We start from the raw sequence: 56837 nt of genomic DNA, 5'->3' as shown, positions 1-56837 counted from the left end.
ACGAGATGCTCCTCAGCATCGCCGGCCGCATCGGCGTCGCCCACGCCTTCGAACGCGCCCTCGACACCGTCCCCTAACTCGGGAAGCCGTGGGTGCGGGCATAGGCGTTGAGGCCGGCCCAGTCGTCGCCGGTGTGGCTGTGGGCCGGGTCCAGGCAGCCGAGGCTGATCGGGCGTTTCGCGCCGTAGCGGGGTGCGCGCGGGTCGGGCGGCGAGTCGAAGTCGAGGACCTCGGCGATGTTGCGGGCGGCGGCGTCCCGGACCGTCAGCGGCTCCAGGCCCCACCGCCACTCGATCGCCTTCAGCACGGACGTGTGGTCGTACACCTCGTGCGCGACGGCGCCGCGCCGCGCCCGCGGGGAGATCAGCAGGCAGGGGACGCGGAAGCCGCGCAGCCCGGTGCCGAGGTCGGGACGCGGGTCCGGGCCGGCGGGCGGCGGTACGTGGTCGAAGAACCCGCCCCACTCGTCGTAGTTGATCACGAACAGGGTGCGCGGCCAGTTCGGTGAGCTGACGACCGCCGTGTAGACCTCGTTCAGGAACGCCTGCCCGAAGCGGATGTCGGCGAGCGGATGCTCGTCCTCGGACATGCCCGGCAGGAAGAGCTCGCCCAGGAAGGCGGGCTCGACGAAGCTGACGGCGGGCAGCCGGCCGTGCCGGGCGTCGCTGCGGAACTCCGCGATGTTCCGGCTGATGTCGAGGTGCCGGAGTCCCCAGAGCGCCGTGAACGGGACGTCGCTGAAGTAGTAGCGGCAGGAGACGCCCGCGGCCTTCAGCCGGTCCCAGACGGTGGGGGTCTCGGAGATCGTCAGCGTGTTGGAGATCCGGTCGGTCTGCGCCGCGTGCTGGAAGATCCGGTTGGGGAACGTGGACGACATGACGGCCGGGAAGTAGCGGTCGCAGACCGTCCAGTCGAGGGCTGCGTGGCCGTGAAAGCCCAGGTCGGGGCCCTCGTAGTAGCCGATGGAGAAGACGTCGTTGCCGCCGGCGCGCAGCCATCCGTCGCATGCGCCGTCGTTGTACTCGATGCGTCCGCCCGCGTACGAGTGGTCGGGGTCCTGGAAGCCGCAGCCCCACGGCACCTTCAGATGGTGGGTGTCCTGCGGGTTGCCCTCGGCGTCGGTGAAGGTGAGGCCGGCCTGGCGTCCGTCCGCGCCCGGGAGCCAGCCCATGTAGTGGTCGAAGGACCGGTTCTCCATCATCACGACCACGATGTGGTCGATGCCCGACTCCTCCGGGTCCGGGAGTTCGGCGACGGGCGCGCGCTTCGCCGCCGCGAGCCGGGCCGCGTGCGCCTCGGTGGACGACCCGCCGGCCGCGCTCGTCGCGAGGATCGCCGCGGCGCCCGCCGTCCCCGCCAGAAACCCGCGCCTGGTGAGTTCGTCCGCGCTCATGGCTCTCCTCCGGATCGGGGCCGCTGTGCAGTATGCGGACTTCTGCGACACGAGGGGAAGGACGGCGGCCGTCCGCCACCGGACAAAACCCGAAGTTTATTCACAACCGGCGCCGGGCAGGCGATGCCGGATTCCGCCCCGCACAAGGGGTGTGACCGGGGCAACCCCGTGGGTCACAATGAGCACGTGTCCTACTTCGCCGCCGTGTTCGCCCAGACCCCGCAGGGCTGGGTCGGCACCGAGGCCGTGCTCGCCGAGGCGGACCACGTCGACGACGTCGCCGACCTGATGCGGGAGGCCGCCGTCGAGTCCTACGGCGACCCGGTGCTGCTGATGATCGAGCAGGACGACGACTGGTTCGCCGTCGTCCGGCTGGACGGGGAGAACGAGCCGCGCGCCTTCATCTCCACCGTCCGCGAGGACGGGCTCGGCGCGCTGTTCCAGCAGCTCGTCGGCGAGGTCCCGGACGGCGACTCCGCCGGCGACCCGGCCCTCCTCGAAGACCTCGGGCTCGACGCCAAGCGGCTCACCGACCTCGGCGAGCGCGCCCTCCCCGGCGACGCGCTCCTCACCGTCGCCGAGCACGCCGGCTTCGGCGAAGAGTTCGACCGCCTCCGTGACTGACCCGCCACCCCGCGCCCCCGGCGCGAGCGAGCAGGCCGAGCGGGCGGGCGGGGGCGACCCCGTCATCGCGGGGTTCGTGCCGGCGATGCGGCTGGCGCTGGAAGAGGCGCGGAAGGCGTTCGACGACGGCGAGATCCCGGTCGGAGCGGTGGTTCTGGACGCGTCCGGCAAGGTCATCGGGACGGGCCGCAACGACCGGGAGCATTCCGCGGACCCGACCGGGCACGCCGAGATCGTCGCGATGCGTGCCGCGGCGGCGTCCCTCGGGACGTGGCGGCTGTCGGGCTGCACGCTGGTCGTCACGCTGGAGCCCTGCACGATGTGCGCGGGCGCGTCCGTCCAGGCCCGCCTGGACCGCGTCGTCTACGGCGCCGTCGACCCGAAGGCCGGCGCGGTCGGATCGCTGTGGGACGTCGTCCGCGACCGCCGGCTCAACCACCGGCCCGAAGTGATCGCCGAGGTGATGGCCGACGAGTGCGCCGCACCGCTTATCGAGTTCTTCACACGCCGCCGAGTCGGGTAGGCTCTCCCGCGGTGGTGTCGCCTAGTGGACGAGGGCGCACGCCTCGAAAGCGTGTGAAGTGCAAGCTTCCGTGGGTTCGAATCCCACCACCACCGCCACACTGAGCAGTCGACGTCAGGGGCGGCACCTTCCCGGGTGCCGCCCCTGACGCGTTGGATGTCATTGGTCATGTTGTTGTACAGGTGGCCATTGGTCGCCCTGGCTCGAAATGCGGCGGGCGAAGGCTCCTCAGCCGACCGTGACGAGGGCCACGCCGGCGACGGCGACGGCCAGGCCCACGCGCTGGACGGCGCGCAGGCGCTCGCTGTAGGCGACCCTTGCGAGCATCACCGTGATGGCCGGATAGAGGGACGTGAGGACGGCGGCCAGGCTGAGCATGCCGTCGTGGACCGCGAGGAAGTACAGGACGTTCGCGCCCGCGTCCAGGCTGCCGGACAGTAGCGCCAGCCCGATCATCGTCCGCCCGGATACTCGCGGGCCCTTGTCGCCGCCGCGGAACGCCAGGAGCAGCAGCGCGACGATGACGACGACCGCGTTGCCCAGGCGTGCGCCGACGATGGGCCAGAGGCCGCTGCCGTCTCCGGCCTCCTTGAGGAGGACGAAGAAGACACCGAAGCAAATACCGGATACGCCGGCCATGACCGGGCCCGAGTCGAGGAGCCGCCGCCACCCGTCCGCACGTGGCGCCGCGGTTCTCGCGGGGTCGTTCGCCTCCATGCTGACCAGGCCGATCGCCACGAGGCACAGCAGGACCCCGAGCAGGACGGACGCGTCGAGGCGCTCGCCTTCCGCGATGCCCACGGCGACCGGGAGAACCGCGGCGGCCAGCGCGGACACCGGTGCCACCACGCTCATCGGGCCGCGCGCCAGCGCCCGGTAGAACGTGATCAGTCCGGCGCCGCCGGCGATCCCGGCGACGAAACCCCAGGCCATCGACCCGAGGCCGGGGCTGCCGCCGCTGAGCAGCGCGGCCACCAGGACCACCGCGAGGCCGATCGGAACGCACCAGGTCAGTGCCCGGATCGCGGTCGATCTGCGGGTCACCGTGCCGCCGAGGAAGTCGGCGACCCCGTACGCCAGCGCGGCGCTCAGCGCGAGGACGGTGACCATCACCGCCCGCCGATGAGCCGGCTTTCGATCCGCACGTCCGGCGTGATGACGCGGAGGCGCTCCGCCAGCCGGTCGCCGGCCTCGGCCAGCCGCTCGATCGGGTACGGCTCCAGGCGTTCGAGGAGGAACAAGGCGTTCTTCGTGTCCTCCGTGAGCCTGGTCCGGACGCACTGCCGCCAGTTCCAGCGCCGGCACGTCACGCCCGCGTCGTCCCGCCAGACGACCTCGCCCACGTTGGGGTGCTCCACGGCGGGCTGGCCCCCCGCGACCACGTCGAACGGCTCGTCCCCCGTGGCCCTGACCAGCCGCGCGGGCCCCTGATAGGCGTCGAGGTCCTCACCGCCGATCGGCAGCGCGTACTCGACGCTCACCGCGTTGTAGGCGTCCACGACCCTGTTGATGGACGGGAGCGCGTCGGCGCGTCGGAGCAGGGCGTCCACCGACGGCCGCGTCCGCTGCGGCTTGGCTCCGAACGCCCGGTACGCCTCGCGCCACGCCTCCACATGCGGGTTCCCGGCGTCCGCCTTCCCGGCGGCCTCGGCCAGCCACCCCTCCGACACCTGGTCGCTCGCCCCGTTCGCCAGCCCTTCGGCGGTCATGACGAGCACGGCGAAGTCCGGCCGCAGCTCCAGGACGGCCTCGTCCACGCCAACCCGCTCCAGCATCCCAACCCCTCCGTCGGTCACTTTAATGACATTGCCATATCACTATACCGACCGACGACCTCCGTGCCCCAGCAACCGCGCCATCCAGCGGTCAGCCCTCCGGCAACGATCCGGCAGAGCATCCCCGACCACCGCTAGCACCCACCGATGACTGAACGACCGAGTGTGGGGGGGTCGGCTTGGGACTGCGGGAGACTGATCGGTGTGGGTTGGGCGGGGCGCGCGCTGCCACTGGCGGAGGGCGTCCGGTATGTCTGGTGGCAACGCCGACTAGCGCTGGAGGGCGATTGAGCGGGCGGGAGGCGATCGGGGAGGCCGTGGCGCGGACCGTGCGGGCGCTGCGGGCCGGGCACGGGTGGAGCCTGGACGAGCTCGCCGGGCGGGCCGGGGTCAGCAAGGGCGTGCTGGTCGGGCTGGAGCAGGGGCGCGGCAACCCGAACCTGGGGACGCTCATCCGCATCTCGGACGCGCTCGGCGTGCCGCTGACGCGGCTGGTTCAGGTGGAGGAGGAGCCGCCGGTGCGGATGTTCCGGCCCGAGCGGCACGTCGTCCTCTGGGAGGGCGAGCACGGCGGGACGGGGACACTGCTGGCGGGGAGCGATCCCAGGCCGTCGCTGGAACTGTGGGACTGGGTGCTCCGGCCCGGTGAGACGCGGGAGAGCGACGCGCACGTGCCGGGCACCAAGGAGATCGTGTTCGTCCAGGAGGGCACGCTGACCCTCGGTGTGGACGGCCGGACGGACCTCGTCGAGGAGGGCGCCGCGGCCGTGTTCGTCGGCGACCGCCCCCACTCGTACGGGAACGCGAGTGAGGCCGACGTTCGGTTCATCCTCGCCGTCCTGGACCTCTGACCCCCGCCGACCGGAGGCCGCGCGGAGCGCGCCGGTCACGACGCCGAAGGACCGCGGCGGGCGATGCGCCGTCTCGCGGGGCCGCCGCCGGGTCAGGAGGTCAGGCGGACCGGCATGGCCAGGTAGCGGTAGCCCGTGTCGGTTTCGGGCGGGGCCTCCTCGTCGTCCTTCCTGTCGGGGATGGCGGTGAGGAGGGCGGCCTTCGTGGGGCCCGCGCATTCGAGGCGGGCGTATTCGGTGTCGATGCCGGCGAGGCCGTCCAGCAGGTACTGGGGTGCGAAGGCTATGTCGATGTCGTCGCCGGTGAGGGTCGCGGCCAGCGCCTCGTTGGCGCGGGCTGAGTCGCCGGTCGCGGCGCGGATGCGGACCTCGTCGGCGGTGAAGGCGAGGCGGATGGGGGTGCCGCGCTCGGTGACGAGGGCGGCGCGTTTGATCGCCTCGACGAACGGGGCGACGGGGATCTCGGCGACGGACGACCAGGTGCCGGTGAGCCGGGACCGGTAGTTGATGTACTGGTCGTCCAGGAGGCGGCTGGTCATGCTGCGGCCGCCGCCGGAGACGCCGATGAGGGTGTCGGCGGTGCCGCCGAGGTCGATGGCGACGTCCGCGCCCCGCTTGATCGCCTTGGCGGTGTCGGCCAGGGTGCGGGCGGGGACGACGACGCCGGCGGTGAAGGCGGGGTCGTCGGGCGACCAGGTCAGCTCGCGGGCGGCGATGCGGTAGCGGTCGGTGCAGGCGAGCCACATCGTGTCGCCCTCGATGTCGATGCGGACGCCGGTGAGCATGGGCAGAGTGTCGTCGCGTCCGGCGGCGGGGGTGACCTGGGCGACCGCGGCGGCGAACACGTCGCCGGGGACGGTGCCCGCGCGGGCGGGCGGCTCAGGCAGGGTGGGGTAGTCCTCGACGGGCAGCGTCAGCAGGCCGAACTCGGCCGGGCCGCAGCGGACGACCACCTCCGAGCCCTTCGTGAAGACCTCCACCGGATGCGGGGGGAGGTTCCGGACGATGTCGGACAGCAGCCGTCCGGGGACGAGGACGCGGCCCGGTTCGGTGACGGTGGCGTCCTCACGGGCGTGCGCGGACACCTCGTAGTCGAACGCCGCCAGGGTCAGTTCGCCCTTGTCGGTGACCTCGATGAGCATGCCCGCGAGGACGGGCAGGGCGGGGCGTGTCGGCAGCGTCCGCGCCGCCCACGCGACGGCGTCGGCGAGCGTCTGCCGGTCGACTCGGAACTCCACCTCGATCAGCCTTCCCACGGTGAACGTCTATGCCGAGCACGTTAGCCCCCGCCACTGACAGAGTCGGTCAGAAGAGGGTCGCCTCGTCGTCCCGTGTGCGGGTCTTGCGCTCGAAGTCGAGGAGGTAGCGCTTGCGGTCGAGGCCGCCGCCGTAGCCGGTGAGGGAGCCGGTGGAGCCGACGACGCGGTGGCAGGGGACGATGACGCCGACCGGGTTGCGGCCGTTGGCGAGGCCGACCGCGCGGGACGCGGACGGGCTGCCGATCTCGGTGGCGAGTTCGCCGTAGGTGGTCGTCTCGCCGTAGGGAATCTCCTGGAGTGCCGCCCAGACGCGCTGCTGGAAGGGCGTTCCGCGGAGGTCGAGCGGTACGTCGAACTCGGTCAGTTCGCCCGCGAAGTACGCGGTGAGCTGCGCGGCGACGGTCGCGAAGGGTTCGGTGTCCGGGTCGGCCGGCGGCCCGAAGGTCCCTTCGGACGGAAGGTGCCGCTGCTTCTCCATGTAAAGCCCTGACAGGGCTCCGTCCGTGGCCACCAGGGTGAGGGGGCCGACGGGGCTCTCCAGGACGACGTGTGCAGGCATGAGGTTCCTCAGTGTGCGGGAAGCAGGTTGATGGGGTGGTCGCCCGTGGCCCACAGGTACTGGACGGCATAGGCCCGCCAAGGACGCCATCGGGCGGCACGCCGGGTCAGGGCGGCCGGGGTGGCCGGCAGGTCGAGGGACTTGGCGGCGGCGCGGATCCCCAGGTCGCCTGGGATGAAGGCGTCCGGATCGCCGAGAGCGCGCATCGCGATGGTCTCGATGGTCCACGGACCGAAGCCGGGTAGCTCGGACAAGCGCGCGCGGGCCTCCTCCCAGTCACTCCCTACGCCGAGGTCGATGCGGCCGTTCGCGAGTGCGTCGACAAGGGCGAGGAGGGTGGCCCGACGGGTCTTCGGGAACGCGAGCGCCTCGGGCTCGAGTCCGTCCAGTGCGGACGGAGTCGGGAAGAGGTGCGTCAGTCCGCCACTGGGGTCGTCTATGGGATCGCCATAGGCCGTGACCAGCCGTCCCGCATGGGTGCGGGCGGCGGCCGTCGACACCTGCTGTCCCAGGACGGCCCGCACGGCGAACTCGGGAGCGTCCACGGTGCGGGGTACGCGTCGGCCCGGGGCCTTGTCGACCAGTGGGGCGAGGGCGGAGTCGGTGCGGAGCAGGTCGTCCACGGCGACGGGGTCGGCGTCCAGGTCGAGCATCCAGCGGCAGCGGCTGATCGCGATGGTGAGGTCGCGCAGATCGGTGAGGCTGAGCGTGCAGGCGACGTGGTCGGGCTGGGGGCGGAGGGTCGCGATGCCGTGTCCGTGGGGTAGGCGCATAGCGCGGCGGAACGCACCGTCCCGCCATTCTTCGACGCCTGGGACGGCGGTGGCCGTGAGGTGGCCGAAGAGGTTGTCCGGGCAGAGCGGCGCACGGAACGGCAGCCGCAGGGAGAGCGCCCCTGAGCCGGCCGGCGGATGCCCCTTGGCCACACGATCCCGCAACCCGGTGGGAGTGAGCGCGAAAACCTCGCGGACGGTGTCGTTGAAGGCCCGGATGCTGGCGAATCCCGCCGCGAACGCGACGTCCCCCATCGAGAGGGGCGTCGTTTCGATGAGGAGCCGTGCCGTCTGAGCGCGCTGGGCTCGCGCCAGGGCGAGCGGGCCTGCTCCCAGTTCAGCGTTGAGTTGGCGCTCGATCTGGCGTGTGCTGTAGCCGAGCCGTCCCGCGAGGCCGGGCACGCCCTCGCGGTCGACGACGCCGTCGCCGATGAGGCGCATGGCCCGCGCGACGACGTCCGCCCTGTGGTTCCACTCGGGTGAGCCGGGGGACGTGTCAGGCCGGCACCGCTTGCAGGCCCGGAAGCCGGCCTGCTGCGCCGCGGCGGCGCTGGGATAGAAGCGCATGTTCGCGGGCTTGGGCGGGACGACCGGGCAGCTCGGACGGCAGTAGATCCCGGTGGTCACCACCCCGGTGAAGAACCAGCCGTCGAAGCGGGCGTCCTTCGACTGGACGGCCCGCACGCACCTCTCCACGTCCTCGTGCATGCACCCAGCATCACCGATGGCGACGTGGCCTCACTAGCGAGAAAGCGACATCATCGTCGGCGATCCTGCGGTCGCGCTCGACCGATCGGCATGACGTCCCAGGTAATCGATCTTCCGTCTCCGGGTTGGCAGCGTAAGGGCCACGAGCACGAACCCCACCGATCAGACGGGAATTACGAGATCGGCCCCGAGGGCGGGGAGGCGCTCGTCGTCGGCTTCGACGTGGCGGTGTTCACCGAGGACGGCCGCTTCGAGCGCGTCCACGGCTTCCTCGACAAGGTGCCCGGCTGAGCCGGCGTCCCTTCGCGTGCCGGAGCCGCCGAACCGCCGGAGCCGCCGAGCCGTCCGGCACCACTTGCCAGGGGGAGGAGCACCGTGGATCCCGGAGTCCGAGAACCATGGTGCTCCCTTCAGGCGCGGCGCAGGAAGGCGCCGACGATGGCCGCTCCGGCAAGAACGATCGCGGCATTCACCGCGATCGCGGTGTGGACGCCGCCGAGGACGGACGTGTTCGCGGTGGCCACCGCGCTCATCACGGGGATGCCGAGCGTGATGGCGACCTGCTGCGTCATGGTGGCGAGGCCGGTCGCGAGGCCCTGCTCGCCGTCCGGCAGTCCGGACGTCGCGATCCCCATGAAAGCGACGATCGCGACAAGGTTCCCGAAGCCCCCGATCGCGGTGGCGGTGAGCAGCAGCCCGAGCCCGCCGCGCGACTCCCCGAGGCCGAGCAGCGCGGCGGTCGCCGCGGCCTGCAGGACGAGCCCGGCCACGAGCGCCGTCCGGCCGCCGAGCCGGCCGATGATCCGGGGTGCGGCGACACCGCCGGCGAACGTCCCGGCGCCGAGGACGCCCAGCGCCAGGCCGGTGGCGAGCGGCGCGAAGTCCAGGACCTTCTGCAGATAGAGCGTCAGCAGGAACACCAGCGACGTTTCGGTGGCGAAGGCGATGAATCCACCCACGTTGCCCCAGGTGACGGTCCGGCGGGTCAGGACGTGCAGCGGTGCGAGCGGGGCCGGAGAGCGCCGCTCGACCAGGACGAACACGGCGAGCAGCACGGCGGCGGCCGCGAGGGCGCCGATCGCGAGCGTGGAGGTCCAGCCTCGCGATCCGGCCGTCGTGATCCCGTACACGAGGGCGAGGAGACCGCCGGTGACGGCCACCGCGCCCGGAACGTCCAGCTTCGCGCCGTCCCGTGCCCGGCTCTCCGCGACCACCCCGGGCGTGACCGCGAAGATCAGCACCGCGACCGGCACGTTGATCAGGAAGGCCCAGCGCCAGCTCAGCAGGTCGGTGAGCACCCCGCCGAGGATCGCGCCGACGGTGAACCCGGCCGACATGAGCGCGCCGCTGAGCCCGAGCGCCCGCGTCCTGAGCGGCCCCTCCGGGAAGGACGTGGTGAGCAGCGACAGTGCCGCCGGGGTGGCGATCGCCGTGGCGAGCCCCTGCAGGACCCGCCCGGACAGCAGCATCCCCGGTGACACGGCCAGCCCGCCGATCAGGGAGCCTCCGGCCAGGAGGGCCATGCCTGCGAGCAGCATCCGGCGCCGTCCGAACAGATCCGCTACGCGACCGAACAGGAGCGTGAAACCGGCGGCGGGGAGAGCGAACGCCGTAGCGATCCATTGCAGGTCGTCCAGGCCGAAGCCCAGTCCACTGCCGACGACCGGGAGCGCGACGTTCAGGATGGAGAAGTCGATGGCGAGCATGAACTGCGCACCGAGCAGCAGAGTCAGTACCAGCTTGTGCCGCGACGACATCCGCCCAGTGGGGGCGGAGACACCGGTGGTGAGTGCGGTCATGCAAGAGACCATCGCTGCCTAGCGCGCGCCTACCCAGCCCCCGCTCGTTCGTACCACTGCGAGTAGCAGGCTCAGCGCCGAGAACCCGCCGGATAGCCTCGGCGGCATGGCGCGCAACACCGAGCTCGGCGAGTTCCTGAAATCGCGGCGGGCACGGTTGCGGCCCGAGGACGCCGGGGTCCCCGCATACGGGACGCGGCGGCGCGTCCCCGGGCTGCGGCGCGAGGAGCTGGCGCAGCTCGCCGGCGTCAGCGTCGCCTACTACATCCGGCTCGAGCAGGGGACGGCCGGCGGCGTGTCCGCGGAGGTCCTGGACGCGGTCTCGCGGGCGCTGCGGCTGGACGGCGACGAGCGCGCCCACCTGCACCGTCTCGCGCATCCGCCGCGCCGCGCGCCCGGCGCCGAACCGCCGCGCCTGCGGGCCCCGCTCCAGCACCTGCTCGACTCGATCACGCACGCGCCCGCGTACGTCGTCGGCCACTACACGAACGTCGTCGCCTGGAACCGGCTCACCGCCGCCGTGTTCGTCGACCTCGCGAACGTTCCGGCGGAGGAGCGGACCTGGTCGCACCAGATCCATCTGAACGCCGGCTACAAGGCCCGGCTGGGCGGCAACTGGGCGGCGGTGGCCCGGCGCAACGCCGCCTACCTGCGCTTCCGGTCCGGCCAGGACCCGGACGACCCGGAGCTGCGCGCGATCATCGAGTGCCTGCGGGAACGGAGCCCGGATTTCCACCGGATGTGGTCGGCGCACCACGTATCGGACCTGACGCACGGCGAGGCCCGCATCGAGCACCCTGACGTGGGACGGCTCGTCCTGCCGTTCGAGACCCTGCACCTGCCCGGCGACCCCGACCTGAGTCGCCTGATGCTGTACGCGGCAGAACCGGGCTCGCGTTCGGAAGCGGCGCTACGGAAACTGGCGGAGACGTCCACCTGTCTTTCCAGCGCCGACCTGGCCTAGCGCGCCGCGTGAAAGTGGGCTTCGCGGTCCAGCGTGGCCAGGGTGGTGTTGAGGACGACTATCACGGCGAACACGATCGCCACCGTTGCATGGCCCACGCCATAGAACGCCAGCCCGCCGGCGCCGAACACCACGGCCTTCACCGAGAGGACGAGCGGCAGCGCGACCTTGAATCGGGCCCGTGGAGCGGCGAACAGGCCCCACAGGACCATCGCGGCCACCGGCGTCCCGACGCCCAGGACGATGTTGAGGAACACGTTGCCGCCGGTCGTGAATCCCCACCACGCCAGAGCGACGATGGCCGCGACCTCCAGAAGGAAGGCGAGTCCTTCGTTCAGCGCATGCAATGGCCCAGGTAGACGCACCCCGATACCGTACCTGCTGTGGACGAGATCTCCTGGCGGGAGGACGGCCGGGACCATCGCGTCCGCTGGCGGTCGGAGAACGGCGCCCCACCGCCCCGGCGCATCGTGGTCGCGGACGACGAGACCCGCGCCGACGACGCCTACCGGCTGGCCTGCGAGGGCACCGCGCTGCTGTGGCGCGGCGACTTCCAGAACGCGCGGCAGCTCCTCCAGGCGATGGCACGGCGAATCGACCGCCCACCGCGCCGCCGCAAACCCCAGCCGGAGCCGTCCCAGGTGCAGGCTTTCCACCTTCACCGTCAAGCACGAGCCCAGCGCGCGCGGACGCTGGGCATGCTGCTCATACCGTTCGACCCGGGACATGTGATTCCGCTGCGTCGCGCACCTTCCGTCCAGGACGCCTGTACGGAGGCCTATGGGCCGGACGACCAGCCCTACGTCACTTCATTGCGCGAGTTGCTCGGGTTGATCGGGGCGTATGAATGGCGTGTGAAGGGCGTCCCGATCCCCGCGTTGGGCGGCGACCGGATACATCCCCATTACGGAGTCTTCTCGCCGGTCAGAGGGGAGTACGTGGACCTGGTCGGTGAGGCGCCGCTTCCACCGGCGGCGACGGCGTTCGACATCGGAACCGGTACGGGCGTCCTCGCGGCGGTTCTGGCCCGTCGCGGTGTGGAACGCGTCGTCGCCACCGACCTCGACCCGCGCGCGCTTGCCTGCGCCAAGGAGAACTTCGAGCGGCTCGAAGTGGAGGTCGAGATCGTCCAAGCCGACCTGTTCCCGGACGGACGAGCCGGGCTCATCGTGTGCAACCCGCCATGGGTGCCCGCCAAGCCCACCTCACCCCTCGAACGCGCCGTCTACGACCCGGGCGGACGGATGCTCCGCGGGTTCCTCGCCGGCCTCGCCGACCGTCTGGAACCGGACGGCGAAGGCTGGCTGATCCTGTCCGACCTGGCCGAGCACCTCGGCCTGCGCACCCGCGACGAACTCCACGCGCTGTTCGAATCGTCCGGCCTGCGGGTTGCCGGCAGGCTCGACACGAAGCCCGCCCACCCGCGCGCCGCCGACCCCGACGACCCCCTCCACGCGGCCCGCGCCGCGGAAACCACGTCCCTCTGGCGGCTGCGCCGCATTTCGTCGTGATGACGGCGCCTGCGTGTCAGGTGTGGCTGCGGTGGGCGGTTTCGTGGCCGATGACGCGGAGGAGGGCGAGGGCGTCGGGCGTCGCGGTGCCGGGCGGCGGGGTGAACACGACGAGCCGCTGGTCCTCGGCCGGGGTGAGCAGGACCTCCGCGTCGAACTCGATCGGCCCGACCTCGGGGTGCAGCACCCTCATCCGGCCGGTGCGGCGGACGGCGACCTCATGCAGTTCCCACAGCCGGGCGAACTCATCGGAAGCCTCCCGGAGCCGCCGGACGAGCGCCCGCGCCCGCTCGTCGTCGCCGCGGCGGGCGGCGGCGGCGCGCAGGTCGGCGACGTGCATGCGGCTGTAGTGGTCGTGCTCCTCCGGCGGGTAGGCCTGCCGGACGAACGGGTCGGTGAACCACCGCCAGACGATGTTGCGGTCAGGCCCGTCCACAGTGCAGACGCAGCCGAAAAGGGATTCGGCCATGGCGTTCTGCGCGAGCAGGTCACCGAGATCGCCGATGATCTGCGCGGGCGTCTCGTCCAGCCGGTCCAGGAGGTGGAGCAGGCCGGGCCGGACGTGCTCGCCGGCGAAGGGCCCGGCGGGCGGGCGGTGCCCGGCGAGGACGTACAAATGGTCGCGTTCGTCCTCGGTGAGCCGCAGCGCGCGGGCGAGCGCGCCCAGCAACTGGGCGGACGGCTGCGGACTCCGGGCCTGTTCGAGCCGCATGTAGTAGTCGGCGGACATGCCCGCGAGCTGCGACACCTCCTCGCGGCGCAGCCCCGGCGTGCGCCGCCTCGGCCCCGCCGCCAGGCCGACGTCCTGCGGGCGCAGCCGCTCCCGTGAGCGGCGGAGGAAGTCGGCGAGGTCGCGGCGGTTCATGCCCATGCCTCAATGATCCGCGCTCGGGACGCACTTGAGGCTAGGACCGTTCGTCCTAGCCAGAGCGGTCCGCTCCTCAGCCCCGCCGCGCGCTGGCAGCGTCGAGGGCATGACGAACCTGACCGTTGGAAACGCACGTATCACCTACCGGACGGAGGGCTCCGGGCCCGCCCTCGTCCTCGTCCACGGCGTGGGCCCCGGCTCGGGCATGTGGGACCCGCTCGTCGACCGGTTCACCGGCCGCCACACCGTGGTCCTGCCCGACCTGGCCGGCTCCGACGCCGCCGAGGACGACGGGTCGCCGCTGACCATCGAGGCGCTCGCCGCCCAGGTCATCGCCGTGATCGAGGACACCGGCGCCGCGCCGGCGGACCTCGTCGGCTTCTCGATGGGCGCGCCGACGGCCGCCGCGGCGGCCGCGCTGCGTCCCGACCTCGTCCGCCGCCTGATCCCGGTCGCGGGCCTCGCGCACGGCGGCGACGAGTACGTCCGGCAACTGGTCGGTGCGTGGCTCAGCCTCACCGGCAGTCCCGAGGGTTTCGGACGGCTCGGGACCCTCGCCGCCTACAGTCCCCCTTTCCTGAACAAGATCGGGCCCGAGATGGTCGAGCAGCTCCACGGCTTCATGCGCCCCACGGACGGCCGGCTGCGCCAGCTCGGCCTCCTCCCGGGGCTCGACATCAGGGGGCTGCTCCCGAAGATCGAGGCGCCGACGCTGGTGGTCGGCTGCACGCAGGACCGGACGGTCCCGGTCCAGAACCACCGGGAGTTCGCCGCGGGCATCCCCGGCAGCGAGTACGTCGAACTCGACAGCGGGCACGTCGTGATGATGGAACGGACGGACGAGTTCGTGGATCTCGTCCAGGACTTCTTCGACCGCCCCTAGCCCTGTCAGTGTGCGCGCGCGCCGCGCACCATGGAGAACATGCGTCCCATCGATCAGCAGACCATTCTCATCACGGGCTCGACCGACGGCCTCGGTCGCGCCCTGGCCGCGCAGTTGGCCGCCGAAGGCGCGACCGTGCTCGTCCACGGACGGGACGACCAGCGCGGCAAGGCGACCCTCCGGGAGATCGGCGGCAGGTCGTCCTGGTACCGGGCCGACCTGTCGTCACTGGCCGAGACCCGCGCGCTCGCCGAGGCCGTCCGCGCCGACCACCCGCGCCTGGACGTGCTGGTCAACAACGCGGGCATCGCCGGACCGGAGTCGTGGCAGCCGAGCGCGGACGGCCACGAGCTGACGTTCGCCGTGAACTACCTGTCCGGATATTTGCTGACACGGTTGCTGCTGCCGACCCTGATCTCATCGGCGCCGGCCCGGATCGTCAACGTCAGCAGCCTCGGCCAGCAGGCGATCGACTTCGGCGACGTGATGCTCAAGCGGCGCTACCGCGGTTTCGGCGCGTACTGCCAGAGCAAGCTCGCCCAGGTCCTGTTCACGATCGACCTCGCCGGCGAACTGGCCGGGACGGGCGTCACCGCGAACGCCCTGCACCCGGCCACGTTCATGCCGACCAAGATGGTCCCGTCGCCGGTCAGCACGCTCGAAGAGGGCGTGGAGGCGACGCATCGCCTCGTCACCGATCCGGCATTGGACGACGTCTCCGGCCGCTTCTTCGACGGACTCCGGGAAGCGCGCGCCGACGACCAGGCGTACGACCCCGAAGCCCGAGCCCGCCTGCGCGCGCTCTCAGACGACCTCACTTCCCCTTAACGCCGCGGAAGAACGCACGCACGCCGAAGCGTCAGCCCGTCCGGCTCAGAGGAGCGCCTCCCGCACCCGCCAGCCGACGCCGGGCAACTCGTACCGCGTGCGGTGCGGACGCTGGGCAAGGCCGGCCTGCGTGACATCCATCAGGAAAGGGGTGATCTCAGGCGTTCGCGACCTCCCAGATCGGACGGGCCCGGACCCGCGAGAGGCGCCAGCCGCCCGCCGTCCGGGCGGCCTCGAGTTCGTAGCGCTCGCCCAGCAGGCGCGGCCCGCCCTCGTGCGCGAACACGACGAGGAGGTTCGCGCTGATCGCGGCCTTGTCACCGGCCACGTCGATGAGCGGGTCGGTGATGAAGTGCTGGGTCGGCACCGTGTGGTTGCGGCGCGCCTGCTCGACGAGGGCGTCGACGCCCTTCGAGACGCCGCCGGGTGTGTGCGCCTCCGCGTCCTCGGTGAACAGCGCGCGCCCGTCGCCCGGACTCTTGTCGTCGAGCCACCGTCCGAGGCGGCTGACCAGTGTGGACAGCTCCTGCCGGTCCTCCATGACCACTCCTATCGTTGGTACGACCAACAATAGTTCATCGTTGGCAGAGCCAACAACCTCTAGACTGGACGGCATGTTGACGGCCGACGCCCGGACGCCCGCGCGCCTCCGGCATGCCCCGAGCTGGCTGATCAACCTCGTCTCGGCGCACAGCCACCGCCTGGTGGGCGCCGGCTTCGCGGCCGCGGGCGCCCGCGGATACCACTACCGGCTGCTCGCCGCCCTCGACGAGTACGGCCAGGCCAGCCAGGCCGCGCTCGGCCGCACCACCGGAATCGACCGCAGCGACGTCGTCGCCGCACTCAACGAACTCGCCGCGAAGGGGCTGGTCGAGCGCTCCCCCGACCCGTCCGACCGGCGCCGCAACATCATCACGCTCACCGCGGACGGCACCCGCCACCTCCAGGAGCTGGACGAGGTCCTGGCCGGCATCCAGGACGAACTCCTCGCGCCGCTCGCACCGGCCGAACGCGAACAGCTGACCGCCCTGCTGACCCGCCTCGCCGACCACCACGCCCGATAACCGGTCGCAGCCGCGGAACGTCCGGCCCTAGAGTCGGCTCTTTCTTCCGAAGGAGCCGCTTATGCCGCCTGCCGTCCGGCTCGTGGAACTGCCGCCCGCCGCAATGACCGCGCTACTGAACGAGGACCTGGCGGGTGCCGCCGCGATCACCGGCGTTCCCCTCACCGGCTACTTCACAACCGGCGAATCGAAGTCGCTGTGGCGGTTCCGCCTGGCCCAGCTCGCCCGTGATCCATCCCATGCCCCCTGGCTCGTGCGGGTCGCCGTCGCGGAACCCGAAGGCCACGTCGTCGGCCATGCCGGATTCCACGGGGCACCCGACAACGGCACGGTCACCGTCGGCTACTCCGTCGACCCGGCCCACCGCCGCAAGGGCTACGCCCGCGCGATGCTCATCTCCCTCATGGAGTACGCCGCCGCCGAACCATCCGTGACGACCGTCCGCGCCACGATCAGCCCCGACAACGAGGCGTCCCTCGCCACGATCGCGGGCCAGGGCTTCACCCGCGTCGGCGAGCGATGGGACGAGGAGGACGGCCGCGAACTGATCTTCGACCGCCCCGCCCGGTAACGCCGCTACTCCGCCGCCGGCGCCTGCGCCGCCGCCTCCTCCTGGATCCGGTCGAACTGCGCGCCCATCGCCTCGGCCAGCGCCTTGGCGGCCGAGAGGGGGCGCACCATGACGGTGAGGTCGTCGATCAGGCCGTCCTCGTCGAGGTGCAGGAAGTCGCATCCGTGCACCTGGAGCCCGTTCACCGTCGCCTTGAACATGAGCGCGTGGTCGCGGCCGTCCGCGCCGGTGATCTCCCGCACGTAGCGGATGTCCTGGAACACCCGCGCCGCGCCCCGCACGATCGCCGCGGTGATGGCCTTCCCCTCGTACGGCTTGAACGCCACCGGGCTGGTGAACACGGCGTTCTCCGCGAACAGCGCCTCCAGGGCCGCGACGTCGCCGGCCTCCACGGCCCGCCGGAACGGATGCATGGGAGCTCCCCCCGATAGGAAACTAGTTGACTAGGTGCGAATGACACTAATCGCGCCAGCGACACCTCGTCCAGAACAGCCCAGCATGGGGATGGTCACAAAGTTGATTAATGGCCGAAGCGACTATGCTCGGGGGCATGTCGTTGCGCAACGCGGTCCTGGCCACGCTCCTGGAGGGCGAGGCCTCGGGATACGACCTGGCGAAGAGCTTCGACGCCGGGGTCGCCAACTTCTGGATGGCCACCCCGCAGCAGCTCTACCGGGAACTGGACAAGATGGAGGTCGAGGGCCTGATCCGGGCACGCGTCGTCCAGCAGGAACGCCGCCCCAACAAGCGCCTCTTCTCCCTGACGCGCGCCGGCCGCCGCGCCCTCCACGACTTCACCGCCACCCCGCCGCGCCCCGGAGCGATCCGCGAGGAACTGATGGTCCAGGTGCAGGCGGTGGACGCCGGCGACCCCCAGGCGGTCATGAACGCCATCCGCGAACGCATGACGTGGGCCGAATCCAAGATCGCCCGCTTCGAGCGCCTCCGCGCCCGCCTCCTGGACGGCCGCACCGAGGAAGAGCACCTCGCCACCGCCGACCGCATCGGCCCCTACCTCACCCTGATGCGCGGCCTGGCCTTCGAACGCGAGAACCTCCGCTGGTCCGAACAGGCCCTCAGCATCCTCACCCAACGCACCACCCGCCACGCGACCCCTTAACCTCCCCCACCGGCCCGCCATCCTGCTACGGGCGGGTCGGCTACTGGGCCATGTCGACGAAGCGGCTGTAGTGCCCCTGGAACGCGACGGTGACGGTGGCGGTCGGGCCGTTGCGGTGCTTGGCGACGATCAGGTCGGCCTCGCCGGCGCGCGGCGACTCCTTCTCGTAGGCGTCCTCGCGGTGCAGCAGGATCACCATGTCCGCATCCTGCTCGATACTGTTATGGAGAGAAATTCCGTTCGCCACGAAATTATGAAGGCCGAGCACCGTGGCATCGTAGACGTCCTGTTCACCGATGCTCTCGATCTCTACTATTTCGTCCCAGAACACGTCATTGGTGCACAACAGTTCCAGTTCGGCACTGCCCAGTACGGTCGCAACGCGCCCAAGGCGCTTTCGGCTAGGTGCACGCTCCCAGAGTGCACTGCCACAGAACTGGGTGCCGATTGCGGCGGAGTTCTCCCTATGGGTCATCCCACGGTCGGCGAGAATACGCCGGACATCGGCCCATACTTCTCGGGGAACGGCGTCACGATTGGCGTTCGATCGAATTTCTCGGATCAGGTCGGTGGCGGACGCGGCTATGACACCACGCGCCCCATGGACCCCGACTGACTCGAAGAACGCGAGCTGGTTCTCCGCGCCAAAGAGATGGAGCTGATACCCGCGGCGGTAGGAACCTTTCGTGACGCTCTTGATGCGCGAGAGAATGCCGAATCGCAGCAGCAAGGTGGAGACGTCCTCCACAAGTTGCCTGCTCGTGGATGCGTAGTAGACGCGGCATTGGCCGTTCTTCGCATCCCAGTGCACGCAGCCGTCCGTGGCCCAGAGATGCTTGAGGAAAAGCGCCACCTGCTCCTTGGAGAAGCTGAAGACCGGCGCCGGGACGAACTTCTCATGCGAACGCCTTCCGAAGAGTCCGAGCTCGTCAAGCCACTCGGCGATCGGATTCCGGCGACCGTGAGTCAAGCGGTACGGCGCCGGCAACCGGAGCGTGGTCACCCGCGCGGCCTCGTAGCCGTCCCGGACGGCGGTGATGCCGAAATGCTCGGCCGCTTCGGTGACGGCCTGAAGACACGCCTCGTCCTTACTGGCGTAGCGGATCGGTTGACGCCTGACGAATGATCCGTCGCCGATGAGGTGCGCCAGCATGACCACGCGCGCTTCGGGCCAGGCCGTCGGCTCCAGCGGCGGTGGCATATGCCTGGAGGCCGCGACGCGCGAACCAGGCGCGAGCTCGCCGAGCGGCTGCCAGCCGTGATAAGTGAGGAAGGGATGGTTGGCGGTGGCCTCGACCTCCTTACCGGAGGCCAGCGTGACGCGGAAGACTTCTCGACGTCCACTGGAAAACGCGTGGGTCATGGTTCGGGGCACGTACTTCAGGCGCTCATCAAGCGCCCATACGGGGACGTCCTTCGCGCCACTCGCCACGAGCTCGCCCATGGTGACCTGTTCATTGGTGTCCGCCCGCATGATCCGAGTTGAACCAGTGACACATCCCGATTCACGTAGGTCGGACACCATGGGCTTCTTGTCTGTTCGCTGCTCGGGGCCTCGGTTGAGCTGCGACAGCGCGATGACCGGGACGCCCAGTTCCTTGGCGAGGAGCTTCAGGGAGCGGGAGAACTCCGAGACCTCGACCTGGCGGCTTTCCACCCGTTTGCCCGAGCTCATCAGCTGCAGGTAGTCGATGATGACCAGGCGCAGGTCGTGCTGCTGCTTGAGCCGCCGGCACTTCGCGCGGATCTCCATCATCGACATATTGGGCGAATCGTCGATGAACAGCGGCGCCTCGGCGACCTCGCTCATGCGGCGGGCGAGGCGCGTCCAGTCCTCGTCCTGCATGGTGCCGGACCGCATCGCGTGCAGCGCCACCCGCGCCTCGGCGGACAGCAACCGCATGGTGATCTCGTTGCGTCCCATCTCCAGGCTGAAGAACGCCGAGGTCAAACCGTGTTTGATGGACGCGGCGCGGGCGAAGTCGAGCGCGAGCGTCGAGTTGTGCGTCGGGATGCAGGAACGTCCGGCCAGGTACATGTGGTCGGCGTTGTCGACCTGGACGCACCGCACCGGCACGCTCTCGGCCGGCCGCACGTCAACGATGAAGCGCACCCGCTCCCTCGGATGGACGTTCTCGCGCTGCCGCGCCGCCTTACGCGGCAACCGGAACACCGTCTCGACCGGCGTGAAGCCGATCTCGTGCACCGGCTCGTCCGTGGACCCCCCTGCCGGGCCCGTCGTCAGTTCGGCGCGATGCCCCAGGCTGAGGGCGAGTTCGCGCACCCCTTCGGCGAGTCGCGCGGAGGAGAACACGAGGTCGACGCGCCCGTCCGCCGACACGTGCCCGCGGACGTCGAGCAGCCCGGCCAGCAGCGCCCGCCGCTGGGCCGCCGACGCCCGCAGGTATGCCGCCGGGACGTGCTTGCCGGACGGCAGGCCGAGGGAGCCGAGGTGGCGGCGCACGCCGGGCAGAAGGTAGCAGCCGGGAATCGGCTCGGCAGCGACCTGCTGACCGGTCGCCTCGATCTGGGCGATGACTTCACCGTCCAGGCACGTGATGCGGTCGTCCTCGGGCTCTCCGGCCCCGAGCCACACGCCGAGGACGTAGGGATCGATGGGCAGGTCGGCCTCGGGAAGGTCGAAAGCGGCGGCGACGTCCACGGCGTGGACGGTCCGTGCCTCATGCCGGAACGCCGCGAAGATCTCCTCGGTCGTCCGGATCCCGGCGCGGCCGCCGAACGCCCATCGACCGGCCTGCGGCGAGGCGGCCATGGTGCCGTCGCGGTCCAGCATCACCGGACGATGATCCTGGGACGATCTGGCGCGACCGGATGAGCCGTGAGGCCGGTGCGTCTTGCCGGCACGCAGTGGACGGCACCCCGTCGGCTTCCCGCCCTGGGAGCTGCCCTCCGCCGTCGCGTGGACGGCCCTGATCTCCTTGGTCGGCCAGAGGCCGACGCTCCCGGTGGTGCCGAAGAAATGAGTGAAGCCGGAGCCATTCGCCACCGACGCGACCCCGGAATGTCCGCTCTGGCCGCCTCGCTTCCGGGAGACCGCCGCGGCGAGGATCGCCTCGAAGTCCCCCGTCCGGGTCGTCGTACGCCACTGGTGCTCGGCGTCGGCGATGATGACCTCGCGGTCCGAGAACTCGACCTCGTAGCAGGGACGGCCGTACATCACCTCGGTCGCGGCGACGACGCGGGTCGGCTCGCCGTCGGCGCCGAGCAGATGGTCGCCCACCTGCACTTCGCCCATCGTCGTCCAACCTGTCGGAGTCGGGAGCGGCGTGTCCAGGTCGAGCGCTTTGCCCATGGCAGGGCGAGCAGCGATCACCACCATCTGGCCCGGGTGCAGCCCGTTGGTGAGGGCGTCGAGATCGGCGAAGCCGGTGGGGCAGCCGACCATCTGGCCGCCGCGGCTGCCGATGGCCTCGATCTCGTCCAGGGCACCCGGCATGATCTCGGACAGCGCGATGTAGTCCTCGCCGGCGCGCTTCTCGGCGATGGCGAAGACCTCCGCCTGGGCGCGGTCGAGGACCTCGTCGGCGTCGGCTCCGTCGGCCGCGTACCCCATCTGGACGATGCGGGTGCCGGTCTCGACCAGCCGGCGCAGGATCGCGCGTTCGTGGACGATCTTCGCGTAGTAGCCGGCGTTGGCCGCCGTGGGCACCAGGGAGATCAGGGTGTGCAGGTAGGGGGCGCCGCCGATGCGGGCGATCTCGCCGTTCTTGGTGAGCTCGCCGGCGACGGTGACGGCGTCGGCCGGGTCGCCGCGGCCGTACAGGTCGAGGACGACGTCGTAGATGATCTGGTGCGCGGGGCGGTAGAAGTCGGGCGTCCGCAGCAGTTCGACGACCTCGGCGATGGCGTCCTGGGAGAGCAGCATGCCGCCCAGCACGCCCTGCTCCGCCGAGATGTCGTGCGGTGGAGTGCGTTCGAACTCGTGCTCCTGTGGTCCGATATCGGCCACGCTCACCGTCGCACCCCCTTCATCTCCGGCCGCCGGCGGCCCCGCCCGCCCCATCGCCGACCGCTGTCCTCACGTCTACCTGACGCGTCGGACATTCTCGCGAGCCCGCGCGCCCATGAGCAAAGCCGCCTGTGGACGAACCTGTGGAGCGCCTGTGCAGACACGCCGTATTGGTTGTGCACGACCTGTGGACAACTTTGTGGATTCTCCGTGGACGACGCTCGCGGTACCGCAGTGACCTGCGGTAACTCCATCCACCGGCTGTGTGGGAAAGAAAGTCGGCCGAGCGCGGCATTGTAAGGCTTGAAGTCCTGAAGAGAGTTACAGCGGTGATAGCCTCGGCGCGGTGACGACCTCCCGGCGGCGCGCGACCTCGCATGACCGCGAGATTCTGCGCCTGGCGGTGCCGGCCTTCGGCGCGCTCGTCGCCGAGCCCCTCTTCCTGCTGTCCGACTCGGCGATCATCGGACACCTCGGCACCGCGCAGCTGGGCGGGCTCGGAGTCGCCGGACAGGCGCTGAGCACGCTCGTCTACCTGTGCGTCTTCCTCGCCTACGGGACGACCGCCGGGGTCGCGCGGCAGATCGGCGCCGGCGACATGCGGGCCGCGATCAGGCAGGGCATCGACGGGATGTGGCTCGCGCTCGCCATCGGAGCGGTGCTGATCGCGGTCGGCTGGCCGCTGGTCCCATGGATCGTGGACGCGTTCGGCGCGTCCCCCGTCGTCACCCCGTACGCCGAGACCTACCTCCGGGTGAGCCTGTTCGGCATCCCGTCGATGCTGCTCGTGCTCGCCGGAACCGGCGTCCTGCGCGGCCTGCAGGACACGCGCACCCCCCTCCTCGTCTCCATCGGCGGGTTCTCCGTGAACCTGCTGCTCAACGTGCTGTTCGTGATCGTCTTCGAGTGGGGGATCGCGGGCTCGGCCTGGGGCACCGTCCTCGCCCAGACGGGCAGCGCGGCCGTCTACGCGGCCGTCGTGCTCCGTGCGGCGCGCCGCCACGGCGCCCCGGCACGTCCCGACTTGGACGGGTTGCGGACGTCCGCCACGGCGGGCTTCGGCCTCCTGGTGCGGACGGCGGCGCTCCGCGTCGTCCTCATCGTCGGAACGTCGATCGCCGCCCGGATGGGGGACGCCGAGATAGCCGCCTACCAGGTCGGTTTCCAGGTGTGGACGCTGCTCGCGTTCGCCCTCGACGCCATCGCGATCGCCGGGCAGGCCATCACCGGCCGCTACCTGGGCGCGTCCGACGTCGCGGGCACGCGCGCCGTCACGCGCCGGATGGTGTGGTGGGGCATCGGCTGCGGCGTCGCGTTCGGCCTGGTCATCCTCGTGGTGCGCCCGTGGCTGCCGGGCCTGTTCAGCTCCGACGGTGACGTCCGGCACCTGCTGCTCGCGTCACTGCTCCTGGTCGCCGTACTGCAGCCCGTCGCGGGCGTGGTGTTCGTCCTGGACGGCATCCTGATCGGGGCCGGAGACGGCGCCTACCTCGCCGTGACGACACTGGTCGCGACGGTCGTCTTCCTGCCCGCCTCGATCGTCCTGTACAGGGCGGACGCCGGACTCATCGGGCTCTGGACCGCGATCGGCCTGTGGATGCTGACCCGCATGGCCACCCTCGGACTCCGCGCCCGCGGCGACCGCTGGCTGGTCACCGGCGCCGTCCGCTAACCGGATTCGGCGAATCGCACCCGCCACGGACGTCCCACCCGCTACTATTCGAACATGTGTTCCACACACGGCGAGCGGATGGCCCGGCTGACGCAGGCGATCGACGACCTGGCCGCCGAGGGCCTGGCCGGGCTGCCCCCGGAGACCCTCGTGGAACGGGTGGCGGGCATCTGGTCCCTGATCGAGGGCATCGACCCCGAGATCGCCCGCCGCCGCACCCGCTACACGACTCCCGAAAGCTAGCCGGACCTACGGGCAAGGTGTACGGACAGCGGGACCCCCGTGAGTGCGTATCGTCCCGGTGGCGACCCCGAGGCTCAGGTCAGGTCGTCGAGGGACGGCAGGATCGGCAGAACGGGGCCGGTGGTGGCGTTGTCCGAGCTCGGGGAGCCCTCCAGGCGGGTGGCGACCGCCCTGCGCAGCTCGGGCAACCGCGCGTAGAGCCGGTCACCCGGACATGACGTCTTGTTGTAGTCGCGATGCCCGACGATGGCGCTGGACGGATCGAGGTCGTACTCCCGGCACAGCCACACGCACACCTCCAGCAGCGACTTCCACAACGTGCCGGGAACCGCCCGCGACGTGTACGTCCCCTCGTTCTCGATGCCGATCGTGTGGTCGTTGTTGTGCAGGACCTGCGCACCGACCACGAGGTCCCCGGCCCGGATCGCCTTCAGGCTGCGGTTGCGTCCCTCCATCACAATGCCGCCCCGGCTGATGGTGAGCTGCTGGCCGGTGTCGTCCCAGCCGTTCTTGTCCATGTGGAAGTTCTGGATGTACCGGGACAGGCCGAAAGCGTGCGCCAGCGACCGGTCGCCGGAGTTCGCCGTGGCGGTGTGATGCACGACGATGTGGTCCGGTGCCCGGTCGAGGACCCTGGCCGGCCGCTTGGGCCGCCTCGCCCTCCACTGCGCGCGCGTGTAGACGTGCGGGGCCTCCGCCGTGAACAGGGCACGGTCGGCGATGCCCTCAGCCGCCTCCTCCGCCATGGCCCCATTGTGGCGGGGTGACGCCATGGACAGCATCTCCAGCAGACCGGCCCCGGCAACGCCGCCGATGACCGCCCGGCGCGTCACCGGCATGCCGCCACGCCCCCGGCCGTCCGCGCCGTCCCCCGAATGCGCGATCAACACCGTCCCCCCTCATTCCGGCGATCTAATGATCACGGAACGTCATGGCCGGTCTGTTGATCACCCAAACACAGGGCGGTTCAGGGACGTTTCACATGAAACTCAACGTGCGCCCCCTTCTCTTGGACGCCCGCCACCCTCCCCTTGTGAAAGAGATTGCAGGATCGATAGCCGCCCCAACACACCCCACGCGTCCCACGCCGCCCTGACCAGCCGCAACCCGCTGGGCGGGGACGGGTGGCCGGTAATTGCGAACGGCCCCCGGGCCCGGGTGGGCTCGGGGGCCGTTCGGCCGATGCGGAGGCGTCAGGCCTCGACGACGTTCACGTCGATCGTGGCGTTGACGTCGCTGTGCAGGCGGACGCTGACTCGGTGGGTGCCGACGGTCTTGATCGGGTTGCCGATCTCGATGCGGCGGCGGTCCAGGTCGGGGCCGTCGGCGGCCTTGACCGCCTCGGCGATGTCGCCGGCGGTCACCGCGCCGAACAGGCGGCCGTTGCTGCCCGTCCGGGTGCGCAGCGTGACGCGCAGCCCGCCGAGCCGGTCGGCGACCTCCTTGGCGTGCTCAACGGTCGCGATCTCGCGGGCCGAACGCGCCTTCTTGATGGAGTCGATCTGCTTCTCGGCGCCCCGGGTCCACTGGATCGCGAACCCGCGGGGGACGAGGTAGTTGCGGCCGTAGCCGTCGCGGACCTCGATGACGTCACCGGGCTCGCCGAGCCCGGAGACCTGCTGGGTCAGGATGAGCTTCATGGTCTATACCCCCTGCCTCAGCGCGCGGTGCTGGTGTACGGCAGCAGCGCCATCTCACGGGCGTTCTTGATCGCCGTGGCGACGTCCCGCTGGTGCTGGGTGCAGTTGCCGGTCACCCGCCGGGCACGGATCTTGCCGCGGTCGGAGATGAACTTCCGCAGCAGGCCCGTGTCCTTGTAGTCGACGTAGGAGATCTTCTCCTGGCAGAAAACGCAAACCTTCTTCTTTGGCTTGCGGGGAGGTGGCTTCGCCATCGTGGTGCTCCTTTGGGAGAGCCCCGCTCACGCGGGAATGGACGTGTACTGGATGTTGCCGTGGTCGTGCCGGAGCGGCGGGTCTAGAACGGCGGGTCGTCGGAGTATCCGCCGCCACCGCCCTGGCCGCCGCCGGTGGCCCAGGGGTCGGCAGGGGCGCCGCCCTGCTGGCCGCCTCCGAAGCCGCCGCCGCCCTGCTGGCCGCCGCCGCCTCCGAAGCCGCCGTCCTGGCCGCCGCCGCCCCCACCGAAACCGCCGCCGCCCTGGCCGCCGCCGCCGAAGCCGCCACCGCCGCCGCCCTGCCGCTGGGTCTTGTTGACCTTCGCGGTGGCGTTGCGCAGCGACGGGCCGACCTCGTCGACCTCGATCTCGAAGACGGTGCGCTTCTCACCCTCGCGGGTCTCGTACGACCGCTGCTTGAGGCGTCCCTGCACGATGACCCGCATGCCGCGCTGCAGGGTCTCGGCGACGTTCTCGGCGGCCTGCCGCCAGACGTTGCAGGTCAGGAACAGGGCCTCGCCGTCCTTCCAGTCGTTCGACTGGCGGTCGAAGAACCGCGGGGTCGACGCGATGCGGAAGGACGCGACCGCCTGGCCGCTCGGGGTGAAGCGCAGATTCGGGTCCTCGACGAGGTTCCCGACGATCGTGATTACGGTGTCGCCTGCCATGGGGCTCGCTCCGGCTGCTGTGAGGGCTGAGCCTGGCTCAGTGGACCTCGGGGCGGATGACCTTGGTACGGAGGATCGACTCGCTCAGGTTGAGCTGCCGGTCGAGCTCCTTGACCGTGGCAGGCTCGGCCGACAGGTCGATCACCGCGTAGATGCCTTCGGACTTCTTCTGGATCTCGTACGCCAGGCGCTTGCGGCCCCAGACGTCGACCTTCTCCACGGTGCCGCCGCCGTCCCGGACGACCTTCAGGAACGGGTCGAGCGCCGTGTTCGCGGTGCGCTCGTCGATGGCGGGGTCGAGGATGGTCATGAGTTCGTAACGACGCATGCTGTGTCCCTACCTCCTCTGGACTGGTGCGGTCACGGTCTCTCCGTGACAGGAGGGCTGTTGCGTCTCCCGCGGCGGTGCCGACCCCGGATCGCCGGGCGGACCTGCCGTGAGACCGATACAGGCTACCAACAGTCGGCACCTTACGAGTCCGTTCCCGCAGCGGAGCCCCGGGAGAGCGAACGCCGCCGGCTCCCATCGCCCTGCCGGACGCGTAGGGAGCGCCGCGCGAACGGGTGCTTCATGGAGTGGCCGGTCAGCGGCGCGGGCCCGGGCGGGCCCCCTTGGTACAGCGGCGGCGTTCCAGCTCGGCCATGATGTCGGCCATGCGGGCGCGCATTCGGGCGGTCTGGGTCGTCAGCACCGACAGCTCCTCCACGAGCTCCGCGTCGCCGATGAGCCCCAACTCCGCTTTCGTCACGGTGTGCACCTCCTGCTCTCCCCCGCTTCCCCTCGGGGGCCGGACCCGAGCCGGTCTTCTCGAATCCATGTTCGACAGTACCGGGTGCCGCCGACATTTTCCGCACGTCCACGCTGGTTGATCTTCGCTCGGACAGGGAATCTCCTTACGGGCATGGTCCGTCCGGCCCCGCGTTCACCATGCGCCCCAAGCGCGGGAGCCACGACCTGGAGGAGGTTCCCGATGCCGCAGGAGGCAACAGGCGCCAAGCAGTCGCCCGCCCGTACCGAGGCCGTCCCGCACGAGTCCCATCGGGTGCAGGACGTGATGGCGGTGGCCGCCGTCACCATCGGGATCGCCGCCCTCATCCTGGGCTGGATCCCGGCGACCCATTTCCCCGGCGCCCTGCTCGGCGCGATCGGCCTGCCGGTCGCGCTGTACTCGCAGATGATCTCGGCGACGACCAACGAACGCTGGCTCAACGTGATCGGCATGATCGCCGCGTTCATCGGCGGCGGCTTCGCGCTCAGCAACGGAGGCTTCTCGATCTGAGCCCGGCGACCGGGCCGTCCCCACTCGGCGGCTCGGGTGTCGTAGGGCGCGGATAGGCTCGGGGGCATGCGCATCGGAGCCCATGTCGACCAGCACAATCCGCTCGACAACGCCCGCGCGGTCGGGGCGGACGTCGTCCAGTTCTTCCTGGGCGATCCGCAGGGCTGGAAGAAGCCCGTCCTGCCGGAGGGCGTCGAGGCGCTGGCGGATTCCGATGTCGATGTGTACGTGCACGCGCCGTACACGATCAATGTGGCGACGTCCAACAACCGGATCCGCATCCCGAGCCGCAAGAACCTCACCCAGCAACTGGAGGCGGCCGCGTCCATCGGGGCCAAGGCGCTGATCGTGCACGGCGGGCACGTGCTGAAGGACGACGATCCCGAGGCGGGCTTCGAGAACTGGCGGAAGGTGTTCGAGCGGGTCGAGTGTCCGATTCCGGTCTACATCGAGAACACGGCCGGCGGCGGGAACGCCATGGCGCGGAAGTTCGACCGCATCGCGCGGCTGTGGGAGGTGCTGTCGGGCGTCCCGGGGCTGGAGTCCAAGCTCGGTTTCTGCCTCGACACATGCCATGCGCACGCGGCGGGGGAGGAACTCGTCGACGCCGTCGACCGCATCAAGGCCATAACCGGCCGCGTCGACCTGGTGCACTGCAATGACAGCCGGGACGCCTTCGGGTCGGGCGCCGACCGGCACGCCAACCTGGGCAATGGCAGCATCGACCCGGAGCTGATCCTGGGCGTGGTCAGGGCCGCGGGCGCTCCGGTCGTGGTGGAGACGCCGGCGGACGGGCAGGCCGGCGACATCTCCTGGTTGCGTTCGAAGCTCTGACGAAGCAGAGTCGAGGGCGTCACTGGAACCCGCATCGCGTGCGCTGCATCTAACCGGCATGCGACCAGCCTGACGACGCACATCAGAAGGTCACGTCACACTGGCATAATCCGGAACCAGCCTCAGCGCACGAGCGTTCTCTCCGGCGGCGGGCGCGCGAACCGATCGGGAAGCACATGGCACAGCCCCCTTACGACCCCTACGGATACGGGCAGCAGGATCCGTACGCCCAGTCCTACTCCCAGCCCCCGGCGGTGCAGCACCACTACTACGGGGGGTCGATGCCGGTCGTCCCGCCCACGAACGGGATGGCGACCGCGTCGCTGGTGTGCGGGCTCATCGGCTTCTTCGCGTGCGGCGTGACGTCCGTCCTGGCGATCATCTTCGGGCACGTCTCGCTGAGCCAGATCAAGCGGACCGGCGAGGGCGGCCACGGCATGGCCGTCACCGGTCTCATCCTCGGTTATCTGATCAGCGCGGGCTGGCTGATCGTCCTGGTCTTCTACATCCTGGGGATCGCGATGTTCGCCGCGAGCAGCGGCACCACGTACTGACCCGTTCAGACGAGCCTGGGGACGCCCGCCACCTCCACTCCCACGCTGGCCATCAGCACCGTTATGGGGGTGGGGGTGTCTTGCCACGTCTTGACCGCGTCCCCGAACACGTCGAGCACGACCTTCAGCGCCTTCTGGTCGGTGTCCGCCAGCTCCGCCCACGACTCGTACAGCACCAGGTAGCCGTTCTTCGCGGGCGTCCACGACAGGTCTTTCAGGCAGCCGGCGAGGTCGTCCCAGTCGCCGTCGGCCAGCGCCGGAACCTCGAAGACGCCGGCGCACAGCCGCAGGAACGCGCCCTTGTCGCGGGCGCGGCGGCCGTCGAGGTGGAAGCCGCGCCATCCTGACTCCGCGGCCCGCTCCGTCCAGCTCGCGTCGCCGATCGCGCCCGGTACCGGAGGCGTCCGCCACTGGTAGACGCCCGGCTCGAGCCGCCCCGCGAGCAGCGCGTCCAGTGCTTGGTTCGCGTCCACGTCCCCTCCCGTTCCCGCGTCCCCGCGACCCGTTCCCCGCGCGAGGCGGCCGAACGGTTGAGTCTCTAGTGGGTGGAGGGCGCAGGGTGAGGGGCATGGACGGCGGCACCTTGTACACGATCGGGGAACTGGCGCGGCGCACCGGGCTTTCGGTGCGGACGATCCGGTTCTACTCCGATGAAGGTGTCGTGCCGCCCACCTGCCGCACCGAAGCCGGCTACCGGCTGTACGGCGCGGACGCCGCCGCGCGCCTCGACCTCGTGCGGACGCTGCGGGATCTCGGCGTCGACCTCGGCACGATCCAGCGGGTGCTGTCCCGCGAGATCGGCGTCGGGGAGGTCGCGGAGGCGCACGCGGAAGCACTGGACGTGCAGATCCGGACGCTCAGGCTGCGCCGGGCCGTGCTGCGGGCGGTGGCGAAACGCGGATCCACCCCGGAGGAGATCGAAATCATGCACAAGCTCGCCCGGCTGTCCGACGAGGAGCGCCGGCGGATCATCACCGACTTCATCGACGAGTCGTTCGCCGGGCTCGACGTCGACCCCGGCTTCGAGGCCAAGATGCGGTCCGCACTGCCGGAACTGCCCGACGACCCCGAACCCGAGCAGGTCGACGCCTGGGTCGAGCTGGCCGAGCTGGTCGGCGACCCCGACTTCCGGGCGGCGGTGCGGCGGATGGCCGAGTTCCAGGCCGCCGACATCCAGAAGGGCGCCTATCCGGAGGACCCGGCGCGGCTCGGCCAGTTGACGGGGGAGAAGGCCGCGGCGGCGATCGCGGACGGGATCGAGCCCCGTTCGGACGCGGCCCGTCCCATCGTCGACGAGCTGGTGGCCGCCTACGCGGAGGCCTTCGGCGCCTCGGACGGCCCGGAGTTCCGCCGCGAGCTGCGGCGGCGGACGGAGATCGGCACCGATCGGCGCGCGGAACGGTACTGGCAGCTGATCGCCGTCATCAACGGCTGGCCGGTCTGGCCCGCGATGACTCCGTCGTTCGAATGGTTCGCCGAAGCCCTGCGCGACTAGGCCCTGCGTGATTAGGACGCCACGGGAACCACGGCGCGGCGCGCGCGGCGGGCGCCGCGCCAGCGGCCCAGGGAGATGACGTCCGCGGCGCCGTCGAGCACACCGCCCGCCGGGTCGTCCTCCCCGTCCGCCCGGACGACGTCGTCCGACGGCCGCAGGATGTCCCACACCACGAGCGCGGCCAGCAGGAGGACGGTCGCGAAGCGGGCGAGCAGGGCCAGGCCGTAGACGTCCTGGCTGATGCCGCCCTCCGGCGCGTCCAGGCTGAACACCGCCGACATCGTGTCGGACAGGTTCGCGCCTTGCGTCTGGCCCGACACCGACAGCAGGAACCACCAGATCCCGAAGAAGTAGATGATCTCCCCGAGCTGCCACGCGACGAACGCGGGCAGCTTCGGGCGGGCCATCGCCGCGAGCGGCAGCAGCCACAGCACGTACTGCGGCGACCAGACCTTGTTCGGCAGCATGAACGCGACCAGCACCAGGAACATGAGCTGCGCCAGCCGCGGGCGCCGCGGCGCGGCGAGCGCGAGGACGGCGATGCCGGCGGCGAGGACGAGGAACGTCCCGGTGCCGAGGAGGTTGAGCAGTCCGGTGTCGGCGGCGGGCTTCTCCAGCCCGTGGTTCTGCAGGACGAAGAAGATCGATCCCCAGTCGATGCCGCGCTGCTGGCTGAAGGTGTAGAACTCCTTCCAGCCGTCCCACGCAAAGATCATCACGGGCAGGTTGACGAGCAGCCAGGCTCCGGCCGTGCCGGCGAGCAGCCGTCCCATCGCGCGCCACTGCCCGGCGCGGACGCACAGCAGGACGAGCGGGCCGAGGAACAGCAGCGGGTAGAACTTCGCGGCGATCGCCAGCCCGAGCATTGCGCCCGCGAGCGCCGGGCGGCGCGCCGACCAGGCGGCGACCGCGAGCGCGGACAGCGCGACGGCGAGCAGGTCCCAGTTGATGTACGCGGTGAGCAGCAGCGCGGGGGACAGCGCCACCATCAGGCCGGCGCGCAGCGAACGCCGCCCCGCCGCGTACGCGGTGGCGAGCACGGCCACGACCGCCAGGGCGGCGAGGAGCAGCACGGTGACGTCGTAGAACGCGATCCCGCGCGCGTCCACCCCGAACGGCCGGACGAGCCACGCGACCAGCTGCATGAAGCCGCCGCTGAGCACCGGGTACTCGACGTAGTGGATGTCGGACCCGGTGAGCGCGTCGAAGTACGGGACCTTGCCGTCGCTCAGCCCCCGCACGTAGTAGAGCGGGTAGATGTCGGTGTAGCAGGCGTTCGTCGTCGTCTTGATGAAGTCGAACCGCACCGACGCGCAGGGCTGTTTCTGCAGCCAGCCGAGCAGGCACACGAGGGCGGTGAGGCCCGTCAGCACCGGTGCGAGCCGCATCAGCCGGCCGCGGGGGTCCGCCGTGTCGCTGCCGGCGGACATCGCGAGCCTCTCAGAAGACGACGACATGGACAGCAAGACTATGCGCCGCAGGCCACGTCCTGATCACAAGGACGACCCGGAGCCGCCGCTGGCCCCGGGCCGTCCTCACGATGCCGGCCTTGCGATGCCGACTAGGCGCCGCCGGGCCCCCCGGGATCCTGGTTCCGGCAGGCGGGGTCGTTGCGATGCTCGGGTTTCGCGCACCACCAGGACTTGTCGCCGTTCGGCGGCAGGTTCGGGTCGCAGCCGAGCGGCATGTTGAACTCGTTGCAGGGCTGCCCCTGTCCAGGCGGCAGCGTCGGCGTGTTCGCCGGCGTCGGCGTGTTCGAACGGCAGCCCGGCTGCGGGTTCGGCTGCCCCGGACGGCAGTTCGGCGAGTTCGTCGGGCTCGGCGTGGCCGACGGGGACGGCGTCGGCTTCGCCTTCGCCCACGGGGCGACCTCGCCGCCGTTGACGGGCGGCGGGAACTGCCTGATCTCCTTGCCCTCCAGCGCCTTCAGCATGAACCGCTTGAAGAGGTCGGCCGGGACCGTGCCACCGTAGACCTGGTTGTAGCCGCCGACACCGACCAGCGACTTGCGCTTGCCGTTCTTGTCCTGCCGCCACATCGCCGCCGCGGTAGCGAGCTCCGGCGTGTACCCGACGAACCACGCGGAGTTGTTCTCCTCCGCGGTACCGGTCTTGCCGGCCACCGGACGGGCGCCGAGGCTGGCGCGCGTACCGGTACCGGACTGGACGACCGCGCGCATCGCCGCGGTGGCGTCCGCCGCGACGCCCTCGGAGAAGGCCGTCGTGGGCGTCTCCCAGGGGAGCTTCTTCAGCGACTTGTTCTCGTTGTTCACGATGGTGTGCCCGTTGGCGTCGACGATCTTCGCGATCACGTGGGCCTTGCGGTGCTTGCCGCCGGCGGCGAACGTCGAGTAGACGGAGGCCATCGTGACCGCGCTCGCGTCGATGACGCCCAGCGGCAGCGAGGTGTAGGTCGGGTCGAGGCCCGGAGTCTCCCCTGGGATGCCCATCTTCTTGGCCATGTCGATGACGTTCGACAGCTGGACCTTCTGCCCCAGGTCGACGTAGGCCGTGTTGATGGAGTGCTCCGTCATCTGCTTGAGGTTGTAGACGCCGTTCTCCGACCGGTTGTCGTTGGTGAACGGGTGGCCGTTGATGACCCGCTTGTAGCTGCCGTCCATCGTCGTCTTCAGGCTGATGCCCTGGTCGAGCGCGGTGGCCAGCACGATCGGCTTGAACGACGAACCCGGCTGCACCTTGCCCTGGAACGAGTTGTTGAACGGATGCTTCGCGTAGCCGGGTCCGCCGTAGGCGGCGACCACCCCGCCCGTCCTCGGGTCGACGGCCGCGAGCCCGAACCAGATGTCCGACTTGAGCCCGTTCTCCTTCTTGACCTGCTCGACGAGCTTGTTGGTGTAGGCCTGCAGCCCCTGGTTGAAGGTGGTCGTGATGCGCAGACCGCCGGTCTCCAGCCTCTGCTCGTCGATGCCGAGATCCTTCAGCTCGGCGAGGACGCGGTCCTGGAGGTAGCCGGTGTTCGGGTCGCTCGGGGCGTCGCTCCAGTTCTTCTGCGTCTGCGGGAACTTCGCCGCCGCGCGCTTGTTCTGGTCGAGCCAGCCCTGCTCGACCATCCCGTCGAGGACGTAGTTCCAGCGGTTGATCAGCGCCTGCTTCGCAGGGTTCTTCGCCGAGCCGTAGGTCACGAAGTAGCCCGGCCGCTGGATCAACGCGGCGAGCATCGCCGCCTCCGACTCGTTGATCTCGGTGACCGGCTTGTGGAAGTAGGCGCGGGACGCCGCCTGGATCCCGTATGACCGGCGCCCGAACGGGACGGTGTTGAGGTACAGCTCAAGGATCTTCTTCTTGTCCATCTCCTTGCCCATCCGGATGGAGATCAGGATTTCCTTGAACTTCCGGCTGACCGTGCGGTCCCGGCTGAGGTTGGCCCAGTAGTTGCGGGCCAGCTGCTGGGTGATCGTCGACGCGCCCGCCACCTCACCGCCCGTCAGGGCCCGGAACGTCGCGCCCGCGATGCCGGTCGGCGAGATGCCGGGCTCGCTGTAGAACTTGCGGTCCTCCGCCGCGAGCACCGCGTTCTGGACGAACTCCGGGACCTCCTTGAGCGCGATGTCCTCGCGGTGGGTGCCGACCCGGGCGAGCGTCGCCCCGTTCGCGTAGGTGATCTTGGACTCCTGGCGGAGCGCGTCCTGCTGCGCCTTGGTGGGGAGCGGGGTGTTGGCGTAGGCGACCACGACGAGCGTCGCCATGCCCAGGATCATCACGCTGACGATCGCGACCGAGATCTTCCAGGACGGGACGTACCGCCGCCAGCCGGTCTTCCTGTCCGGGTCGTCGGCGCGCTTCTCGCGGCGTCCGCGTCCCTCTTCGCCCCAGAAGCCGCCCCCGCCACCGGACCCGCCACCGGGACTCCGGCCGCCGGGACCGCCGGGGCCTCCCGGACCGCCGGGGCCACCTGGACCACCCGGGCCTCCCGGACCGCCTGGACGGCCGCCGGGGCCGCCCGGACCGCCCGCGCCATAACGCGGCGGGGGCCCGCCCGGACCCGAGGGCGAGGCCGCGGGCGTGCCTCGGCGCCGCCCGCCGCCGGGGGCGCCCACCCGCGCGGGCCCGCCGGGCTTGCCTCCGCTCCTGCCGCCGCCGGGCCGCGGCGTCCTGCCGGGCGCCGGCGGGCCGGGCGGCCCACCGCGTTGCCCGCCGGACGGCATGCCCGCGGAACCGGGACGGGGGGAGCCCCGCCGGCCAGCACTCTCTCCGTGGTCCGGTCCGTATCGGCTTGGGTTACTCACGCGGCCTCATCAACTGGGGGACGGCTATGCGTCGTCCGAGAGTACTGCGCCCCTGATGCAGGGGAGGCCGATGAGGCGCGGCTGCCCTTCATCCGGCCGGACGGGATCACTCGATCGGGGCCGCTGGCGTGCGGCAATTGGCGAACATGCTTCATGTCACACCCCCAAGTTCCAGTGGACGGTTCGGGTGGCAGTGGCGGGCGGTTCATTCCGGCGGCCTCGCCAGTCGGGTCAGAGGCGCGAGACTCTCCGTCTGGGCGTTGCGGCCGCCCCCTCGGTTCCGGCAGGCCGGATCGCCCTGGTGGATCTGGCACCACCACCGGGGCGGGGGGTTGCTCGGCGGCTTGTTCGGGTCGCAGGTACCGTCCGAGAACGGCGACTGGCACGGCGGCCCATTCCCCGTGTCGCCGCCGCCTCCGTTGCCCTGGCAGCGCGGGTGCTGCTTGAGGATCGGGTTGTTGCACCACGGCGGCCTGCGGTCGTCCTTCTTCTTCTCCGGCGGCTTCGCCCACTTCTGCACGATCCCGCCCCACGCCGGCGGCGGGAACGCCTTCGCGTCCACGCCCTGCAGCGCGTTCGACATGTAGGACCGCCAGATGCGGGCGGGGATCGTGCCGCCCTGCACCTCGCCGATCTGCGGCAGGATCACCGACTTCTTCTTCCCGTCCGGGCCGGTCGCGTCGTTGTAGATGGTCACCGCGGTCGAGATCTGCGGGACGTATCCGACGAACCACGACGAGACGTTCCGGTCGGTGGTACCGGTCTTGCCGGCCGCCTGGCGTCCGTCCGGGAGCGCCGCCGCCGTCGCGGTGCCGCCCTTGATGACCTGCTGCATCGCGTACGTGGCGTCGGCGGCGACCTTCGGGTCGAACACCCGGCGCTTCTCGACCTTCGGCTTCAGCCGGGGCCTCTTGTTGTCGCTATACCTGACCACGCGGATGACGTGCGGCTGGTGGTACACCCCGCCGTTGGCGAACACCGCGTAGCCCGCCGCCTGCTCGATCGGGCGGATGTTGTTGACGCCCAGCGCCAGGTTCAGGCAGCACTTGTGCGGCTCGAGGAGGTCGGGCGCGATACCGGCGTCCGTCTCCGTCTTCATCACCTCTTCGATGCCGACCTTGCCCATCAGCTGGATGAACGCGGTGTTCACCGAGTCCTCCGTCGCGGTGATCAGGTTGATCGCCGGACCCACGTCATGGCTGTTCGGGACGATCGTCGCCTTCGGATCGTCCTTCGAGGTCACGCTGCCGTCCGGGGCGATCGGCGTCTTCGACCGTCCCTCGACCATGCTCTTCAGGCTGTAGTTCTGCTTCAGCGCCGTCGCCAGCACGTACGGCTTCATCGCCGACCCCGCCTGCGCCGAGCCCTGCCACACGTTGTTGAACGACTGATCCAGGTAGTCCGGCCCGCCGTAGAAGGCCACGACCTCGCCGTTCGCCGTGTTCACCGACACCAGCCCGACGCGGATCTTCTTCTTCGCGAGCTTCTTCGGGTTCACCTGCGGGACGGTCTTCTCGGCCGCCTTCTTGGCCATCGCCATCCGCTTGCGGTCGAACGTCGTGTAGACGCGCAGGCCCTCCGTCGTCAGCTCCTTGCGGTCGAGACCCTGCCGGCTGAGCTCCTCCATGGCGCGCGTCAGCATGTAGCCGCGCTGGCCTCCGTACAGCTGCCTGTCAGAGCCCGGCCTGCTGATCTTGGGCAGCCGCTGCATGTACTTGCCGGCGTCGGCCTGGCTCAGCTTGCCCATCGCGACCATGCCCTTGAGCGTGTACTGGTACCGCCCGGTCACCCACGCCTGGCTCTCCTTGGCGCCCGGATCCCGGTTCGGGTTCTGGATGATGCCGCCGAGGACGGCCGCCTGGTCGGGCGTCAGCTCCCACACGTTCTTGCCGAAGTACTCCCGGGACGCCGCCTGGATGCCGTACGTGTCGCGGCCGAAGTAGATCGTGTTCAGGTAGAGCTTGAGGATCTCGTCCTTGGTGAACTTGTCCTCCAGCTTCACCGAGATGAACAGCTCCTTGAACTTCCGGTTCACCGTCCGGTTGTTCGGGTCGGAGTAGTAGTTCTTCGCCAGCTGCTGGGTGATCGTGGAACCGCCGCCGGACCCGCCGGTCAGGTTGTCCCACACCGCCCGCGTGGTGCCCTTGACCGAGAACCCGGGGTCGGTGCGGAAGCTGCGGTTCTCCGCCGCCAGCACCGCGTTCTGGACGTACGGCGGGATCTGTTTCAGCTCGACGCTCTGCCGCTTCTTGCCGATCCGCCCGATCTCGGTGCCGTCGGTGTAGTAGAAGATCGACGCCTGGTCCTCGACTCCGGCGACCGTCGGCTCCGCGGGCGTCGGCGTGTTCGAGTAGGCGACCCAGATCAGCGTGACGAACGCCGCGATGCCGAGACCGCTGACGCCCGCCATCACCTTCCAGGACGGGATGAACCGCCGCCATCCCGTCTCCCGGGACCGCAGGTGCCCGAGCACGCCCTTCTTCTTCGGCGCCCCCGGTGGCCTCCCAGGCCCACCGGGTCCACCCGGCCCACCCGGTCTTCCGGGGCCGCCAGGACCACCGGGACCACCGGGACCGCCGGGACCACCAAGTGCGGGCGCCCCGGACCGGTGCGCCGCGCGGACACCCTTGCTCCTGAACCTCGCGGTCAGCTTCGCCCCGAGTTCCTGCCCGGTCTTCCCGAGTTCCTCGAGCTTCTCCCGCACGCCCGGCTTGGGCGCCGCCCGGAACCCGGCCGCCCCGGCGCCGGCCATCCCCGCCGCGCCCATACCCGCCGCGCCCATCCCAGGCGCGCCCATCCCAGGCGCGCCGGGCCCGCTCAATGCCGGCGGCCCGCCGGGGACCCCGCCCATCCCGGCCGCATAGGGCATGCCACCCGCGGGAGGGCCGGCCGGACCACCATTGCCGAATCCACCGGGCGCACCGCCAGGGACGCCCGTCCGCCCGCCGGGTACCGCCGCGCCACCGGGTACCGCCGCGCCACCGGGTACCGCCGTGCCACCGGGCGCGGGCGTCCGGGGAGCACCGGGGCCGCCCGCCGCAAACGGTCCGCCGGGGGCGGCGTGCCCGTCGGGGCGCATCGCGCCAGGGCCTCCGGGCCCGTGCGCGGCCTGGCCGCCCGCGCCACCAGGGGCGCCGTGCCCGCCGTGCGCAGCCCCGGGAGGCGGCGCGAAGCCACCAGGTGCGGATTGCCCACCGGCGCCCGGAGTCCCGGAGCCGCTGGGGCGGTTCCATGCGCCGGGTCCGTCCGGCACGGCGGGCCCGACCGAGGTCGACGCGGCCTGCCCGCCGGGCGCGCCGGGGACGCCCGGTGTCGCGCCGGGGACGCCCGGTGTGAAGTGCGCGCCCGGTGCGGCGGAGCCGCCGGCGGTGCGTCCGCCCCCACCCAGGGGATCCGACGTGCCGCCCGGCGGGAACTGGCCGCTCGGCGCGGGCCGGCTCGCGGGGAAGCCCTGGCCCAGCGGGTCGCCCGGGGGCGTGGACCCCGGGGCGGCGTGGCGGCCGGAGGAGCGGGGCGGCGCCGGCGGGATCACGGGAGTCGGCGGGATCGCGGGTGTCGGCGCCGTCCGGGCGGGGCCGCCCGGGACGGCCTGGCCGCCCGCGAAGCCGGCGTCCGATGTTCCCTGGACGTCAGGGTTCTGTGGCTCACCGGGCTCGTTCTGGGCACCCGGACGTGCGGAGTCGCCGGGACGGGGGTTCTGCTGCCCGCCCGGCCTCTGCGACCCGGGTTCCGGTCGGGGCTGGCTTGGATTACTCACGCGACCTCATCAACAGGGGACAACGGGTGTTGCCAGGGGCCCGGGGCGGCCCCCGGCCCTTGTTGCGACTCGTGCGCCGTCCGAAGAGTACTGTGCGGGCTGGTGAGCGGGGGGAGCGCATGCACAGCTGATGCCCGACCCGGCTGGTCAACGCCCCCGCCGATGAAAACGGCCGGGTGGATCCTCCTTGGTCGTCCGCCGTCCGGGGCGCTGCTCCCCATGGCCGAAGGCGCTCGACATGGCCGGGTGGTTCCAGTCGCCACTTTGGCATACTTCGGCCCCATACACCCTGGATTCGCCGTATTCGGCGTCCCACCTCGACGATCTCGCCACCCGCCCGGCGGACGTTCGTCCCCGCGCGGAGGGTAGCGGGCTGCAGCGGTCACGCCCTCCAGTACGCCTCCCCGCCCGCCGGGGCTCGATCCGGGAGTTCTGGACGTCCACTTGCCAGGACGGGACCCTGTACGTATCTTGTCGATGTATCGAGTCGATACATTCACTCGATACATCGGATCGAGACATCGGCTTCTGCGGAAAGAGGGAACCGGATGGCGGCCAGGAAGGGCGCGGGCGTGCTGGAGCTCGCCGTGCTCGGGCTGCTGCACGAGGCCCCCATGCACGGCTACGAGCTGCGCAAGCGGCTCAACGCACTGCTCGGCATGTTCCGGGCGTTCTCCTACGGATCCCTCTACCCGTGCCTGAAGCAGCTTCTCGCGGACGGGATGATCGTCGAAGACCGTTCGGACGAGGAGAACACGCCGCTGGCACTGCAGAGCCGCCGGTCGAAGATCGTTTACAAGCTCACCGCCGACGGCAAGGAGCGCCTCCAGCGGCTCCTGACCGAGGCCGGCCCGGCGGCGTGGGAGGACGAGGGGTTCGGCGTGCACTTCGCCTTCTTCTCGCACACCCGCGCCGACGTCCGGCTGCGGATCCTCGAGGGCCGGCGCAGCCGGCTGGAGGAGCGGCTGGAGAGCGTCCGGGCCGCGCTCGCCCGGACCCGCGAGCGGGTCGACTCCTACACCCTGGAGCTGCAGAACCACGGGCTGGAGTCGGTCGAGCGCGAGGTCAGGTGGCTCAACGAGCTCATCGGGCGCGAGCGGGCCGAGCAGGAACAGCAAGCACTGTCAGCTAAACGAATTGACCAGGACATGCCTCGGGACGAGGGCCGCTGAGCGGCGACCCGGCGCCCTCGGGGGCGGGTGAAACCACATGTTCCGCAAGAGAGAAGGAGCAACCGGATGGGTTCGGTGCGCGTAGCCATCGTGGGTGTGGGCAACTGCGCCTCTTCACTCGTCCAGGGTGTCGAGTTCTACAAGGACGCGGCCCCCGAGACACGAGTCCCCGGCCTGATGCACGTCCAGTTCGGTGATTACCACGTGGGCGACGTGGAGTTCGTCGCGGCGTTCGACGTGGACGCCAAGAAGGTCGGGATGGACCTGTCCGAGGCCATCCACGCCAGCGAGAACAACACCATCAAGTTCGCCGACGTGCCGCCGACCGGCATCACGGTCCAGCGCGGCCACACCTTCGACGGCCTGGGCGAGTACTACCTGAACATGGTCGACGAGTCCGACGCCGAGCCGGTGGACGTGGTGCAGACGCTGAAGGACGCCGAAGTGGACGTCCTGGTGTCGTACCTGCCGGTGGGCTCGGAGGAGGCCGACCGCTTCTACGCCCAGTGCGCGATCGACGCCAAGGTCGCGTTCGTGAACGCGCTGCCGGTGTTCATCGCCAGCGACCCCGAGTGGGCGCAGAAGTTCACCGACGCCGGCGTCCCGATCGTCGGCGACGACATCAAGTCGCAGGTCGGCGCGACCATCACGCACCGCGTCATGGCCCGGCTGTTCGAGGACCGCGGTGTCGAGCTGCTGCGCACGTACCAGCTCAACGTCGGCGGCAACATGGACTTCATGAACATGCTGGAGCGCAAGCGGCTCCAGTCCAAGAAGATCTCCAAGACGCAGTCGGTCACCTCGCAGATCCCGCACGAGATGGCGAAGGCGGACGTGCACATCGGCCCGTCCGACCACGTGCCGTGGCTGGACGACCGCAAGCTGGCCTTCGTCCGGCTGGAGGGCAAGTCGTTCGGCGACACGCCCCTCAACCTGGAGTACAAGCTGGAGGTCTGGGACTCCCCGAACTCCGCCGGCGTGATCATCGACGCGGTCCGCGCCGCGAAGATCGCCAAGGACCGCGGCATCGGCGGCCCGATCCTGTCGGCGTCCTCCTACTTCATGAAGTCGCCGCCGGAGCAGTACAACGACGACCAGGCGCACGACGCGGTGGAGAAGTTCATCCGCGGCGAAGTCGAGCGCTGAGCGCTCGCTGAGAGTCTGATCACAAAGTCTCCCAGGGACGCCCTGACAGTGGACATCCACTGTCAGGGCGTCCTTACTTCTGGAGAGAAAACGGTGATGTACCGGCCCTTTGTCACTCTCTGGCCCTACTGTGACACTGCCGGTGACTGTGCGCCAAGGTCCGAGTGTTCGAGGTGAGAACGTGGCGGCACGCGAGATGTTCAAGGTGACGGTGGGGCTGACGGGGCTGACGGGGCTGGTGGTGGGCCTCGCCGGATGCGCGGGGGGAGGTGACGACGCCTCGGCGGGCCAGGGCCGCGACGGCGGGACGCTGCGGATCATCGGGTCGTCCGACGTCGAGCACCTCGACCCCACGTCCGTGTCGAGCGTCGGCGCGTACGGGCTCGCCCGCACGTTCGCCCGGACGCTGTTCGGGACGCGGGCGTCCAACGACTTCCAGGAGACGGTCCCCGTCCGGCCGGACGTCGCGCAGCGGATCCCCACCCGGGAGAACGGCGACATCGGCAAGGACCGGCGCACCTACACGGTGCGGCTGCGCGACGGCGCCCGGTGGAACACGAAGCCGCCGCGTCCGGTGACCGCGCACGACTTCGTCCGCGGCTTCGAGCGGCTCTGCAACCCGGCGTCGCCGTCCGCGGGCAAGGGCTACTTCACCTCCACGCTCAAGGGCATGGACGAATTCTGCCGCGGCTACGCCGACGTCGACGCCAAGGACCCGGCGGCGATGGCGGCCTACCAGCGCGACCACGGGTTCGAGGGCGTCCGCGCCAAGGACGACCGGACGATCGTGTTCGAACTCCGCCGCCCCGCGAGCGACTTCCTCAACCTGCTGACGCTGCCGTACACCGCCGCCGCGCCGAAGGAGTACGACGCCTACGTCCCGGACGGCCCGCAACTCCGCCGGCACACGATCTCGGACGGCCCGTACCAGATCACCGAGTACCGTCCCGGCATGTCGTACCTGCTCACGCACAACCCGGCGTGGCAGGCCGCCGGCGACCCGCTGCGCGAGCGGCACGTCGCGAAGATCCGGATCACACTCGGGCAGGACTCGCCCGAGGCCGTCCAGCAGCAGATCGAGCAGGGCACCGCCGACCTCGCGTGGGACCAGCCCGTCCCGACGTCCGCGATCTCCCGGCTCCGCGACGACCCGCGGTTCGCGATCAGGGAGACGCCGAACAACAGCCCGTACCTGGTGTTCAACACGCGCAGCCCGAACAACGGCGGCGCGCTCGGCAGGCGGGAGGTCCGGCAGGCGCTGGAGTACGCGATCGACCGCAGCGCGCTCATCAAGATCGTCGGCGGGCCGTCGGTGGCGCGGCCGCTGCACACGGTGATCCCGCCCGGGAACTCCGGATACTCGGCCATCAACCACTACCCGACGCCCGGCGAGTCAGGCGATCCCGCCAAATGCCGCGAGCTGCTCGGCACGACGGGCCGCGCCAAGCTCACGCTGAAGTTCCCGTACCGGACGAACAGCGTCCACAAGCTCATCGCGCAGTCCATCGCCGAGAACCTCGACGCCTGCGGGGTCGACACCGAGCTCATCGCCGACTCCGGCGGCTCCTTCTACGCCGGCACCCTCGGCACGCCGGCGCGCGCCGCCGCCGGCGACTGGGACGTCGCCGCCCCCGGCTGGGTGCCCGACTGGTACGGCAACAACGGCCGCTCGATCATCCAGCCGCTCTTCGACGGCCGCACCTACGGGCAGAACTCCACCAACTACGGCGGCTACGACAACCCCCAGGTCAACGGCCTCATCGACGCGGCCCTCACCGCGCCCGACGCCGAGCACGCCGCCGGCTACTGGCAGCAGGCCGACCAGAAGATCATGGAGGACGCGGCGATCGTCCCGCTCCTCGACCGCGCCCAGACGCTCTTCTGCTCCTCCCGCGTCCGCGACGCCCGCTACCTGCCGACCACCGCCGGCTACGACTACACGCGGCTCTGGCTGAGCGGCGGCTGAGCGGCGGCCGAGCGGCGGCCGACGGCGCGTAAGGTGATCGCGTGAAGGCGGGCCAGCTGCGGGAGATTCTGCGGGAGCGGGATTTCCGGCGGCTGTACGGGACGCGGCTGGCCTCGCAGCTCACCGACGGCGTGTTCCAGGTCGCGCTGGCCGGCTACGTGTTCTTCTCGCCCGAGCGGCAGACCACGGCGGGCAAGGCCGCGGCGGCGTTCGCGGTGACGCTGCTCCCGTACTCGGTGCTCGGCCCGTTCGCCGGAGTGTTCATCGACCGGTGGCGGCGCCGCCAGATCCTCGTGTGGGCGCCGGTGCTGCGGGCCGTGCTGGTGCTGCTCGTCGCGGGTCTCGTGGCCACCGGGCAGGACGGCGCGGGCCTCTTCCTCGGCGTCCTCGTCGTGCTCGGCGTCAACCGGTTCTTCCTCGCGGCGCTGTCGGCGGCGCTGCCCCACGTGGTGCGGCGCGAGCAGCTGGTGACCGCGAACGCGTTCACGGTCACGTCCGGGACGATCATCGCGTTCGCCGGCGCGGGCATCGGCTACCTGCTGCGCCTGCTGTCCGGCGCCGGGGACGAGGGGACGACGCTGATCCTCGTGTCGGCGGCTGCGCTGTACCTGCTGGCGGGCCTGGTCGCCACGACGCTGCCGAAGGGGCTGCTCGGCCCGGACGCGCCGGACGTGTCACGCGTCCGGGACACGCTCGGCGGCGTCGTGTCCGGCCTGGCGGACGGGGCGCGGCATCTCACGCGGCGGCCGCAGGCGGCGCTGGCGCTCGGCGCGATCTCGTTCCACCGGTTCCTGTACGGCGTCGTCCTGATCATGACGCTGCTGCTGTGCCGCAACCACTTCGCGGACGACCCCGACCGGGGGCTGGAGACGTTCGCGCTCATGCTCGGGGTGTCCGGCGCCGGGTACTTCGCGGCGGCGCTGATCACCCCGGCGGTGGTGCGCCGGATCAGCAAGCAGGCGTGGACGGCGTGGCTCCTCGCCCTGGCGGCGCTGGGCCTGCTCCTCTTCGGGATGTCGTTCGCGGAGCGTCCCTGGGCGGTCGGCGCCTTCCTGCTCGGCGTCGTGTCGCAGGGCGTGAAGCTGTGCGTCGACACGACCCTGCAGGAGATCATCGACGACGCCTACCGGGGCCGGGTGTTCGCCGTCTACGACATGCTCTTCAACGCGACGTTCGCCGCCGCCGCCACGGCCGCCGCCACCTGGCTCCCGGCGGACGGCCGCGCCGCCCCCACCCTCCTCGCGGTGATCGCCGCCTACGCCGCGGGCGCGGTCGCCTACCGGACGGCCGCGTCCCGCCTCGCCCGCCCCGCCCACGCCCTCCGCTAGCCGGACGTGCGTCAGAGGGACTCGGCTATGGCGTGGAGGGCGGCGGCTATGTGGAGGACCTCGTCCTCCGTGCTGATGTACGGCGGCATCGTGTAGATGAGCTTGCCGAAGGGGCGCAGCCAGACGCCGTGCGCCATGGCGATCTCCTGGACGGACGCCGCGTCCACCGGCTCGCGCGCTTCGACGACGCCGATCGCGCCGAGGACGCGGACGTCCGCGACCCCCGGGAAGCCGGCGGCGGCGTCGAGTTCGCTGGTCAGGATCGCCTCGATGGCGTCCACCTCGTCCCGCCAGTCGCGGGAGAGCAGCAGGTCGATCGACGCGGTCGCCACGGCGGCGGCCAGCGGGTTCGCCATGTACGTGGGCCCGTGCATCAGGACGCCCGCTTCGCCCGAGGCGATGCCGTCGGCGACGCGGTCGGTGCACATGGTGGCGGCCATCGTCATGTAGCCGCCGGTCAGCGCCTTGCCGAGGCACATGATGTCGGGCGTGACCTCGGCGTGGTCGCAGCCCCACAGCTCGCCCGTCCGGCCGAACCCGGTGGCGATCTCGTCCAGGATCAGCAGCAGGCCCTGCTCGTCGGCGATCTCGCGGAGGGCGGCCAGGTACTCGGGGGCGTAGAAGCGCATGCCGCCGGCGCCCTGGACGATCGGCTCCACGATGATCCCGGCCAGCTCGCCCGCGTGCTCGGCGGCGAGCCGGGACAGCTCGTCCAGGTACGCCCCGTCGGGGTCGGCGGAGTAGCCGAGCGGAGGCGGCGGCGCGAACACGTGCTTCGCGAGGACGTCGCCGAACAGGTGGTGCATGCCGTTCACCGGGTCGCAGACCGCCATGTCGCCGAACGTGTCGCCGTGGTATCCGCCCCGGACGGTCAGCAGCCGGTGCCGTTCGGGCCTCCCCTGCGACCGCCAGAACTGCAGCGCCATCTTGATCGCGACCTCGACCGCCACGGATCCGGAGTCGGCGAAGAAGACCTTCTTCAGCGGCTCCGGCGTGATCTCGACGAGGCGCTCCGCGAGCCGCACGGCCGGCGGGTGCGTGAGGCCGCCGAACATCACGTGCGCCATCTTGCCGAGCTGCCCGGTGACGGCCGCGTTCAGCTTCGGGTGGTTGTAGCCGTGCACGGCCGCCCACCAGGACGACATCCCGTCGATCAGCTCGGTGCCGTCGGCGAGCGTCAGCCGCACACCGTCCGCCGACACGACCGGCAGCACCGGCGTGGACGCGGGCATCGGCGCGTAGGGGTGCCAGATGTGCTCCCGGTCGAACGCCAGCATCCGCTCGGCCTCACGCGGACTCATCCGCCCCAGCTGCAGCGGAATCACGCGTCGCCACCCTCGGCGGGGAGGAGCCCTTCGGCGGCGGCCCAGGCGCGGAGTTCGGCGGCCGCGGCCTCCTTGCCGATCATGCCGCGGTCGAGGCGGAGGTCCAGGAGGAACGTGTAGGCCTTGCCGACGAGCGGGCCGGGCTTGATCCCGAGGATTTCCTGGATCTCGTTGCCGTCGATCTCCGGGCGGATCGCGGCCAGCTCCTCCTGCTGCGCCAGCCGCTCGATGCGCAGCTCCAGGTCGTCGTAGGTGCGGCGCAGCCGGTCGGCCTTGCGCCGGTTGCGGGTCGTGCAGTCGGCGCGGGTCAGCTTGTGCAGCCGGGAGAGCAGCGGGCCGGCGTCGCGGACGTAGCGGCGGACGGCCGAGTCCGTCCACTCGCCGGTGCCGTAGCCGTGGAACCGCAGGTGCAGCTCGACGAGGCGGGAGACGTCGTTGATGACGTCCTTCGGGTAGCGCAGCGCGGTCAGCCGCTTGCGGGTCATCTTCGCGCCGACGACCTCGTGGTGGTGGAACGACACCCGGCCGCCGTCCTCGAAGCGGCGCGTCCTCGGCTTGCCGATGTCGTGCAGCAGCGCCGCCAGCCGCAGGACGAGGTCGGGGCCATCCTCCTCCTGCGCGATCGCCTGCTCAAGGACGATCAGCGAGTGCTCGTAGACGTCCTTGTGCCGGTGGTGCTCGTCGATCTCCAGTCGCAGCTTCGGCAGTTCCGGCAGGACGTGCGCGGCGAGGCCCGTCTCGACGAGCAGCGCCAGGCCCTGCCGCGGGTACCGGCCGCAGATCAGCTTGGACAGCTCGTCCCGGACCCGCTCGGCGGAGACGATCTCGATGCGGGACGCCATGTCCTTCATCGCGCGGACGACGTCCGGCGCCACGGTGAACCCGAGCTGCGAGGCGAACCGGGCGGCGCGCATCATCCGCAGCGGGTCGTCGCTGAAGGAGTCCTCGGGCCTGCCGGGCGTCCGCAGGACCTTGCGCTGCAGGTCGGTCAGGCCGCCGAACGGGTCGACGAACTCGTGGCCGGGCAGCCGCGCCGCCATCGCGTTCACCGCGAAGTCGCGGCGGCGGAGGTCCTCGACGAGGGACGTCCCGTAAGAGACGTCCGGCTTGCGGGATTTCGGATCGTAGGACTCGCTGCGGTAGGTGGTGATCTCCAGTTCGACGCCGTCCTTGCGGAGGCCGACGGTGCCGAACTCGATGCCGATCGTCCAGTGCGCGTCCGCCCAGCCGCGGATGATCTCCAGGGTGCGCTCGGGCGGCGCGTCGGTGGTCAGGTCGACGTCCTTGGTCGGGCGGCGCAGCAGCGCGTCCCGGACGGGCCCGCCGACCAGCGCCAGCTCATGCCCGGCCGCCGCGAACATCGCGCCGAGATCGTCGGCGACGGGCGCGATCCCGCGCAGCAGCTCGGTGATCGCGGTGCGCCGCGAGGACTCGGGGGTCACATTCTGGTTGGGCACGGCCATCGAGCGTATTTCCTTGATTGTCGGGCTGACAAAGGACTTTCTGGTGATCGGCGGGCCCCCGCGCGGGAGCCTTTGCGGGGCCGGAGCCGGACGGGCCCCTTCACATGCCGCGATCTCCGGGTTACGTTCTGGGCACTCCGATGACGCCAGCGCGACCGCCGGTGAGCCTCCCGCACGACAACGGTAGCGGGATCCCAAGGGCCCCGGTCCGCCGCACGTGCGGCTGAGGCGCATCGTGAGGGTTTACGTGACGTATGACGCGAGTTAGACCACTCGTTCCGGGTATGTGGGGATATTCCCACAGAGTGCGAAGCACGGGGACACAGCGAAACAAGTTCCGGGGGTGAGCGGGGTGACCCCCGCGGGATGGAGCCCAACATGAAGGACGCTCTCGCCATCCACCGCGCACTGCTCGAATGGGAGACCGTGCACGAGATCGTGCGGCTGCCCGTCGCGATGGCCCACGCCGACGAACTTCCGAAGGCGCTCGGACTCCCGGCGGAACGGTGCCTGGTGACGCGCGTCTACTCCTGCGACGGCGCCCGGCGCGGCCGCCGCTTCCTGACCGGTGTGATCGTCCCGGCGGGGGAACGGCCGGCGATGGAGGCGGTCCGGCGCACCGTCGGCGCCCGCACCGTCCGGCCGGCGCACCCCGACCTCGTGAACGCCGCCACCGAGTACGCGGCGGGCCTCGTCTGCCCGCTGCTCCTGCCCGACACGATGCCGCTGCTGGTCGACCACCGCCTGGCGGACGCCCTGAACTCCGACGACGTCGTCTACACCGCGACCGGCGAGGCGTCGACCGCCCTCGGCATCAGGGGCGGCTCCCTGTACGCCCTGTGCCACGCGAAGCCGGTCGACCCGCTCGACCCGCCGCCCGTCCCGGCCCCCGCCCAGACCCCCGAGGCCGTCCGCTTCCGGGCCTGAGCCGCGGCCCGCGCCGTCCGACCGGGCATGGCCGGGCGGAGCGTCACGCACGGAAACCGCCGACGTCGGTGCTCGGGCACCCGCAATCAGCCTGACGGACTACCATCGACGCCGTGGTGCGGGAAATGTTCGCCCGCCGTCCCAAGGCGGCCGGTAAGGCGTGAGGACGGTCAAACGCGCGGTGGCGCTGGCCGCTCTGCTGCCCTGCATGGCCATGGCGGCGCCCACGACGCTGGCGTCCCCCGCCCTCGCGCGAGACGCGCCCGCGCAAGTGCAGGTCAAGACGCAGGTGCAGGCCAAGACGCAGGTGCAGGCCACCACCCAGGTGCAGGCCAAGACCCAGGTGGCCATGGCGCTCACCAAGGTCGACCCCAAGAGCGTCGGCGAGAAGTCGCGGATCGAGATCTCCGGGCAGGCCATGAACCGCATCGGGCACCAGCTGCCCGGCCTCCACGTGCGGCTGCGGTACAGCGCGCAGCCGGTCACCAGCCGCAGCCAGCTGGACCAGCTAGCGGCCGGCCCGCCGAACGCGCTGCCGAACATCGGCGGGGAGAAGCAGCTTCCGGGCGCGTCCGCGCCGGGCGGGAAGCAGAACTGGACGTTCACCACCACGGTCAAGAAGCTCCGGCTGCGCGCCCCGGCCGGGACGCCCGGCGTCTACCCGGTCGGCGTCGAGGTCCTGAACTCCGCGCGGCAGGTCGTCGGGGGCATCACGACGTTCCTCACGTTCATGCCGAAGGAACGCCGTTTCCAGCAGGTCGCGGTCGGCTGGGTCTGGCCGCTCGCCGACCGGATGCACCGCACCAACGACCGGACGTTCACCGACGACGCCCTCGCCGAGTCCGTGGCGCCGGGCGGGCGGCTCGGCCGGCTGGTCCAAGCGGCGTCCGCGACCGACACGCCCATCACGTGGGGGATCGACCCCGCGCTGCTGGACGACGTGCAGCGGATGGCGTCCGGCGACTACACGGTCCGGGCGCCCGGGGCCGCGAAGAGCGTCCGGAAGAAGAAGAGCGAGGCCGCGGCGGCGTGGCTGACCGCGCTGAAGGACGCCTCGAAGAAGGACCCGTACTTCACTCTCCCCTACGCCGACCCGGACGTCGTGGCGCTCGTCCGCCGCAAGACGCCCCACGACATCGGCGTCGCGTTCGACGAGCGGAACACCGGCGTCGCGACGCAGATCCTCGGACGCGCCGCGGACGCGCACGTCGCCTGGCCGCCGTCCGGCGCCGCCGGGCCCGGCACGGTCGACCAGCTGGCCAAGAACGCGCTGAAGAGCGGCGGGGCGTTCCTGATGAGCAGCTCGCAGTTCCAGAACCCGGCGACGGGTGCGCTGCCGAACGCGACGACGGCGCTCCAGACGCACTACGGCGACAAGAAGACGCTCCTGTACGACGAGAAGCTCAACCAGATCGTCAGCGAGGGGTCGCGGTCGGCCTCCGGGGGGCTGCTGACCGAGCAGCGGTTCCTGGCCGAGTCGGCGATGATCGCGGCGGAGGCGCCGAACCGGGTGCGCACCCTCGTCCTCGCCCCGGACCGGCACTGGAACCCGGCCGACGGGGTCGCGAAGAACCTGCTGAAGTACACCAAGGGCGCGGGCTGGCTGCGCGAGGTGCCGCTGGGCAAGATCGAGTCGGCCGCGCCGCAGGGCCGCGTCTTCAACGGCTACTCCGACGACTACCAGCAGTACGAGCTCGGCGACGCGCACCTCGCCCAGGTGGAGGCGATCTCCCGGAAGGCCAGGGCGTTCCAGTCCGTGCTGACCGGCCCGACCAAGATCTCCTACGAGCGGGCGGTGCTCCGCATGGAGTCCGCGGCGTGGCGGACGTCGCCGGGCCAGGCCAGGTCGGCCCGCAAGCAGCTGGAGGACGAGCTCGCGACCGACATGCACCGGGTCCGCATCGTCACCACGAAGAGCAAACGGGTGCTGATGGGGGGCAGCTCGGGCCGGCTGCCGGTGCTCGTGGAGAACACGCTGCCCGACCAGGCGGTCAAGGTCCACCTCGTCGCCACGTCGGAGAACAGCGCGAAGCTGCGGCTCGGCGAGCTGGAGCCCGAGGACGCGACCATCGAGCTGCGGCCTGGGGAGCGGGCCCAGCGCTGGATCCCCGCGCAGGCGGCCGGCAACGGCAACTTCCACGTCCAGCTGGAGCTGGAGATCCCCGGCTCGGGCGGCCGGACGTACGGGGACGGCGAGTCGATCACCGTGACCGTCACCGGTTACGGGCGTCTCGCACTGCTCATCACCGGCGGCGGACTTGCCGTACTCTTCGGGGGCGTCGGAGTGCGGGCCCTCAGAGCGAGGCGCCGCCGGAAAGCGGAGGCAGCCGGTGACGGGTCGACCGGAATGGGATCGGCGGGACCAGGGGAACAGGGGAGCGGGCTCCCCGGCCCCGGGTTCCCAGGGGCAGGGATACCCGCCGCCGAATTCCCCGGGGTACCCGGGGCAGGGCAACCCGCCGGGCCGGGGATATCCACAGGGTCCTCCACCGCAGGGTCCACCAACCCAGGGACCGCCACCGCGGAGGCCGCAGGGCCCCCCGCGGCAGGGGCCCCCGCCCCAGGGACCGCCCCAGGGCCCACCTCAGCAGGGGCCGCCTCCCCCGAGGCCACAGGGCCCACCTCCGCAGGGGCCGCCGCCGAGCGCGCCGAATCCGGCGGGATACCCGAGTCCGCCGCCGACGGGCAGGCCGGGTGGCGCGGCGAGCACCGCCGCCGAGACGGCGATTGACATTCCCGTCCCCGGCGGGAGCGCGCCCGTCGCCGAGACGGTCGTCGACACACCCCTCCCCCCGTCCGGTGAGGGCGACGGCGGGAAGGCCGGAGGCGGCATCCTCCGCTCTGGCGCGATCATGGCCGTGGGCACCCTCGCGTCCCGCATCACCGGCTTCCTGCGCACCGCCGTCATTGTCGCCGCGCTCGGCACCGGACTGCTCGCGAACGCCTACAACACCGCCAACACGATCCCCAACCAGATCTACGACCTGCTGCTCGGCGGCATCCTCACCAGTGTGATCGTCCCGCTGCTGGTGCGGGCCAAGCAGCGCGACCGCGCCTACGGCGAGCAGTACGAGCAGCGCGTCTTCACCCTCGCGGTGATCGGCCTCGGCGTCCTCACCGTCGTGGCGGTGCTGTGCGCGCCGCTGTTCATCGACGTCCTGGCCGGCAGCTACACCGGCGACCAGCGCAGGGTCGCCGTCCTGTTCGCGCAGTTCTTCCTGCCGCAGCTGTTCTTCTACGGCGTCGGCGCGTTCGCCGGCGCCATCCTGAACACGCGCGGCAGCTTCGCCGCGCCGATGTGGGCGCCGGTCCTGAACAACATCGTGGTGATCGCCGTCGGCGGCGCGTTCCTGGCGGTCACCACGGGCCGCGTCGACCCGTCCAGCATCTCCGACTCCCAGCTCATGCTGCTGTACGTCGGCACGACCGGCGGCATCGTCCTGCAGACGGTGGCGCTGTGGCCGTCACTGCGCCGCGTCGGGTTCCGCTGGCGGCCCCGGCTCGACTTCAAGCGCGGCGAGATCGGCGAAGTCGGGCGGATGGCCGGCTGGACGCTGCTCTACGTCATCGCCACCCAGGCCGCGCTCGCCGTCGTCACCGCGCTCGCGAACGCCGCCGGGAACAAGGCCGTGGACGGGGGCCTCGGCGAGGGCTACGGCTACACCCCGTACTTCAACGCCTACCAGCTCTTCCAGCTGCCCTACGCGATCGTCGGCGTTTCGGTGATCACCGCGCTGCTGCCGCGGATGAGCCGGTTCGCCGCCGAGGGCAAGACCGCCGACGTGCGCGCCGCGTTCTCCAGCGGGCTGCGGCTCTCCTCCGTGATCATCATGCCGGCGGCGGCGCTGATGCTGGTGCTCGGCCCGGAGATCACCACGGTCCTGTTCGCGCACGGCAACACCTCCCCGGACGACGCGCTGGTCATCGCGCGGGTCATGCAGATGTTCGCGATCGCGCTCGTGCCGTTCTCGATCTACCAGCTCATGCTGCGCGTCTTCTACTCGTACGGCGACACGAAGACGCCCGCGCTGATCGGCCTGATCGTCACCACGTCCAACATCGCGATGGCGTTCACCGCCTACAACGTCCTCGGCGTCAAGTGGATCGTCGTCGGCATCGCCGGCGGGTTCGCGGTCACCAGCGTCGTCGGCACCGTCACCTGCTGGCTGGTGCTGCGCCGCAAGCTCGGCGGGATCGACGGCCGGCGCATCATCGGCGGCCACCTGAAGCTCCTCGTCGCGGTCTGGCCGCTGATCGGGTTCGCCTACGCCGCGCACACCGTCGTGGACGCCGCCGGGGACACCTCGGCGATGCTCCCCGCGCTGGTCACCCTGGTCGTCGGGTCCGTCGGCGGCGGGCTGCTGTACCTGCTCTTCGCCAAGCTGATGCGGGTGGAGGAGATCCAGACGACCATCGCCATGTTCGCGCGCCGGCTGCCCGGGCGCTGATCATCCGGTCATCCGGCGCCGTTCAACATCGCAAAGTAAAAAAGGACGCGCGGCGATAAGGCGGCCACTCAAGCGAGTAAGCACTACCATGTGGGGGACTACGGCTTGCGGGGCGACACCCTGGGGAACGCAAAGAGGAGGGTCGGAGGCGTAAGCTGCCACGCCACGAACATGGGATCTGACCACCTGTGCAGGACGTTGCCGTGAGCACGTCAGTCATCGAGCCCGGCACGCGTCTCGCCGGCCGCTACCGCCTCGAAAAGCGCATCAGCGATTCCGGTGGATCGTCGCTCTGGAAGGCCATCGACGAGATCCTCGCGCGGGCGGTCGCCGTCCGCACCTTCGATCCCGAGTTCCCCCGGATCGCCGAGGCCGTCACCTCCGCGCGGTCGGCCAGCAGGCTGACCGACCCGCGCCTCACCCAGGTGTTCGACGCCGACGACTCCGGCGAAAGCGCCTACGTCGTCAGCGAATGGGTGACCGGCGAGGCCCTTGAGGGCATGCTCGGCAAGGCCCCGCTGGAGCCCGGCCGCGCCGCGACGCTGCTGTACGAGGCGTCCGAGGCGATCGCCGCCGCGCACTCCGCCGGGCTGTCGCACCTCTGCCTCACCCCCCGCGACCTCGTCTGGACGACCGGCGGCACCGTCAAGATCCTCGGCATCGCGACCGACGCCGTGCTGAACGACCGGCACACCGAGGATCCCGCCGCCGAGGACGTCCGCGGCCTCGGCCGGATGCTGTACGCGGCGCTCACCGCGCACTGGCCCGGCGACGAGGACGCCTCCGGCCTGCCCGCCGCGCCCGCCGCCGACGGGGTTCCGCACGCGCCCCGCCAGGTGCAGGCCGGCATCTCGCACGCGGTCGACGCGATCGTCTGCCGCTGCCTCGGCATCGGCGCGGGCGAGCCGCTCGCGTCCCCCGCCGACCTGGCCAAGGCGCTGCGCGGCGTCCCGCGCACCCCGCTGCCGCTGTTCGCCGGGCTGGGGCACGCCTCGCCGCCGTCCCCGCGTCCGGCGGCGCCCCGGCGCTCCGCGGCACCGCCGCCCGCACCGACGCAGCCGCACCGGCAGCCCGCGCACGAGCAGCCGGCGTCCTCGCACGTCCCGCCGCCACGCGCCCGGCACGGCGCGCCGCCGCCGTCGTCCACCTCGACCCGCACGGCACCGGCGCACGGGCCCGGCGCGTCCAAGCGTCCCGCGAACCGGGCGCTGATCGGCGTCGCCGCCGCCGCGCTGACCGTCATCGTCGGGATCGGCGCGTGGGCGCTGTCCGGCAGCGGCTCCAAGGACGATTCCGGCGGCGACGGCGCCGTGGACCCGAAGAAGTCGAGCGCCGCGCCCGCGCCGTCCGCCTCCGCGCTCACCGTCCAGAGCGCGAAGGGCGTCGACCCCGTCGGCGACGACGGGGGCAAGGGCGAAGGCAAGGGGCGGCTCGCCATCGACGGCAAGTCCGGCACCACGTGGCGCAGCTCCTTCTACACCTCTGCGGACTTCGGCCGCCTCAAGGAGGGGCTCGGCCTGCAACTCGACATGGGCAAGACGGTCAAGATCAAGGAGATCAGGGCCGAACTCCCCGAGGCCGCCGGGGCCAAGATCCAGCTGCGGATCGGCGACTCGCCCGATCCGAGTGCGATGCAGAAGGTCCAGACGGTCACCACGTCGGGGCCCGGTTCCACGACGATCCAGGTCCCCGGGACGCGTAGCGGCCGATACGTCCTGCTCTGGTTCACCGAGCTCTCCCAGGGCACGGACGGGCAGTTCCGCGCCGAGGTCAGCGAGGTCACCGTCCTCGGCTCATCGGGCTGACCCCGGTCAGCGCCGCGGACGCCGGGACGCCCGCCGGGCGGCGGGAGCGGGATCTCGGCCGGTCACGACGATCCCGGACACCGGGTAACAACTTCGCGGCGGTTGGAGTGCTGCAGAACCGGCTGTGACGTGGGGCGGTGCTTGTCGGTATCGTGCCTGTGAGCAAATATCCCCTCTACCCAGGAATCTGTGGTGCTTACCCCAGCAGACGCGGCCGCAAGGCGCTCGGCGGCGACTGGGCATTTCGTGCACGGACGCGGCCGCTCATGACGTCGGTGAGCATGCATCGCGTCGACGAGGTGCCCGACAAGGAGCTCCTCGCCCGCCATGCCCAGGGGGACCCGCACGCGTTCGCCGAACTGGTCCACCGGCACCGCGACCGCATGTGGGCGGTGGCGCTGCGCACCCTCGGCGACCCGGAGGAGGCGGCCGACGCGCTGCAGGACGCGTGTCTGTCGGCGTTCCGCGCGGCCGGACGGTTCCGCGGGGACGCCGCCGTCACCACCTGGCTCCACCGCATCGTGGTGAACGCCTGCCTGGACCGGATCCGGCGCAAGTCCGTCCGGCCGGCGACGCCGATGGGCGACGACGCGACGTTCGACGCCGTCGCGCCGAAGATGCCGGACCCGACGGACGCGCACGGCGTGTCCCTCGACGTCCGCACCGCGCTGGAGCAGCTCCCGTTCGAGCAGCGCGCCGCCCTCGTCCTCGTCGACATGATGGGCTATTCCGTCGACGACGCCGCGCGGGTCATGGAGGTCCCGGCAGGCACGATCAAGAGCCGCTGCGCACGGGGACGCGCCCGGCTGGCGCCCCTTCTCACCCATCACCGGAACCGACGGGATCGCAAAAACGTCGGAGGTGTGGAAGGAGGTGGCATGCCCAAGTGAACCCCGCACACTACGACTACGACGTCCTGGCCGACCTGGCCGAGGGATTGCTCGAAGACGACGAAGCCGCCTCCGTCAACGCGCACCTGGACTCCTGCGCCGAATGCCGTGAGCTGTCCGCCGACCTTGCGGACGTCTCCCGGATCCTGGCGGAGGCACCCGTACCGTCCATGCCCGCCGAGCTGGCCGAGCGCATAGACACCGCCATCGCCGCGGAGTCGATGCACAACGCCACCGTGGTGAGCATGGAGCAGCGGCGCGGAAGGCGGCATTGGCGGATCCTGTCGGCGGCCGCGGCGGCGGTGATCGTCGTCGGCGGCGGCGCGACGGTCGGCACGATGGCATTGGACGGCGTGAGCGGCGACCACGGCAAGGCGTCGACTCCCGCGCAGGACAATCCCGACCAATCCGGTTCGGAAAAGGGAGTGGCCCCGAACGCCGCCCCGGCCGCGGCCTTCACGGTGGCCCGCAGCGGCACCGCCTACCGCGCCGGGACGCTGGGAGCGCAGGTCGACCGGCTGCTCGCCGACGGACAGCGGCTGAGAGCCGTGTCCGGCCCGCCGTCCGCGCAGCTCAAGGGATGCGTCAACGGCGTGACCCACGGGCAGACGCCCGCCCTGGTCGACAGCGCGAAGTACGAGGGCGGCCCCGCGACCGTTATCGCCGTCCACGGCGACCGCTCCGGCAAATGGAACATCTGGGTCGTCGGCGCGGACTGCTCCGCCCGAAACCAGCGCATCCTGAAGCAGCTGCAGAACGCCTGACAGTCGTCGCCGCCGTTCTCGGCTTGGCCGAGAACGGCCGACGCGTACCCGAGGCAGCCCGCAGCGGCACAGGCCAGCAAGTCGGAGCATCCGGAGGCGGCCCTCCAAACGCGACAGGGCGCCGAACTCCCACCAATGCACGCGCCACCTCGGACCATCGCCACGGATCAAAGAAATCTCAGGTCGGTCGTCCAGGCGCGGCGGAGTGGCAACCACCGCAACACGCGGCACCTTCGAGGCCATCGAGGTCGGAGGGTGCTTACGAACTCTGGGGACGATTGTCCAGGCTGGTAGTGAGGCAGTGCCACCGAGGCACGTAACGCCCCGCGCGGCGGGTAGGGCGGTCAACGCGCCCAGTAGGCAAAGGTGTCGTCCAGGCACGGTGGAGCGGTGATCCACCATGGCAGGCGCGCCCCGCAGAACGGCGGCGGGGACTAAGAAAGCCCACGAAGGCCAGGGCCCTCGCCCGGGCGCGGCGGAGTGGCAGGGGCCGCAGCGTGCGGCACCCAGCGGGCCAACGACACGGGCATAGGGAGTCAGGAAGGCGAGGGCGGTCGTCCAGCTGCGGTGGAATGCCGAAATCACCTTGGTACGCGACATCCGTGGGCCGCGAGGCTAAGGGTCCACGAACGCCGCGCAGGGTCAGCAGGTCGACGGGCCGTCGATGGCACTCAGCGTTCAGGGGCCGATAACCACGGCCTCAGAGGGAGCCCAGAAAGGTCAGGCGGTTGTCCAAGTGCGGTGGGGCGGCGGTAGGTCCACTGTGGCGGCGCGGTGCCTTGGAGTGGCCGGGTGGTCAGAGGGAGTCGAGGAAGGCCAGGGCGGTCGTCCAGGCGAGCTCGGCGGCCTCGGCGTCGTAGTCGGGGAGGTCCGGGTCCGTGAAGAGGTGGCCGGCGCCCCGGTAGCGGTAGACCTCC

Annotated in this window: 53 protein-coding genes and 1 tRNA gene (2 of these 54 cut by a window edge); 29 read left to right on the top strand and 25 right to left on the bottom strand. The window is 71.0% G+C overall.

The genetic code is table 11. The annotated features are described in order from the left end of the window. Positions 1-77: the 3' end of a tRNA adenosine deaminase-associated protein gene (locus tag AL2_RS01250; protein ID WP_067628291.1), read on the top strand. Its footprint begins 409 nt before the window's first position; the window shows 77 of its 486 coding nt (coding positions 410-486); its start codon lies beyond the left edge, outside the window; it ends in the stop codon at positions 75-77. On the opposite strand, the gene AL2_RS01245 is transcribed toward AL2_RS01250, so the two are convergent. Beyond that, positions 74-1393, bottom strand: coding sequence for an alkaline phosphatase family protein (locus tag AL2_RS01245; protein WP_067628288.1), 1320 nt, complete (start codon positions 1391-1393; stop codon positions 74-76). The two genes, AL2_RS01250 and AL2_RS01245, sit on opposite strands and share 4 nt — an antisense overlap. A gap of 186 nt (positions 1394-1579) precedes the next feature. On the opposite strand from AL2_RS01245, the gene AL2_RS01240 reads away from it, so the two are divergent. The 3 genes from AL2_RS01240 (at position 1580) to AL2_RS01230 (ending at position 2638) form a co-directional block, all read left to right on the top strand. After that, a complete protein-coding gene (locus AL2_RS01240) occupies positions 1580-2017 on the top strand; it encodes a tRNA adenosine deaminase-associated protein (RefSeq protein WP_067628284.1) in 438 nt (145 codons plus the stop codon). A gap of 85 nt (positions 2018-2102) precedes the next feature. Beyond that, on the top strand, positions 2103-2540 hold the full coding sequence (tadA, locus tag AL2_RS01235) for a tRNA adenosine(34) deaminase TadA (RefSeq protein WP_067630009.1): 438 nt from the start codon (positions 2103-2105) through the stop codon (positions 2538-2540). 10 nt (positions 2541-2550) lie between these two features. Then, positions 2551-2638 (top strand) — tRNA-Ser (locus AL2_RS01230). A 130-nt stretch (positions 2639-2768) separates the two neighbouring features. Here AL2_RS01230 and AL2_RS01225 read toward each other — a convergent pair. Both AL2_RS01225 and AL2_RS01220 read right to left on the bottom strand, forming a co-directional pair. Continuing rightward, positions 2769-3650, bottom strand: a complete 882-nt coding sequence (locus AL2_RS01225) for an EamA family transporter (protein WP_067628282.1) — start codon at positions 3648-3650, stop codon at positions 2769-2771. Beyond that, positions 3650-4315 (bottom strand): B3/B4 domain-containing protein, encoded by a 666-nt coding sequence (locus AL2_RS01220; RefSeq protein WP_067628280.1) that lies wholly within the window; start codon positions 4313-4315, stop codon positions 3650-3652. Before AL2_RS01220 ends, AL2_RS01225 begins: the two co-directional genes overlap by 1 nt. A 287-nt stretch (positions 4316-4602) precedes the next feature. On the opposite strand from AL2_RS01220, the gene AL2_RS01215 reads away from it, so the two are divergent. Then, positions 4603-5166, top strand: a complete 564-nt coding sequence (locus AL2_RS01215) for a helix-turn-helix domain-containing protein (protein WP_067628278.1) — start codon at positions 4603-4605, stop codon at positions 5164-5166. 92 nt (positions 5167-5258) lie between these two features. On the opposite strand, the gene dnaN is transcribed toward AL2_RS01215, so the two are convergent. From dnaN to AL2_RS01200, 3 genes are all read right to left on the bottom strand, one after another. Then, positions 5259-6404, bottom strand: coding sequence for a DNA polymerase III subunit beta (gene dnaN / locus AL2_RS01210; protein WP_067630007.1), 1146 nt, complete (start codon positions 6402-6404; stop codon positions 5259-5261). A 67-nt stretch (positions 6405-6471) separates the two neighbouring features. Then, positions 6472-6984: a methylated-DNA--[protein]-cysteine S-methyltransferase gene (locus AL2_RS01205; protein ID WP_067628276.1), complete on the bottom strand. Its 513-nt coding sequence runs from the start codon at positions 6982-6984 to the stop codon at positions 6472-6474. Between the two features lie 8 nt (positions 6985-6992). After that, positions 6993-8465, bottom strand: coding sequence for an AlkA N-terminal domain-containing protein (locus tag AL2_RS01200; RefSeq protein ID WP_067628273.1), 1473 nt, complete (start codon positions 8463-8465; stop codon positions 6993-6995). Between the two features lie 90 nt (positions 8466-8555). Between AL2_RS01200 and AL2_RS38410 the strand changes: the two genes are divergently transcribed. Continuing rightward, complete coding sequence (locus AL2_RS38410; RefSeq protein WP_067628270.1) at positions 8556-8756, top strand: hypothetical protein; 201 nt, start codon at positions 8556-8558, stop codon at positions 8754-8756. A 119-nt stretch (positions 8757-8875) separates the two neighbouring features. Here AL2_RS38410 and AL2_RS01190 read toward each other — a convergent pair whose 3' ends face one another. Beyond that, positions 8876-10264, bottom strand: coding sequence for an MFS transporter (locus AL2_RS01190; protein ID WP_067628267.1), 1389 nt, complete (start codon positions 10262-10264; stop codon positions 8876-8878). Positions 10265-10370: 106 nt separating this feature from the next. Here AL2_RS01190 and AL2_RS01185 point away from each other — a divergent pair, with 106 nt between their 5' ends. Further along, positions 10371-11228, top strand: a complete 858-nt coding sequence (locus AL2_RS01185; RefSeq protein ID WP_067628264.1) for a helix-turn-helix transcriptional regulator — start codon at positions 10371-10373, stop codon at positions 11226-11228. On the opposite strand, the gene AL2_RS01180 is transcribed toward AL2_RS01185, so the two are convergent. After that, positions 11225-11593 carry a YrdB family protein gene (locus tag AL2_RS01180; RefSeq protein ID WP_067628261.1) on the bottom strand — a complete coding sequence of 123 codons (369 nt, stop codon included), beginning with the start codon at positions 11591-11593 and terminating at the stop codon, positions 11225-11227. The two genes, AL2_RS01185 and AL2_RS01180, sit on opposite strands and share 4 nt — an antisense overlap. A gap of 18 nt (positions 11594-11611) precedes the next feature. Here AL2_RS01180 and AL2_RS01175 point away from each other — a divergent pair, with 18 nt between their 5' ends. After that, entirely contained in the window at positions 11612-12739 is a 1128-nt protein-coding gene (locus AL2_RS01175) for a methyltransferase (protein WP_067628258.1), read from the top strand. Positions 12740-12755: 16 nt separating this feature from the next. On the opposite strand, the gene AL2_RS01170 is transcribed toward AL2_RS01175, so the two are convergent. Continuing rightward, a complete protein-coding gene (locus AL2_RS01170; protein WP_067628256.1) occupies positions 12756-13610 on the bottom strand; it encodes a helix-turn-helix transcriptional regulator in 855 nt (284 codons plus the stop codon). Positions 13611-13713: 103 nt separating this feature from the next. On the opposite strand from AL2_RS01170, the gene AL2_RS01165 reads away from it, so the two are divergent. Both AL2_RS01165 and AL2_RS01160 read left to right on the top strand, forming a co-directional pair. Then, a complete protein-coding gene (locus AL2_RS01165; RefSeq protein ID WP_067628246.1) occupies positions 13714-14490 on the top strand; it encodes an alpha/beta fold hydrolase in 777 nt (258 codons plus the stop codon). Between the two features lie 39 nt (positions 14491-14529). Further along, complete coding sequence (locus tag AL2_RS01160; protein WP_067628243.1) at positions 14530-15318, top strand: SDR family NAD(P)-dependent oxidoreductase; 789 nt, start codon at positions 14530-14532, stop codon at positions 15316-15318. A gap of 157 nt (positions 15319-15475) precedes the next feature. On the opposite strand, the gene AL2_RS01155 is transcribed toward AL2_RS01160, so the two are convergent. Next, a complete protein-coding gene (locus AL2_RS01155) occupies positions 15476-15859 on the bottom strand; it encodes a nuclear transport factor 2 family protein (protein WP_067630004.1) in 384 nt (127 codons plus the stop codon). A 73-nt stretch (positions 15860-15932) separates the two neighbouring features. Here AL2_RS01155 and AL2_RS01150 point away from each other — a divergent pair, with 73 nt between their 5' ends. Together AL2_RS01150 and AL2_RS01145 are read left to right on the top strand one after the other, a co-directional pair. Further along, a complete protein-coding gene (locus tag AL2_RS01150) occupies positions 15933-16382 on the top strand; it encodes a MarR family winged helix-turn-helix transcriptional regulator (RefSeq protein WP_067628241.1) in 450 nt (149 codons plus the stop codon). Positions 16383-16443: 61 nt separating this feature from the next. Further along, entirely contained in the window at positions 16444-16953 is a 510-nt protein-coding gene (locus tag AL2_RS01145; protein WP_067628238.1) for a GNAT family N-acetyltransferase, read from the top strand. Between the two features lie 5 nt (positions 16954-16958). On the opposite strand, the gene AL2_RS01140 is transcribed toward AL2_RS01145, so the two are convergent. Next, positions 16959-17366 (bottom strand): nuclear transport factor 2 family protein, encoded by a 408-nt coding sequence (locus AL2_RS01140; protein ID WP_067628235.1) that lies wholly within the window; start codon positions 17364-17366, stop codon positions 16959-16961. A 137-nt stretch (positions 17367-17503) separates the two neighbouring features. On the opposite strand from AL2_RS01140, the gene AL2_RS01135 reads away from it, so the two are divergent. Beyond that, positions 17504-18073 carry a PadR family transcriptional regulator gene (locus AL2_RS01135; RefSeq protein WP_067630002.1) on the top strand — a complete coding sequence of 190 codons (570 nt, stop codon included), beginning with the start codon at positions 17504-17506 and terminating at the stop codon, positions 18071-18073. 40 nt (positions 18074-18113) lie between these two features. Here AL2_RS01135 and AL2_RS01130 read toward each other — a convergent pair whose 3' ends face one another. Further along, positions 18114-22049 (bottom strand): replicative DNA helicase, encoded by a 3936-nt coding sequence (locus AL2_RS01130; RefSeq protein ID WP_067628232.1) that lies wholly within the window; start codon positions 22047-22049, stop codon positions 18114-18116. 340 nt (positions 22050-22389) lie between these two features. Between AL2_RS01130 and AL2_RS01125 the strand changes: the two genes are divergently transcribed. Then, positions 22390-23715, top strand: a complete 1326-nt coding sequence (locus tag AL2_RS01125; RefSeq protein WP_067628229.1) for an MATE family efflux transporter — start codon at positions 22390-22392, stop codon at positions 23713-23715. A 54-nt stretch (positions 23716-23769) separates the two neighbouring features. Continuing rightward, entirely contained in the window at positions 23770-23958 is a 189-nt protein-coding gene (locus tag AL2_RS01120) for a hypothetical protein (protein ID WP_067628226.1), read from the top strand. A 74-nt stretch (positions 23959-24032) separates the two neighbouring features. Here AL2_RS01120 and AL2_RS01115 read toward each other — a convergent pair whose 3' ends face one another. From AL2_RS01115 to AL2_RS37955, 6 genes are all read right to left on the bottom strand, one after another. Further along, the gene (locus tag AL2_RS01115; protein WP_376741302.1) at positions 24033-24848 is read right to left on the bottom strand and encodes a peptidoglycan recognition protein family protein; all 816 of its coding nucleotides are present in this window, start codon (positions 24846-24848) and stop codon (positions 24033-24035) included. A 303-nt stretch (positions 24849-25151) separates the two neighbouring features. Then, positions 25152-25598 carry a 50S ribosomal protein L9 gene (gene rplI / locus AL2_RS01110; protein WP_067628219.1) on the bottom strand — a complete coding sequence of 149 codons (447 nt, stop codon included), beginning with the start codon at positions 25596-25598 and terminating at the stop codon, positions 25152-25154. A 17-nt stretch (positions 25599-25615) separates the two neighbouring features. After that, complete coding sequence (gene rpsR / locus AL2_RS01105; protein WP_019631633.1) at positions 25616-25852, bottom strand: 30S ribosomal protein S18; 237 nt, start codon at positions 25850-25852, stop codon at positions 25616-25618. Positions 25853-25935: 83 nt separating this feature from the next. After that, the gene (locus AL2_RS01100) at positions 25936-26520 is read right to left on the bottom strand and encodes a single-stranded DNA-binding protein (protein WP_067628216.1); all 585 of its coding nucleotides are present in this window, start codon (positions 26518-26520) and stop codon (positions 25936-25938) included. 37 nt (positions 26521-26557) lie between these two features. Next, a complete protein-coding gene (gene rpsF, locus AL2_RS01095; protein WP_067628213.1) occupies positions 26558-26848 on the bottom strand; it encodes a 30S ribosomal protein S6 in 291 nt (96 codons plus the stop codon). 256 nt (positions 26849-27104) lie between these two features. Next, positions 27105-27269, bottom strand: a complete 165-nt coding sequence (locus tag AL2_RS37955; protein ID WP_168444543.1) for a hypothetical protein — start codon at positions 27267-27269, stop codon at positions 27105-27107. 222 nt (positions 27270-27491) lie between these two features. Here AL2_RS37955 and AL2_RS01090 point away from each other — a divergent pair, with 222 nt between their 5' ends. The 3 genes from AL2_RS01090 to AL2_RS01080 all read left to right on the top strand — a co-directional run bounded on the left by AL2_RS01090 (position 27492) and on the right by AL2_RS01080 (position 29188). Then, positions 27492-27800 (top strand): hypothetical protein, encoded by a 309-nt coding sequence (locus AL2_RS01090; protein ID WP_067628210.1) that lies wholly within the window; start codon positions 27492-27494, stop codon positions 27798-27800. 66 nt (positions 27801-27866) lie between these two features. Beyond that, positions 27867-28634 carry a deoxyribonuclease IV gene (locus tag AL2_RS01085; protein ID WP_067628207.1) on the top strand — a complete coding sequence of 256 codons (768 nt, stop codon included), beginning with the start codon at positions 27867-27869 and terminating at the stop codon, positions 28632-28634. 176 nt (positions 28635-28810) lie between these two features. Continuing rightward, positions 28811-29188, top strand: coding sequence for a DUF4190 domain-containing protein (locus AL2_RS01080; protein WP_067628204.1), 378 nt, complete (start codon positions 28811-28813; stop codon positions 29186-29188). A gap of 5 nt (positions 29189-29193) precedes the next feature. Here AL2_RS01080 and AL2_RS01075 read toward each other — a convergent pair whose 3' ends face one another. Beyond that, positions 29194-29661, bottom strand: coding sequence for a barstar family protein (locus AL2_RS01075; RefSeq protein ID WP_067628202.1), 468 nt, complete (start codon positions 29659-29661; stop codon positions 29194-29196). Between the two features lie 95 nt (positions 29662-29756). On the opposite strand from AL2_RS01075, the gene AL2_RS01070 reads away from it, so the two are divergent. After that, positions 29757-30683: a MerR family transcriptional regulator gene (locus AL2_RS01070; protein ID WP_067628199.1), complete on the top strand. Its 927-nt coding sequence runs from the start codon at positions 29757-29759 to the stop codon at positions 30681-30683. Between the two features lie 11 nt (positions 30684-30694). Here AL2_RS01070 and AL2_RS39685 read toward each other — a convergent pair whose 3' ends face one another. The 3 genes from AL2_RS39685 to AL2_RS01055 all read right to left on the bottom strand — a co-directional run bounded on the left by AL2_RS39685 (position 30695) and on the right by AL2_RS01055 (position 37402). Further along, entirely contained in the window at positions 30695-32140 is a 1446-nt protein-coding gene (locus AL2_RS39685; RefSeq protein ID WP_281181555.1) for a glycosyltransferase family 87 protein, read from the bottom strand. A 104-nt stretch (positions 32141-32244) separates the two neighbouring features. After that, the gene (locus tag AL2_RS01060) at positions 32245-34401 is read right to left on the bottom strand and encodes a transglycosylase domain-containing protein (RefSeq protein WP_245666353.1); all 2157 of its coding nucleotides are present in this window, start codon (positions 34399-34401) and stop codon (positions 32245-32247) included. 733 nt (positions 34402-35134) lie between these two features. Continuing rightward, positions 35135-37402, bottom strand: a complete 2268-nt coding sequence (locus tag AL2_RS01055) for a transglycosylase domain-containing protein (protein ID WP_067628190.1) — start codon at positions 37400-37402, stop codon at positions 35135-35137. A 1832-nt stretch (positions 37403-39234) separates the two neighbouring features. Between AL2_RS01055 and AL2_RS01050 the strand changes: the two genes are divergently transcribed. The 4 genes from AL2_RS01050 to AL2_RS01035 all read left to right on the top strand — a co-directional run bounded on the left by AL2_RS01050 (position 39235) and on the right by AL2_RS01035 (position 44298). Continuing rightward, a complete protein-coding gene (locus AL2_RS01050; RefSeq protein WP_067628187.1) occupies positions 39235-39858 on the top strand; it encodes a PadR family transcriptional regulator in 624 nt (207 codons plus the stop codon). Positions 39859-39924: 66 nt separating this feature from the next. Next, a complete protein-coding gene (locus AL2_RS01045; protein ID WP_067628184.1) occupies positions 39925-41004 on the top strand; it encodes an inositol-3-phosphate synthase in 1080 nt (359 codons plus the stop codon). A gap of 181 nt (positions 41005-41185) precedes the next feature. After that, positions 41186-42970, top strand: a complete 1785-nt coding sequence (locus tag AL2_RS01040) for an ABC transporter substrate-binding protein (RefSeq protein WP_245666243.1) — start codon at positions 41186-41188, stop codon at positions 42968-42970. A 41-nt stretch (positions 42971-43011) separates the two neighbouring features. Beyond that, positions 43012-44298 (top strand): MFS transporter, encoded by a 1287-nt coding sequence (locus tag AL2_RS01035; protein WP_067628182.1) that lies wholly within the window; start codon positions 43012-43014, stop codon positions 44296-44298. A gap of 11 nt (positions 44299-44309) precedes the next feature. On the opposite strand, the gene AL2_RS01030 is transcribed toward AL2_RS01035, so the two are convergent. Continuing rightward, positions 44310-45623 (bottom strand): adenosylmethionine--8-amino-7-oxononanoate transaminase, encoded by a 1314-nt coding sequence (locus tag AL2_RS01030; protein WP_439951351.1) that lies wholly within the window; start codon positions 45621-45623, stop codon positions 44310-44312. Next, the gene (locus tag AL2_RS01025; protein WP_067628179.1) at positions 45620-47086 is read right to left on the bottom strand and encodes a CCA tRNA nucleotidyltransferase; all 1467 of its coding nucleotides are present in this window, start codon (positions 47084-47086) and stop codon (positions 45620-45622) included. The genes AL2_RS01030 and AL2_RS01025 overlap by 4 nt, the downstream gene beginning before the upstream one ends. 378 nt (positions 47087-47464) lie before the next feature. Between AL2_RS01025 and AL2_RS01020 the strand changes: the two genes are divergently transcribed. The 6 genes from AL2_RS01020 (at position 47465) to AL2_RS00995 (ending at position 55920) form a co-directional block, all read left to right on the top strand. Continuing rightward, complete coding sequence (locus AL2_RS01020) at positions 47465-48013, top strand: aminoacyl-tRNA deacylase (protein WP_067628176.1); 549 nt, start codon at positions 47465-47467, stop codon at positions 48011-48013. Between the two features lie 160 nt (positions 48014-48173). Further along, positions 48174-50744 (top strand): DUF6049 family protein, encoded by a 2571-nt coding sequence (locus AL2_RS37115; protein WP_157437944.1) that lies wholly within the window; start codon positions 48174-48176, stop codon positions 50742-50744. Beyond that, the gene (murJ, locus tag AL2_RS01010) at positions 50740-52461 is read left to right on the top strand and encodes a murein biosynthesis integral membrane protein MurJ (RefSeq protein WP_083945971.1); all 1722 of its coding nucleotides are present in this window, start codon (positions 50740-50742) and stop codon (positions 52459-52461) included. The genes AL2_RS37115 and murJ overlap by 5 nt, the downstream gene beginning before the upstream one ends. A 203-nt stretch (positions 52462-52664) precedes the next feature. Then, the gene (locus AL2_RS01005; RefSeq protein ID WP_067628168.1) at positions 52665-54266 is read left to right on the top strand and encodes a protein kinase family protein; all 1602 of its coding nucleotides are present in this window, start codon (positions 52665-52667) and stop codon (positions 54264-54266) included. 266 nt (positions 54267-54532) lie between these two features. Further along, positions 54533-55156 carry an RNA polymerase sigma factor SigM gene (sigM, locus tag AL2_RS01000; RefSeq protein ID WP_174550800.1) on the top strand — a complete coding sequence of 208 codons (624 nt, stop codon included), beginning with the start codon at positions 54533-54535 and terminating at the stop codon, positions 55154-55156. Continuing rightward, entirely contained in the window at positions 55153-55920 is a 768-nt protein-coding gene (locus AL2_RS00995) for an anti-sigma factor family protein (protein WP_067628165.1), read from the top strand. Before sigM ends, AL2_RS00995 begins: the two co-directional genes overlap by 4 nt. A 796-nt stretch (positions 55921-56716) precedes the next feature. On the opposite strand, the gene AL2_RS00990 is transcribed toward AL2_RS00995, so the two are convergent. Next, positions 56717-56837, bottom strand: partial view of a dienelactone hydrolase family protein gene (locus tag AL2_RS00990; protein ID WP_067628162.1) — the 3' portion only. The gene runs 452 nt beyond the window's last position; the window shows 121 of its 573 coding nt (coding positions 453-573); its start codon lies off the right edge, out of view; the stop codon is at positions 56717-56719.

Source organism: Actinomadura latina NBRC 106108, from assembly GCF_001552195.1.
GTDB lineage: Bacteria > Actinomycetota > Actinomycetes > Streptosporangiales > Streptosporangiaceae > Spirillospora > Spirillospora latina.
Note: the sequence above shows the minus strand (reverse complement) of the source record. Positions and strands in the feature narration are given on the sequence as shown.

Bases quoted from the DNA above. Each gene is read 5' to 3' on its own strand.
- AL2_RS01165 (WP_067628246.1), top strand. From the start codon at position 13,714: ATGACGAACCTGACCGTTGGAAACGCACGTATCACCTACCGGACGGAG.
- tadA (WP_067630009.1), top strand. From the start codon at position 2,103: ATGCGGCTGGCGCTGGAAGAGGCGCGGAAGGCGTTCGACGACGGCGAG.
- AL2_RS01090 (WP_067628210.1), top strand. From the start codon at position 27,492: ATGCCGCAGGAGGCAACAGGCGCCAAGCAGTCGCCCGCCCGTACCGAG.
- AL2_RS01150 (WP_067628241.1), top strand. From the start codon at position 15,933: ATGTTGACGGCCGACGCCCGGACGCCCGCGCGCCTCCGGCATGCCCCG.
- rplI (WP_067628219.1), bottom strand. From the start codon at position 25,598: ATGAAGCTCATCCTGACCCAGCAGGTCTCCGGGCTCGGCGAGCCCGGT.
- AL2_RS01140 (WP_067628235.1), bottom strand. From the start codon at position 17,366: ATGCATCCGTTCCGGCGGGCCGTGGAGGCCGGCGACGTCGCGGCCCTG.
- AL2_RS01080 (WP_067628204.1), top strand. From the start codon at position 28,811: ATGGCACAGCCCCCTTACGACCCCTACGGATACGGGCAGCAGGATCCG.
- AL2_RS01145 (WP_067628238.1), top strand. From the start codon at position 16,444: ATGCCGCCTGCCGTCCGGCTCGTGGAACTGCCGCCCGCCGCAATGACC.
- AL2_RS01085 (WP_067628207.1), top strand. From the start codon at position 27,867: ATGCGCATCGGAGCCCATGTCGACCAGCACAATCCGCTCGACAACGCC.
- AL2_RS01220 (WP_067628280.1), bottom strand. From the start codon at position 4,315: ATGCTGGAGCGGGTTGGCGTGGACGAGGCCGTCCTGGAGCTGCGGCCG.
- AL2_RS01200 (WP_067628273.1), bottom strand. From the start codon at position 8,465: ATGCACGAGGACGTGGAGAGGTGCGTGCGGGCCGTCCAGTCGAAGGAC.
- AL2_RS01170 (WP_067628256.1), bottom strand. From the start codon at position 13,610: ATGGGCATGAACCGCCGCGACCTCGCCGACTTCCTCCGCCGCTCACGG.
- AL2_RS39685 (WP_281181555.1), bottom strand. From the start codon at position 32,140: ATGTCGTCGTCTTCTGAGAGGCTCGCGATGTCCGCCGGCAGCGACACG.
- AL2_RS01045 (WP_067628184.1), top strand. From the start codon at position 39,925: ATGGGTTCGGTGCGCGTAGCCATCGTGGGTGTGGGCAACTGCGCCTCT.
- AL2_RS01020 (WP_067628176.1), top strand. From the start codon at position 47,465: ATGAAGGACGCTCTCGCCATCCACCGCGCACTGCTCGAATGGGAGACC.
- AL2_RS01070 (WP_067628199.1), top strand. From the start codon at position 29,757: ATGGACGGCGGCACCTTGTACACGATCGGGGAACTGGCGCGGCGCACC.
- rpsR (WP_019631633.1), bottom strand. From the start codon at position 25,852: ATGGCGAAGCCACCTCCCCGCAAGCCAAAGAAGAAGGTTTGCGTTTTC.
- AL2_RS01050 (WP_067628187.1), top strand. From the start codon at position 39,235: ATGGCGGCCAGGAAGGGCGCGGGCGTGCTGGAGCTCGCCGTGCTCGGG.
- rpsF (WP_067628213.1), bottom strand. From the start codon at position 26,848: ATGCGTCGTTACGAACTCATGACCATCCTCGACCCCGCCATCGACGAG.
- AL2_RS01185 (WP_067628264.1), top strand. From the start codon at position 10,371: ATGGCGCGCAACACCGAGCTCGGCGAGTTCCTGAAATCGCGGCGGGCA.
- AL2_RS01190 (WP_067628267.1), bottom strand. From the start codon at position 10,264: ATGACCGCACTCACCACCGGTGTCTCCGCCCCCACTGGGCGGATGTCG.
- AL2_RS01155 (WP_067630004.1), bottom strand. From the start codon at position 15,859: ATGGAGGACCGGCAGGAGCTGTCCACACTGGTCAGCCGCCTCGGACGG.
- AL2_RS01060 (WP_245666353.1), bottom strand. From the start codon at position 34,401: ATGATCCTGGGCATGGCGACGCTCGTCGTGGTCGCCTACGCCAACACC.
- AL2_RS01225 (WP_067628282.1), bottom strand. From the start codon at position 3,650: ATGGTCACCGTCCTCGCGCTGAGCGCCGCGCTGGCGTACGGGGTCGCC.
- AL2_RS01025 (WP_067628179.1), bottom strand. From the start codon at position 47,086: ATGGCCGTGCCCAACCAGAATGTGACCCCCGAGTCCTCGCGGCGCACC.
- AL2_RS01245 (WP_067628288.1), bottom strand. From the start codon at position 1,393: ATGAGCGCGGACGAACTCACCAGGCGCGGGTTTCTGGCGGGGACGGCG.
- AL2_RS01205 (WP_067628276.1), bottom strand. From the start codon at position 6,984: ATGCCTGCACACGTCGTCCTGGAGAGCCCCGTCGGCCCCCTCACCCTG.
- AL2_RS01100 (WP_067628216.1), bottom strand. From the start codon at position 26,520: ATGGCAGGCGACACCGTAATCACGATCGTCGGGAACCTCGTCGAGGAC.
- AL2_RS38410 (WP_067628270.1), top strand. From the start codon at position 8,556: ATGACGTCCCAGGTAATCGATCTTCCGTCTCCGGGTTGGCAGCGTAAG.
- AL2_RS01135 (WP_067630002.1), top strand. From the start codon at position 17,504: ATGTCGTTGCGCAACGCGGTCCTGGCCACGCTCCTGGAGGGCGAGGCC.
- AL2_RS01160 (WP_067628243.1), top strand. From the start codon at position 14,530: ATGCGTCCCATCGATCAGCAGACCATTCTCATCACGGGCTCGACCGAC.
- sigM (WP_174550800.1), top strand. From the start codon at position 54,533: ATGACGTCGGTGAGCATGCATCGCGTCGACGAGGTGCCCGACAAGGAG.
- AL2_RS01120 (WP_067628226.1), top strand. From the start codon at position 23,770: ATGTGTTCCACACACGGCGAGCGGATGGCCCGGCTGACGCAGGCGATC.